This is a genomic window from Frateuria sp., assembly GCF_035695185.1.
Taxonomy (GTDB): Bacteria; Pseudomonadota; Gammaproteobacteria; order Xanthomonadales; family Rhodanobacteraceae; genus Frateuria_A.
In genome coordinates this window covers 1-50,310 of record NZ_DASSES010000085.1, presented here as the reverse complement: position 1 = coordinate 50,310, position 50,310 = coordinate 1, and the positions used below count along the sequence as shown (strand labels likewise).

The following is a 50,310-nucleotide window of genomic DNA, read 5'->3' as shown; positions in this document are numbered from 1 at the left end:
CACGCTGCGCGCGGCGCTTCGCAGCTACATCGATTTCTACAACCACCACCGATTGCACTCGGCCTTGGGCTATCTTTCACCCGTTGCCTTCGAGGCCAAATGTGCCTGACCGTCGGTGTCCACTTTTTCGTAGGAACTCTCCGGCTTCGCCGCCGCTTAACTCCAGCGTTAGGCCCGAAAAGCATGGGTGCCACATACCGATTCATTGCCGCCCCATCAGAATCGTCCGAGGTCCTCGGGTGGTTCCGGTCTTTGCCGTGCCCGCCTGAGGAAGTCCCTAACAAACACGGGACAACGCTCTACTTCAAAGAGCTCGGCCCGCTTGCGTATGACGTGGACGGACGTATCGACTCGAAGTCATCTCCCGTAGCAACAGTTTTCCTCCCGCAGGTTCGCCGAGGCTCACTTTGGACGGTTGGCGAGGTTCATTTTTTGGCCACACCGCTGCGGCAGCAATTCCCGCCCCTTCACAGGATTAGCTCTGCATTCTCAAGATGGCTCGCAACCTTGCCATGTGTTTACACAAACAAGCGCCAAGACAACGAGTTCAGCTACTACCTAGAAGGCTCTGTTAAAAACTTCGACGCGCCTGTGTACGCGTTTGGCTCGGGATTGAGCGCGCTTCAATCTGGTCGCTACTTCGTCGGAGAGCGCGACAATGACCGTGTCCTAGATTCTCTGTGCAAGGCACTTCGGCTTCGTGGGTTTCAGTGCGCTGATGCCTAACATCTCGTTCAAGGCGGACGGCTTCGCCGCCGCTTAACTCCAGTGTTAGGGCAAACCATGAATATTCGTTGGTTGCTGTATATCACTGCTCTAGCGTGCTCGGTGATTGGGCTTGGCGGTTGCGGGAAACATTCCGACAGGAATGTCTTTGGCAATGCCAGTGATGATCAACTTATGAGTCGTTGCACAACGGGAAGAGAAACGTCAGTCGCTTTGTACGTCAACGAGGGCGGGGGCGCCGCTGTAGGGACTTCGTGGTCTGTCACTACCGAGCACAAACCAGAGCTTGTGGAGCGTCAGATACTTTACTCAGGCTATCGGCCGGCAATATTGTCGCTTGCTTGCAGGCCGGATGGTTTTGATTTGACTACATCGGATGGAGTGTTGCACTTCAGCAATAGCGATATGGCCTTTCTGCGAAAAGTTCCTAGAGATCTCGGAAAGCGGCACCAAGGCTGACATGACTATTTCGGCAGCATCACGATTTCGCCCTAACATCTCATTCGAGGCGGACGGCTTCGCCGCCGCTTAACTCCAGCGCTGGCCCTACAACCGAACTTTCATCGATCTATGCACACTCTTAAAGCCGCGTTGTTGATGGTCTGCGTCCCGTGGATGCTCGTGAGCGCCTGTTATGCAGCGTCAGCGGCGAAGCCGAAAACCAGGTGTGGCTGGTTTGATAATCCGAGCCCAGGCAACGCCTGGCTCCATGATCGCGATGGAGAGTGGACGATTGCCATCCAGGGGGACTACGAGGCCCAGGGTGACTGGCCCCAGTTCAAGGACTCACAGTGGGTACCAGTCAACGGAATGCACGGGCATGGATGCGCCTGCCTGAAGGCTGTCGTTGATAAGAATGCGGGTCAGATCCTCCGCATCATTACCGCGAACGCGCGGCCCCTGAGTGCTTGCCGAAGGGATCCTGCACTCAGGGAACCGTGGGCCTGATCCCTCCATCGGGCGGGCAGCTTCGCCCGCTGCGCTGCCAGTGCAGTCTGGACCTCAACGACGCTCGCGCATGCCAATGCCCAAACCGACTGCCCTGCTTTTCCTGCTCGCACTCGCCTGCACCGCCGCGCAGGCACGACCCCCGGTGTGGCAGCCTTCGCCCGGTCACGTGCAGGTGCCGATCTGGCCCGGCGAAGTGCCGGATGCGCTGCCGCACCCGAAACCGGAGGCGGTGGCCGCGGACTGGCCCAAGGTCACCAACGTCAGCCGCCCGACGATGACCCGGTACGCCCCCAGGGGGCACAACACCGGCGTCGCCGTGGTGGTGTTTCCGGGCGGGGGTTACCAGATGCTGGCGATGGATCTGGAGGGCACGGAGATCTGCGACTGGCTGACGTCGCGCGGCATCACCTGCGTGCTGCTGAAGTACCGCGTGCCCGATTCGGGGCCGACCTGGAAGGACCACCACCGCTACTACCCGACGGTGCAGACGGCGCTGCAGGATGCGCAGCGCACGCTGGGGCTGGTGCGCCAGCACGCGGCGCAGTGGCGGGTCGACCCGCACAAGGTCGGTGTCATGGGCTTTTCCGCCGGCGGGCACCTGGTCGCCGCCGTGAGCACGCATTTCGAGCGGCGCACGTATCCGCCGGTGGATGCGGCTGACCGGCTGAGTGCCCGCCCCGACTTCGCCATCGCGCTCTACCCCGGCCACCTGTGGGCGCATGAGGACGAGGATCGCGCCACCCGCGACGAGACCGACCTGAAGCTGCGCCAGGACATCCACGTCACCCCCGACACGCCGCCGACCTTCCTGCTGCAGGCCGAGGACGACCACGTGGACGGCGTGGAGCAGTCGCTGGCCTACTACGTCGCGCTGCAGAAGGCGGGCGTCCCTGCGGAGTTGCACCTGTACGCGCAGGGCGGCCACGCCTTCGGCCTGCGTCCCGGCAAGCTGCCGATCAGCCATTGGCCCGCCCTGGTGGAGCAGTGGTTGCATACCATCGGCATGCTCGGCCCGGCGGAACGCAACTGAGCAAGGGAACCCGGCGCTCCACGTCCTCGACGCCGTCCCATCCACGCAAGGTCTGCTCATGAACCCACCGGAGTTCGCGGAAACCTACACCCGTGCCGAGCGGATCCGCTTCGCGCTGGCGGGCCTCGTGCTGGGCGCCCTCGGGCTCGCCGTGTGGAAGCTATGGATGCTCCCCTGGGTCGCCGGCTTCGCCGACACCGCACCGTGCCGGGCCGTGTTCGGCGTGCGCGGAACCACCGCCCTGTGGTTCGGCCTGTTCGTCGGGCTGCCGGCGCTGCTGGCCGCCCTGTTCGCCGTCGCCCTTGGCCGCCCGGGGCTGGCGGTACTGCGCGAGGGCCGGTACCCGCCGCGCGGCACCAAGGTGTTCCAGCCGACCCGTGTCCGCCACGGGGCGGCCGCGCGATGGATCGGCTACCTGCACGTGCTGGCGTGGACGCCGTTGCTGGCCATGGCCATCTGGGGATACGGGCAGGCCGCGGCCTTGTCCCGCCTGAAGGGAACGACCCGGTGTCCGACCCCGTCGCATGCGATGGCCCCGGCGCTCGATCGCCCTGTCTGACTCTGCCGCGGGTCGCCCGGGGGCTCGGAGTGCTGCGCGACAGCCGGCGGTGAACCGTTCCCGGCCCGCGGGCGCTGCGCTACGCTGCATGCGTCTGCCGGGGGGCTATCGATCGCATGGACGCACCATGGTTTCTCGCCTTTTTCGAGCTCTCGCCCGAGGCGGACGAGCGGGCGGTCAAGCGTGCCTATGCCACGCGCCTGAAGCAGATCGACCAGGAACGCGACCTGGAAGGATTCGCCCGCCTGCGCCAGGCCTACGAGGCGGCCTTGCAGTGGCTTGCGCAAGCGCCAGGCGTGCCCGCTGCCGTGCGAGGCACGTCGCCTGCGGGGGAGGACACGCCGCCGGCCATCGACATGCGACTGTCGGTGGCGCCTCATGATGCCTCCGCCGCCGCACCCGTCGTGGCGCCAGCCCCGGCTGCGCCCCAGGAAGCCCGCGCCGCCATGGAAGCCCTGGCCACCGCGCTGGGCGAAGGCCGGCCGGCGCGGGAGGCGCTTGCCGCAAGGCTCGCCAGCCTGCACGAAGGCCACCTGGACGCGGGCGCGGTGTTCGAGTGCATGCTGATCGACGCGCTGGCGCAGGGCACCGTGCCGGAACGCGTGGCACTGTTCGATGCCGCATGCGAGACGCTGGGCTGGATGGATGTGACCCGGCTGGCGCAGCTTGGCCCTCGCGGCCGGTGGATCGGCAGCGTACTGACCGAGGAGCCGGCGTGGCGACGGCAGGCGCAGTCGTTCGCCGGCGCACACTGGTTCGAGTGGCTCGGGCAGGCACGGCACGCAGAGCTGCCGCAGGCCCTCGCTTCCCAATGGCCGCGTGTGGTGTTGCTGTCGAGGCAATGCCCGCACCAGCTGCGCCTGCGGCTCTCGCCTGCCGCGCTGGCCGCCTGGCAGGCCGCCTTCAACGCGCTGCCCGCGCTGGACCGCGACCTGGCCGAGACCTATGCCGGCCAGGCTTCACCGGCCGCGCGCCGCCAGGCAAGGCCGCGGGTGGCGGAATCGGGGCGGGGTGCGCCCGTGTGGTCGGTCCTGGTAGGCATCTTTTTCGTCGTGAAGCTGATCGGCGGCCTGGTCGGCAGCCAGGGTTCGCCGGCCTACGTCCCGTCGCCTGCTCCGGTCGCCGCGCAACAGCGCCCGTCCACCGCCGAGCTCTGCACGCGGGTGGATGCGGCCATGCACATGCCCGGCGCACCACGCCCGCGCGACGAACGGGAGCGGCGCCAGGTGGTCGACCTGGTGCGCCATTGCATCGTGACGGGCCACTGGCGGGCGTTGCCCGACCCGGCACTGCAAGGGTTCGGTTTCGACCGGCCGTAGAGGCGGGCGCCAGCCCACCCTGCGACCGCTCAGGTGATCAGGGCCGCAGCCGCGGCATGCCGTGCTCGTCGCGTTCTTCCACGGCGAGCGAGCGCGTGTCCGGATGGGAAAGCCGGCCGTCGCGCGGCAGGTCGACGGTGGCCTCGCCGCGGGTCAGCGCCAGCGCATTGCGGTAACAGCGCTGGGCGAGCGGCACCTCGCCCTGGCCGACGCAGGCATCGCCCAGCGCTTCCCAGGCGCCGGAGCTCGGGGCGATGGCGAGCGAGCGCTCGAGGTAGGTGCGTGCCTTGCCCCAAAGTTGCTGGCGCACGCACATGCGGCCCAGCGCGAGCAGCAGGCCCGGGTCGTTGGGATGGGCATCGAGCCAGGCCTCGGCGCGGCGCAGGCGGGCATCCAGGTCGTCGCCATCGAGCGTGCCCCAGGTTTCGGCCAGCTGCGGCGACCATTCGCGGCGCAGCGCCGACTCGAGTTCGTCCATCGCCGGCAGGGCCAGGCCGAAGGCCATGGCGCGGCGGGCGTAGGCGTCGATGACCGCGGGCGCGCGGCGCTGGCCCTTGGGCAATTGCGACCACAACGCGTTGAGCGCCTGGCCGTCCGGGGCGGCCTGGATCGCGGCGACCAGCACCCGCGCCTCCAGTGCGGCGTAGCGCTGTGTGCCGAGCGCGCCGCTCTTGTGCAGCGGCTCCAGTGCCGCCAGCGCACGGCGTGGCTCGCCGGCGGCGAGCGCGGCCAGCGCCAGTTCGTGCCAGCCACCGGGGGTGAGGCTGCCGCTGTCGGCTTCCGGGTTCAGCAGCGCGAGGGCCTCGCCCGGCTTGCCGTCGCGGCGCAGCACACGCGCGCGCACCACGCGGGCCGCCTGCGGCGCGGCCGGGCCGGCCCGGTTGAGGATTTCCAGCGCGCGCGACGGCTCGCCGCGGCGCGAGGCGGCTTCGGCCGAGGCGAGCAGCGCCGGGCCACGCAGTGCGTCCAGTCGGGCAGCCCGCTCGAGGTCACGCTCGGCCTCGCCGTGGCGGCCTTCCATCAGCGCGACCAGGCCGCTGCCCAGGCGCTGCCGGCTGACCCGTCGATGGCGCCGCGTCATCGCGCCGAACGGCCAGCGCGCCAGCCGCCAAAGGCCGGCGAGGATCGCCCAGGCGAGCAGCAGAAGGAACAGTGCGGCCACCACGGTGGTTTCCACCCGCCAGCCGCGCAGGCGGACCAGCACGTAGCCGGGGTCCTCGGCGACCCAGTGCCAGCCGAACGCGGCCAGCGCCGCGGCCACGATCAGCAGCAACAGCCAGCGCCACAGCTTCACGGCCGGTGCCCCGCGCTGGCGGCGCGTGCCGGCGTGGCATCGACTGCCTGGAGCGCGTGCACCGCGCGCAGGTTGCGCAGTTCGGCCAGCGCGGCGCCCAGTTGCACCGGCGTGGCCGGCTTGAGCGCCCCGGCGAGGCTCGCCAGTTGCGCCTGCACATGGGCGACGGCCGGGTCGGCCGTATCGAACCGCGCGGCGAGACTGGCTTGCGCGCGGGCGATCGCCGCGTGCGCGCCATCGATGTCGGCGGCGAGCAGCGCGGCCTGCGCCTGGGCGAGGTCCAGCGCCGCCAGTTCGCGGGCGAAGCGGGCGTCGGCCACCGCCAGCGGCGCGCCGTTGTCGCGCTGCACGTTCACCACGCTGCCCAGCGCGTGGCGGATGCGTGCCCAGGCGCCGGTATCGGTGTTCGCGCTGGCCGTGTCCTCGCGCCTGAGCGGCAGCGTCTCCATCGCCCCGCGCAACTGCTGCAAGGTGTCGATCGCACGGGTGCGCGGCAGGCTTTGCTGCAGTGCCTCGCGCTCGGCGGCGATGCTCTGGCGCACGCCGGAGAAGGCACCGTCGTTCACCGCGGCGAGCGCCTGGTCGGCCAGGCCGTAGGCGGCCGCCGCGCCCTGCGCGTCGTGGAACAGTTGGTAACGCTGCTGGCCCATGCGCAGCAGCGTTTCGGTCTCGTCGAGCAGCATCGCGTCGTGGCCGGAAAGACTCTTTTCCGACAGCTTCGCGACCGCGTCCTCGAGGTTGCGCAGGCGCTCGGACTGGCCCAGCAGCTCCTCGCGCAGGCTGCGGTTGACCTGCTCGGCATCACCCAGGCGCTGGCGCAGCGAGTTGCGCTCGTCGCCGAGGGTGCCGAGGGTGTCCTCCAAGTGGCCAACGCGCTGGTCGAGGTTGTCGCTGGCGCTGCCCTGCATCTGCTGCCACTGGCGCCAGCCGACATACCCGGCCAGGCCCAGCGCGAGCAGGGCCAGCAGCAGCGCGAGCGCGAGTGCGCCGCCTCGACGGGGGGCCGGCGCGGGCGCGGGACGCGCGGCAGGGGCCGGGGCCGCAGGCGGCACCGCGGGAGGACGATCGGAAGCGAGGTCGTCTTGGCTCATGCGCGTCATGCTAGCAGCCCGCATGGCGGGGTTCGCATGACGGGCGTGAAGCCTGCGCCGGGGGCTGTAGAAGGCGACGGCGCGTGGCCCCCGATCGCGGCCGGGCAGGTCAGCGGGCGGCGGCCAGGAGGTCGGCCGGCATTGCCGAGGCCGCGCGGCGCACGTGGCGGAAGCCCGCCTCGCGGGCGGTCGCTTCCAGGCGTTCACTGCTGACGATAGCGACGGCCGCGCACAGGCGCGACCAGGCCTCCGGCGGCAGGCCGTCGCGCAGGTTGGCCAGGGCCTGCGCGCTGGACAGCAGCACGCGGGCGCCGCGCCGCAACCGCCGCAGCGCCTCGACATGCCGGCGATCCAGCCGGGGCGCGGTACGCCGATAGACCCACACCTCGCGCACGCGGGCGCCACCGTCGGCCAGGCGCTGCTGCAGCAGGCCCCGTCCGCCGGGCGCACCGACCAGCGCCACGCCACGGCCCTGCACCTCGCGCAGCGCGGGCAGGTCGAGCAGGCCCTCGCTGTCCTGCCGCCGCGTGGGTGCCTGCACGATCAGGCCCCGTCGGCGCAGCGCGGCGGCGGTGCCCTGCCCGACCGCCAGCACCGTGGCGCGCGTGCGCAGCGGTGCCAGCGCGGCGGCGAAGCGCACGGCGGCCGGGCTGGTGAAGAGCACCCGGTCGTCGTCGCGCAGCGCCTCGCGCAGTTGGGCGCGCGCCGCCTCGATGTCGTCGCGGGCACGCAGCGCCAGACCCGGCAGCAGCAGTGGCACACCGCCCCGATCGCGCACCGTGCGGGCGAAGGACGAGGCCGTGCCGGCCGGCCGGGTGATGACGATCACGCGGCCCGCGAGGTCGCCGGAGGTGGAAGCGTTAGGCACCGCGCAACCCGTGCAGTCCAGAGGCGGGCAGTGTAAGCCGCTCGCTACACTGGCCGCCTTCCCCCTCGATGCTGCCTGCCGTGACTGCCGATTCCCAGCTGCTCGCCGACGACCTGCTCCGCTTCATCCGCGACAAGATTCCGCTCGCCCGCGCCATGGACCTGCGCCTGCATCACTACGGCGAGGACGGCCTGGCCCTCGCCGCGCCGCTGGCACCCAACGTCAACGACAAGGGCTGCGCGTTCGGCGGCAGCCTTGCCAGCCTGATGACGCTGGCCGGCTGGGCGCTGGTCGAGCTCGAGCTGCAGCGGCGCGGCGAGGACTGCGACGTGTTCGTCGGCGACTCGCACCTGCGCTACCTCGAGCCCGTCTGGAGCGACTTCCGCGCCGAGGCCCGGCTCGCCGAGGGTGCCGGTTTCAGCGCCTTCTTCGACACCCTGGCCGAGCGCGGCAAGGCCCGCATCGACGTGCGCTGCAGCGTGCCCGGGAGCGCCGATCGCCCGGCCGCGACGCTGGAGGCGCGCTTCGTCGCCAAGCGGCGCGCTGGGGCACAATGAGGCCTCGTTCCCGGGGGAATCCACCATGCGCCGCCACCTGTTTCCGCTGCTCGCGTTCGTCGCCCTGCTCTGCGCCGGTTGCGCCACCGACCAGCGCAACCAGACGCTGATCACCACCCTCAGCGCCTATGCCGGCACGCTGCGCTGGGGCGATTTCCAGAGCGCGCAGCAGTTCGTCGATCCCGCCGTGCGCGCGGCCAACCCGCCGAGCGCGCTGGACCTGGCCAGGTATGCCCAGGTGCGCGTGACCGGCTACGACGAGGGCGCCGGCCCGGTGCCGGAGGGCGAGAACCAGGTCCGCCAGGTGGTGCAGATCGGCCTGGTCAACCTGAACACGCAGTCCGAGCGGACGGTGATCGACCGGCAGCTGTGGCGCTACGACCCGCAGAAGAAGCGCTGGTGGCTGATGAGCGGGTTGCCGGACATCACGCGGGAATAGCGGTTTTTGCTCCCCTTCTCCCGTTTCGGTCAGAGAGGAGGCGGGGGTAAGGGCCGCTCTTGCGCAAGACACACCTGCGGCCCTGATGCGGTGGCGGACTTCCCTGCGAGCCCCGCCCCCCACCCGAACCTCTCCCCGGAGGGGTAGGGCTCAGAAGCGGCACCTTTGCGCCCGCCGCCCCCCTCCCGGATAATCGCCGGTTTGCGCATCCGGCCGGGCCCGCCATGAACGACTTCCTGCACAAGCTCCCCACCTTCGTGGGCAACCACCTCGCGCTGTCGGCGCTGTTCGTGATCATCCTGGTCGCGCTGGTGGCGATGGAATTCGGTCGCCTGCTGCGCAAGTACAAGGAGCTCACCCCTGGCGGGCTGACCCTACTGATCAATCGCGAGAGTCCGCTGCTGGTGGATCTGTCCGCCCGCGCCGACTTCGAGAAGATGCACGTGCCCGGCGCGCGCCACGTGCTGCCCAGCCAGTTCGACCCCGAGCACAAGGACCTGGCCAAGGCCAGGGACCTGCCGGTGGTGGTGATGGACAAGGACGGCCGCGGCTCCGACCGGGCCGCCCAGCGGCTGGTCAAGGCCGGCTTCACCCGGGTCTACACGCTGGGTGGGGGCGTGCTGGCCTGGCAGCAGGCCCAGCTGCCGCTGGCCAAGGGCAACAAGTAGGCCGGTCGCCGGCTAGCGCTGTTCGCCGATGCCGGCGCGGCCGGCCAGGATCTGCGCCAGCACGTCCGGCGCGTACTCGAACGAATCGAAGTAGAGCCGGTCATCGGGCAGGCCCGCCTCGGCGAACATCTGCCGGCCGGCGTCGATCATCGCAGGCGGACCGCTCATGTAGACCTCGTGGCCGGACAGGTCCGGCTGGTCCTCCAGCACCGCCTCGTGCACCAGGCCGGCGCGCAGGCCCGTCGCGGCGGCCTGTTCCGGATCGGACAGCACCGGGTGAAAGCTCAGGTTCGGCGCCTCGCGCGCCCAGCGTTCGGCCAGCCCGCGCAAGTACAGGTCGCCCGCGTTGCGCGCGCCCCAGTACAACGCCATCGGCCGGCGGGTGCCCAGCGCCAGGAAGTGCTCGACGATCGCCTTGACCGGGGCGAAGCCGGTGCCGCCGGCCATGAAGACCATCGCGCGCTCGGAATCCTCGCGCGGCACGAAGGTGCCCAGCGGTCCTTCGATGTGCAGCCGCGCGCCGATCGCCAGCCCTTCGTGCACCCACGAGGTGAAGCCGCCGCCGGCGACGTGGCGCACGTGCAGTTCAATGCTGCCGTCCTCCCTCGGCCCGCTGGCGATCGAGAACGGCCGGCGCCGCCCTTCCTCCAGCAGCACGTCCAGGTACTGGCCGGGCAACCAGTTGAGCGGCCCCTCGCCGGGCACGGGCCTGAGCACCAGGCCGGTGACATCCGGTGCCAGCGGCCGCTTGTCCGCCACCTCGACGGCGAGCCGGCGACGCGCGATGTCCTCCACCGAGGTGACCTCGCGCGCGGCGATCGTCAGGTCGCTGGCCGGCACGGCCTGGCACAGCAGGATCGCGTGGCGCGCCACGGCGCTGCCGCTCAGCGCGACCGGCGGGTTGCGCGGGTAGTTGCACTGCCCGGCCAGCAGCGTGGCCTTGCAGCTGCCGCACACGCCGGCGCGACACGAATACGGCAGCGCGATACCGGCGCGTTGCGCCGCCTCGAGCACGGTTTCGCCCGGCGCGGCGGGAAACGTGCGGCCGGAACTCTGGAGGGTGATGGTGAACACCCGCGCATTGTCGCCGCGACCGCCGTGGACGGACAATGCACGCTTTCCCCTGGAGCGACCGCCCCCATGGCGATCTGGAAGCAGCCACCCGACCTCGATCGCGTCAACCGCTGGAGCGAGAACACGCTGATGCAGGTACTCGGCATCCGCATCACCGCGATCGGCGAGGACTCGCTGACCGGCACCATGCCGGTGGACGAGCGCACGCACCAGCCGTTCGGGCTGCTCCATGGCGGCGCCTCGGTGGCGCTGGCCGAGACCCTGGGCAGCACGGCCGCGCTGCTCACGCTCGATCCCGAACAGGAGGTGGCGGTGGGGCTGGACATCAATGCCAACCACGTGCGAGGCGTGCGTTCGGGCGCCGTCACGGGCACGGCAAAGGCGCTGCACCTGGGGCGCTCCACGCAGGTGTGGGAGATCCGCATCGAGGACGAGGGCGGCGCGCTGGTGTGCATCTCGCGGCTGACCATGGCGGTGGTGCCACGGCGGGCGGTGGTGCGGTGAACTACGGGCCGGAGCAGGCTCGCTTTGCTCCCTCTCTCCTCCGGGGAAAGGGTCGGGGCGAGGGGCCGGGGCTCGCGGGAAACGATCGCCGGAGCGCCCGGGAAGAAGCCGCTCACCGGTGGAGTACTGGCGTACGAGCGACCCCTCACCCCAGCCCTCTCCCCGTGGGGGAGAGGGAGCCAGAAGCATGAGCGCGGAAGCCCCTTACGCGAACCTGACCCCCGATCTGGTCCTGGACGCCGTCGGCGCCTGCGGCCTGTGGCCGGACGGTCGCCTGCTCGCGCTCAACAGCTACGAGAACCGCGTCTGGCAGGTCGGCATCGAGGACGCCGCGCCGGTGATCGCCAAGTTCTACCGGCCCGGCCGCTGGAGCGATGCGGCGATCGGCGAGGAGCACGCCTTCGCCCGCGAGCTGGCGGGGGACGAACTGCCGGTGGTGGCACCGCTGGCGTTCGACGGGCGCACCCTGCACGAACATGGCGGCTACCGCTACGCGCTCTACCCCCGCCGCGGCGGCCGCGCGCCCTCGCTCGAATCGGCCGCGCAGCTGGAATGGCTGGGACGCCTGATCGCGCGCCTGCACGTGGTCGGCTCGCGCATGCCGTTCCGGCACCGCGAGCGCATCGACCGCGCGACGCTGATCGAACGCCCGGCGCAGGCCGCGCTGGCCTCGCCCCTGCTGCCGCCGCACCTGGCCGATGCCTACCGCGACGCCATGCGCCGCCTAGACGACGCGGTGGCCACGCGCGTGGATGTGGTCGGCCCGGTACGCCAGCTGCGCCTGCACGGCGACTGCCACCCGGGCAACCTGCTGTGGACCGACGCCGGCCCGCACTTCGTAGACCTGGACGATGCGCGCACCGGGCCCGCGGTGCAGGACCTGTGGATGCTCGCGCACGACGATGGCGCCATGGCCGCGCTGCTGGAGGGCTACGCCAGCATGCGCGATTTCGATCCGGCCGAGCTCGCGCTGGTCCCGGCCCTGCGCGCCATGCGCCAGGTCCACCATGCCGGCTGGATCGCCGAGCGCTGGGCCGATCCGGCGTTCCCGGCGGCGTTTCCGTTCGCCGCCGAGCCGCGCTGGTGGGAGCAGCACGTCACCGACCTGCAAGGGCTGGCCGACGCGCTGGTGTGAGTCGCAGACGGCGCTGCGCAAACACGGCACACTCCGCGCTTCGCCAACCGTGCCCGGAATCCCTCTCGATGCGCAGCTTCCTCTTCCGCCTGATCGGCATCCTCGAAATCGCCGGCGGCCTGTACGGCGCCGCGGGTGCGCTGCGGCGCCTGCTGGCGATGGGTTCGACCTACGATGCCCTGCACGCGCTGCTCGCCCTGCTCGCCTTCGGCTTCGTGCTGCTGGCGGGCGTGTGGCTGGTCGAGGGCAGCGATCGCGGCGTGACCTTCTCGCGCGTGGCGCAGCTGCTGCAGCTGCCGTTGATCGCCACGCCGGTATTCAGCTACGCGCTGCATGCGGGTGCCTACCTCAACATCCACACCACCTTCCACCTGGCGCGGCCGTGGCTGGACTGGAACATCGGCACGCAGGGCTTCGTGCTGGCGATGGCCGGGCCGGCGGTCTCGCGCATCGGCGTGAACCTGCTCGCGGTGGTGTCCTGGCTGATCCTCAGGTTGCGCTAGCGGTGTCGGAGGACGCACCCGTGCGCGACCGCCCTGCCCTGCCTCGCTCTGCGGCGTGACGTGACGGGCGCGCACGGGTGCGCTCCTACAGGTGCCGGGTGCTGCACCGGTATCATGGCGCGATGAACACGCCTTCCCCGCACGATCCCGCCGCGCTGCCGCGCATCCGCCTCAAATCCGACCGTGCGCCGGGCCACCCGTGGGTGTGGTCGGCACAGGTCTACAAGCCCGAGCAGCGGCTGCCGCCGGGCAGCGTGGTCGAGGTGCTGGACAGCAAGGACCGCTTCGTCGGCCGCGGTTTCTGGAACGGCCATGCGCGCATCGCGCTGCGCCTGCTCACCAACGACCCTACCGAAACGATCGACGCGGCCTGGATCGCCAGGCGCATCACGCGGGCCGTCCAGCTGCGCCGCGAGCTGCTGCAGCTGGACCGCGCCAGCGACGCCTGGCGCGTGGTGCACAGCGAGGGCGACGGCCTCTCCGGCCTGGTGGTCGACCGTTACGCGGACATCCTGGTGATCGAGTACTTCGCCGCCGGCATGTGGAAGTTCCGCGAGGCGATCCACGCCGCGCTGCTCGAGCACTTCCCCGGTGCCCGGCTGTACTGGTTCGCCGAGAGCCACGTGCAGAAGCAGGAATCCTTCGACTGCCGCAGCCCCGAGCCGCCCGCGCCGGTGCAGGTGCACGAACACGCACTGGCCTTCCACGCGGCGCCGGGCCTGGGCCACAAGACCGGCTTCTTCGCCGACCAGCGCGAGAACCGCCGCCGTTTCGCGGAATTCGCGCGCGGCCGGCGCGTGCTCGACCTGTGCTGCAACTCCGGTGGCTTCGCGGTGCATGCGATGGCGGCCGGTGCGCGCGAGGCGACCGGCGTGGACATGGACGCGGGAATCCTGGAAATCGCCCGCGCCAACGCCGCGGCCAATGGGCTGACGGTCGACTTCCAGCAGGCGGACATCTTCGACTGGCTGCGCGAGGCCGCCGCCCGCGGCGAGCGGTACGACGCGGTGATCCTGGACCCGGCCAAGCTCACGCGCGACCGCAACAAGATGTTCGACGCGCTGAAGAAGTACTTCGCCATGAACCGGCTGGCGCTGGACGTGATCCCGCCCGGCGGGCTGCTGCTGACCTGCTCGTGCACCGGCCTGGTCGCCGAGGCGGATTTCCTGGAAATGCTGCGCCGCGTGGCGCTCAACGCCGGCCGCGAGATCCAGGTGCTGCAGGTGACCGGCGCCGGGGCCGACCACCCGGTGCGCGCCGACGTGCCGGAGGGTCGCTACCTCAAGGCGGTGTTCTGCCGGGTGGAGTGATCCCGCCCTCAGGCGGGCTCGGGCTCACGATCCGCCGAGCGCCGCACCACCGGCCGCGCGTCCCGGTCGAATACCAGCGTGCTGTGGCGCTGGGCGCGCATGGCCTGGGCCTCGCGGGGGTCGACGTCCAGCGCCATCGCTTCCTCGGCAAGGGTGACCGCCGCCGGCCCGTGCCGGCGCCGGGTGCGATGGGCGAAGCGGGCCTGGTTGTAATAGGCCCAGCTGGCGAACACCACGGCGCAGACCAGTGCGTAGCCGAGGATCGCCAGCAGGTCGGAGGTCTGGTTGGCATACGCCTCGGCCGACAGCTCCACCCAGGCGGTGCGCAGGCCGGCCAGCCAGGCCACCAGCGTGAGCACCGGCAGCCACAGGTACAGCCACAGCATCCACGCCACCAGGGTCGCCAGCGAGGACAGCGCGCGCTTGGCCGGCGTGCGCCGGCGCTCGTTCTGGATCAGGAATCCTTCGGCTTTCATCGCAGCCCCCGGTCCGGGCTGACCCACACCGCGCGCACGCCGCGGCGCTTGAGCAGCGCCCTGGGAAACGCGACCACGGTGGTCAGCGTGTTGATCATCCAGTAGGCGATCGGGTACCAGATCATCCAGTAGTAGTTGCGCCCGATGCGCATCTCGTAGCGCCGGTCGATCACCAGGCTGAGCAGGAACTGGGTCAGGCAGGTCAGCCCAAGGATCACCCCGTGCCAGCGCGGCAGCAGGCTGGGGACCGCCAGGCCCGGCGGCAGCGGCACGAACTTGCCCACTGCCCACAGCGCGACCACCACCAGCATCAGGTAGGCCCACACCAGGCTGAGCAGGTATTCCAGCGCCACCGGCCACATGCGCCGGCGGCGCCAGTTGAACAGCCCGCCGGCATAGCGCAGCAGCACTTCGCTGCCGCCCTGGGCCCAGCGCAGGCGCTGGCGCCACAGACCGTGCACGGTCTCGGGGGTGAGCAGCCAGCACAGCGCGTTGGGTTCGTAGCGCACGTCCCAGTGGCGCATCTGCAGCCGCCAGCTGACGTCGATGTCCTCGGTGACCATGTCGACGTTCCAGTAGCCGACGTCCAGCAGCGCGCGCTTGCGGAACGCCGCGATCACGCCCGACACCGTGAAGATGCGTCCGTACACGCGCTGGGCGCGCTTGATCAGGCCGATGATCGAGGAGAACTCGCCGACCTGCAGCTTGCCCAGCAACGTCGAGCGGTTGCGGATGCGCGGGTTGCCGGTCACCGCGCCCACGCGCGGGCTGTCCAGCAGGTGGCGCATCATCCAGTGCGCGGCGTGTTCGTCCAGCAGGGTGTCGCCGTCGATGCACACCAGGAACTCGTGGCGCGCGGCCAGCGCCGCCATGCGCAGGCCCATCGCCTTGCCCTGGTTGCTGGCGAAGTGGATCACCCGCAGCTGCGGCACCTCGGCGGCGAGCGCGTCCAGCAGCGCGCCGGTGTCGTCGGTGGAGCCGTCGTTGACCGCGATGATCTCGAACTCCGGCCAGCGCTGGCGCGCCAGTTGCCCGATCGTCTCGCGGATGTGCGTGCCCTCGTTGTGGCAAGGCACCAGGATGCTGATCGGCGGCTGCTCGGCCAGCGCCTCGGGCTCGGTGCGTGGCGGCTGCCGGCGCTCCCAGCGCAGGAAGTAGAGGATGCTGCCGCTCATCCACAGCATCGACATGACCAGCGGGTAGTAGAAGGCGAAGTCCAGCAGCATCGACAGGGCGTGATGCGTCGTTTCCACGATCAGCGCTCCTTGTACGGATAGGTGGCCGAGGAGATCCCCGGGCGGATGCGTTCGAGCTCGGGGTGGTCGGCCGGGAAATCGTCCGGGTAGTAGCCCAGGTGCAGCGCACCGTGGACCTGCAGCTGGCGCATGCGCGCGAGCAGCGTGTCCGTGTCGATTGGCTGGTGGGTGCGCCAGTCTTCGGCGGCCAGTTCGAACACCGTTTTCCCGCGCGCGCCCGGCACCGCGGCGACGGCCGCCGCGAGGCGCCCGAACCAGGCCTTGTCCGGCCTGGCGCCATCGAGCTGCGGCATCGCCATCAGGCCCACTTCGTCGTAGCCCGCCGCGAAGGCCGGCAGCGACTGCGCGAACCATGCCTCGGCCTTGCGCTCGAGCACCGGCGCGGCGAACAGGTTGCGGGCGGTGCGCAGCTGCGGCCGCCAGCGGCGGGCGCGCTCGACCAGTGCATGGGTGTAGTCGACCAGCCATGCCGTGCGCGCCGGCCCGGGCGGCGGCGCGTCGTGCAGCCGGTCGGTGTCGCGCAGCAGTGCGTCGTCGGAAAACAGCAGGCCGTCGAACTTCGCGTGGCTGGCCAGATCCTCGTAGAGGTCGCCGACCCACTGCCGCACGGCCGGCTGCGAGGGATCGAGCCGGGCCACGTCCTTGCCCTGGCCCGCGAGTACCAGCGTGGCCACCGGATCGTTCGCGCGCGGGCGGAACGCCAGCGACGGCATCCAGGCATAGACATGCACGCCGGCACGGGTCTGCAGCTGCCAGGCCACGCGCGAGAACAGGTCCGCCCGCATCGGCAGGTGCCGGTTGGGGAAGTACAGCGCGTCCGCCACGCCGTCGCCGTCCGGATCGGCGTAGGCCTGCAGCCAGACCTGGTCGATCCGCATGCGCTTGATCCGGTCGAGCAGCTGCGAGAGGTTGCGCTCGCGCTGCGCCGGATCCGGGTCGTAGACGTAGTCCAGGTCGACCTGCACCACCCGGCGCGGCTCGACCTCATGGACGGGCAACAGTTGCCAGGCCAGGTCCGCCACGCCCGGGTCGCCGCCCAGCAGCAGCCGTGGCAGGGTGCGGTCGCGCGCCGGGTCGGGCACGTCGTCGGCCAGCGTCAGCGACATCGCCATGCCGAGCCGCGCGGCGATCTCGCGCGCCGGGCGGTTGTACGCACCGTAGGGCCACGCGATCGCCTGCGGCGCCACGCCGGTGTGCTCGCGGATCGCCGCCACGCTGCGCGCGAGGTCGTCGGTGATGCGCGCGCGCCAGGCGGCCTCGCTCTCGTAGGTACCGCTGGCCGGATCGTAGCGGCGGGTCACCGCCGCGGGCAGCAGGTTGCCCTGCGGGTTGCCGACGATGCCCTCGTGCAGCGCGTCGGTATGCGAGGCGATCTCGACCAGGCCGGAGCGCTGCATCTCGCGCACCTGCGCCCAGCTGACGAAGCAGGCGGCGTCGCAGTCGCGGCCGTTGTAGTCCAGCCGGTCCCCCGGCGGGGTCTCGATCCAGCCGGTCACGAGCGCGAGCAACGCGGGATAGTGGTAGGCCTGCAGCAGCGGGTAGACGCGCGTGTAGAAGCTCTCCAGTCCGTCGTCGAAGGTGAGCAGGAACGCCTTGTCCGGCAGCGCCGGCCCACCGTGTCCGGCGGCACGCACCTGCGCCGCGCTCACCGCGGTCCAGCCGTTGGCGTGCAGGTATTCGAGATGGCCGACCAGGTGGTCCAGGCTGGTCGCATCCGGGTCGGTGCCCGGGCCCTGCGCCGGGTCGCGAATGTCGTGGTAGCTCAGGATCGCCAGCCGCCCGGCATGGACCGGCGCGGCGACGAGCAGCAGCAGGGCGAGGATCAGGTGGCGCATGTCACTCCCCCCAATGCAGGGTCAGTTCGAGCGTGGCGCGCGTCTCGCGGCGGCCGTCGTAGGGCTGGCTGTGCCAGCCGAGCCGCCAGCCCAGGCCGAGCCCCTCGCGCGGCTGCCAGGCCTGGCCGTAGCCGACCTCGGCCACCCACCCGGGGGCGTAACCCTGCTGCGCGTAGCTGCCCACCGCCACGTCGACGAGCTGGTGCCAGCTGCGCCCGTAGCGCTCGGCCAGCACGTGGTCCAGGTGCGCGGTCACCGTCGCGGCGCCGTCCCGGCGTGGGTTGAAGTAGGCGGTATCGGCCAGCGTGTTGTGCGAGGCGTACAGGTCGGCCCCCAGCTCCAGCTGCAGGCGCGGGCGCGTGAGCACGCGGCCACCGAGCGCGAGGTCCGCGGCGCGGCGACGGTTGCCGTCGCTGAAGTTGGCCGCCTGCAGGCCCAGCCGGGCGCCGAGCAGATCGCTGGCACGCCACTGCACGGTGCTGTCCAGCGTGCGGCCGTGGATGCCGTAGTAGCGGGCACGCAGCGGGATGTCGGCGCCGGCGCTGCTGGCGTCCGCGCTCCACGCCCAGTGGTCGCCGATCGCCCAGTCGAAGCCCGCCTCCAGCGCGGTCGGGTCGTCGCCGGTGCCGCGCGTGGGCAGCGCCTGCAGGTAGGCCTGCACGCCGCGCCACTGGCCCCGCAGGCCGACGCCGGCGTCGGTGCGATGGGCGTCGCCCTCGGGCAGCGAAGCCTGCGCATGCCGGGCGACACCGTAGATGCGCCAATGCCCGGCGAGCAGCGGCGAGGCGAGCGTGGCCAGGGTGTCCTGGTCGCGGTCGCCGTAATCGGGGGTGTTGCCGCGACCGAACGTCTGCGCCAGGTCGAACTGCCAGCCGCGCTGGCGATCCCAGGCGCGGCGTGCACGCTGCACCTGCGCATTGCGTGGATAGCGCGACTCGAGCGCATCCAGTTCCGGCTCGACGCCCGCAAGATCGCCCAGGTCGCGGTGCGTCTCGAGCAGGCCCAGCCGCGCGCCGAGGTCCTGCGGATCCAGCCCCCGCGCGATCGCAAGATCCTGTTCGGCCCGACGGGGCCAGCCGCGGCTGCGTTCGTTGTTGCCCAGTTCGCGCCGCCAGGACGCGCTGGCCGGCGCCTCGCGCACGCCCGCGGCGAGCCGCGCCTCGGCCTCGGCGAGCAGGCCGGCGTAACCGCGCAGGAGGGCGGCGTTGAGGTCATCCTCGCTGCGGTGCGGGTTGGCCACCGGCGCGGACTGCCCCGGCTCGTGCAGCCAGACCGGCTGCGCTGCACAGGCCGCGTCGATGGTGCGGCGTGCCGGCTCGTACTGCCCGGCCTCGCTGTAGGCGTACATCAGCGCGATGGCCGGATCGGATTCGCCTTCGGGGATGCTCCCCGGTGCCACCGGACCGGCGCGCTCGAGCAGGCGGACGGCCTCCTCCGGCCGCTCGCGGTCCAGCAGGGCTTCAGCCAGCGGTCGCAGCACGTAGGCCGGCAGGGCGTCGCGTTCGGCCGGGCCCATGGCGTCATAGGCGGCCACCACCTCGGCGTCGCGGTCGGCGCCGTGCAGGGCGACCAGCCGGTCGAGCCAGGCGCGGCGGACGATCGCCGGCGCGTTGGCGTGGCGGGCAATGACCGCGTCGAGCTGGCGTACTGCCGTGTCGGCGGCCGCGTAGGGATCGGCGCCGGGTGCCACCGGGTCGCGCACCGCGCGGCGGGCGCGCTGCGCCGCCACGTCGGCATCCAGCCGGGCCAGCAGCGCAGGGTCGGCCGGCAGGGCCCGGGCCAGTTCGCGCGCGCGGCTGGCCGCGCCGGCGTCGGCCAGGATCGCCACCTGCCGGCGCAGCAATGCCGCGTCATCGGGGTGATCGCGCAGCGCGCTCTCGCACAGCGCCAGGGCGCGGGTCCATTGCCCCGATGCCCGCAGCTGGTCGATGGTCGCGGCGACGTCGCCCGAGGCGGCACCGGCCACGGCGGGTGTGGCCGACAGTGCCGCGCACACCGCCGTGACGAGCGCAAGGCGCCGGCAGCCCGCCGGAATGGGGCCTTGAATGGGCATTGCCGTTTTCCCCCTGCTCCTGTCCGGCGCGCCGGCATCCAGCCCGTCAGCCGGCCGGCTGCCCGATCGGTTCACGGTCCGTTTTTCGTGAACTCTATCACATATTTTTTACACCGCTTGGCCGTCCAGACGGCCACCCGGCGAAGCTCCGCGGCGCCGGCCGTCGGCTGACATGCAGCCTCCCCGCCCGACCGCATCCCGGAGCCCGGCTGCCCGTCCGCGGGGCTCCAGGACGCAAGGGCCCGTGCACACCGCGTTGATCGGCGGGCTCGCCACACTTCAGTCCGATGAGCACCCGTCCGAGCGAACCCGATCCCGGCCTGCGTGCCGAGGTGCGTGCGGCCGGACTGGTCTACGTCAGCGATGCGCAGCCCGGCATTCGCCGGCTGCACCGGGGCAAGGGTTTCGCCTATCGCGACCCGGACGGCCGGCCGCTGACCGACAAGTCCGAACTGGCGCGCATCCGCGCACTGGCGATCCCACCGGCCTACGAAGACGTGTGGATCTGCGCCGACCCGCACGGCCACCTGCAGGCCACCGGGCGCGACGCCCGCGGGCGCAAGCAGTACCGCTACCACCCCGACTGGCGCGCGTTGCGCGACCACGGCAAGTTCGACCGCATCCTGGCCTTCGGCGCCGCGCTGCCGGGGTTGCGCCGGCGTACCCGCCAGGACCTCGCGCGATCCGGGCTGCCCCGCGAGAAGGTACTGGCCCTGCTGGTGCGCCTGCTGGACGAGACGCTGATCCGCGTCGGCAACGAGAGCTACGCCCGCGACAACCGGAGCTACGGCCTGACCACCTTGCGCTCGCGGCACCTGCGCGTGGTGCGCGGCCGCCTGCGTTTCTCGTTTCGCGGCAAGAGCGGGCAGGAGCAGGAAGTCGAGCTGGACGATCGCCGGCTCGCGCGGATCGTGCGCCGCGTACAGCAGCTACCCGGGCAGCGGCTGTTCCAGTATCTCGACGACGCGGGGGAACGCCAGCCGATCGACTCGGGCATGGTCAACGACTACCTGCACGACGCCTGCGGCGAGGCATTCAGCGCCAAGGACTTCCGCACCTGGGGCGGCACCGCCCACGCGGCCGGCGTGCTGGCGTGCACGCCGCTGCCGGAAAAGGGGGGCGAGCGCGCCCGCCGTCACGCCCTGGTCGAGGCGGTCAGGCAGGTCGCCGAGGTGCTCGGCAACACGCCGGCGGTCTGCCGCAAGTCCTATATCCACCCGGAAGTGTTCGAGGGCTGGCGCGACGGCAGCCTGCAGCGGGCGGTCACCCCGGCCTGCGCCGCGCATGCGCGCCAGCTGGAAAAGGCGACCCTGCGCTTCCTGCGGCGCCGCCTCGGGCCCGGGCGTCGCGGCGGTTGAGACGGCGGCGGGTAAACTTGGGCAGGTAACTTGCCGGAACCTGCCATGCCCCTTGCCGACATCCTCCTCGCCCTGCTGCTCTTGACCAGCCTGGCCATCCTCGCCCTGCAGGTGGTGCTGATGCGCCGCGGCCGCGACGACGAGGGCCTGGCCCTCCGCCTGGACGCGCTCAAGCACGACGGCGAGCGCCTCGAGCGCACGCTGCGCGAGGAGCAGCGTGCCGGCCGCGAGGAGCTGCAGCAGGGCTTCGACCGCTTCCGCGGCCACGTCGCGGAGCAGCTGGCCGGCATCTCGCGCGAGCAGGCCGAACGCATCGACGGCTTTGGCCAACGCCTGGAAGGTCTCACCGCGCGCACCGACGCCGGCCTGCAGGCGCTCGCCCAGCGCCTCACCGACGATGCCCGCAAGAGCCGCGAGGAGGTCGGTCTCACCCTGGCCCGCGCCAGCGACCAGCAGCGCCAGCAGCTGGCCGCGCTCACCGCGGACAACGAAAAGCGCATGGGCGAAGTGCGCGCGACCCTGGAAGCCCGGCTCAAGGCGCTGCAGGACGACAACGCCGCCAAGCTGGAGCAGATGCGCGCCACCGTCGACGAGAAGCTGCAGAGCACGCTCGAAGCGCGCCTGGGGCAGTCCTTCCAGCTGGTGTCCGAGCGGCTCGAAGCCGTGCAGCGCGGGCTGGGCGAGATGCAGAGCCTGGCCAGCGGCGTAGGCGACCTGAAGCGCGTGCTCAGCAACGTCAAGAGCCGCGGCATCCTGGGCGAGGTGCAGTTGGGCGCACTGCTGGAACAGTTGCTCACCACCGAGCAGTACGAATCGAACGTGATCACCGTGCCCGGCTCCAACGAGCGGGTGGAGTTCGCCATCCGCATGCCCGGCCAGGGCGACGTCGACAGGCTCTACCTGCCAATCGATGCCAAGTTCCCGGTCGAGGACTACCAACGCCTGCTCGAAGCGCAGGAACTGGCCGATGCCGAGGCGGCCGCCGTGGCCGGCCGCGCGCTGGAGCTGCGCGTGTGCGAGGAGGCCAAGCGGATCAAGGCCAAGTACGTGTCGGTGCCGCACACCACCGACTTCGCCGTATTGTTCCTGCCCACCGAAGGCCTGTATGCCGAGGTGATCCGCCGCCCCGGCCTGTTCGAACTGCTGCAGCGCGAGCACCGGGTCGTGGTGGCCGGGCCGACCACGTTGAGCGCCCTGCTCAACAGCCTGCAGATGGGCTTCCGTACTCTGGCCATCGCCAAGCGCAGCTCGGAGGTGTGGAACATCCTGGGCGCGGTGAAGACCGAGTTCGGCAAGTTCGGCGACGTGCTGGACAAGGTGAAGAAGAAGCTGGACGAGGCAGGCAGGCACATCGACGCCACCGGCGTGCGCACGCGCGCCATCGAGCGCAAGCTGCGCGGCGTGGAGACGCTGTCGGGTGAGGTCACCCAGGAGTTGCTGGGCGTAGTGCCCGAACTGGACGCGGATCTCGAGGAGGACACGCTCTAGCGCGGACGCCGCACCCGCGTCCCTATCCGGCCACTGCGGCCGCCTCCTCGGCAAACCGGGCCGAATCGGCCGTCTTCCTGATCACCAGCTGGTAGTCGAAACCGATGATTTCCAGCTGGTGCAGCTTCAGCCTCAGGAACATGTTCAGGGCGCCCGCCGGGTTGTCGATGACCCGGTCGTAATAGCGCCAGAAGTAGTCGTCGAACACCATCACCCCGCCGACCTTCAGCATTTCGAAGCACTTGATCGCATCGACGATGACGTCGTCGCTGTGGTGCGAGCCATCGACGTAGATCAGGTCGAACACAGAGGGCCGGAAGTGTTCGGCGAAGAAGTCGAACGAGGTGCCCTTGTATTTGCGGACCCGTTCGCCGAAGACGGCAAGGTTGGCGTCGAAGCTCTGTTCGATCCTCGAAAGCACGGTCTTGCCCTTGGCCTTGCCTGCCTTGTGTTCGTCGGCACCCTCCCAGGTGTCGACGCAAGTGAGGCGCGCATTGGCGAGCTGGCTCAGCAGGAAATAGGCCGACAGGCCCTGCCAGCTTCCGATTTCCAGGCAATCCAGGTGCGGTCGGGCATACAGGTTCTGCTCATCGAAGAACCTGAGCCAGGTGGGAATGTTCCCGGTGAACCAGTCGCTGTCCAGGCTGAGCGTTTCCTTCAGCTGGCGGAATTCCAGCTTCCTCGCGCGATAGCCTTTGTGGCGATGCCGGTTGGCGAAATAGTGGGACGTGTGCAGCGCGTAATACTTCGCCATGACCCAGAAAGGGGCATCGGCCTTGCGCAGGAAACGGAACTTGTGGAGCTGGTTCTCGGTGGCCCTCAGGACTTTCATATGCGGTCCTCGCATTCATCCAGGGTGCTTCGGTGCAGCCAGCCATGAAGCCAGTGGCGTTTTTCCACCGGACTTCATAACGCTAAACTGGCGCCCCCGCAAGCCACGGCAGTCCCGCATGAGCGACCCCCACAAGCCCGACGACGTCACCCGCGAGCAGGCCGAGGAGGCAGTACGCACGCTGCTGCGCTGGGCCGGCGACGATCCTGCGCGCGAGGGCCTGCTCGATACGCCCCGTCGCGTGGTCAAGGCCTACCGCGACTGGTTCTCCGGCTACGCGGAGGATCCGTCGGAGTTCCTCAAGCGCACGTTCAAGGAGGTCGAGGGCTACGACGAGATGGTGGTGCTGCGCGACATCGAGTTCGAGAGCCATTGCGAACATCACATGGCGCCGATCATCGGCCGCGCCCACGTGGGCTACCTGCCGACCAACCGCGTCGTCGGCATCAGCAAGCTCGCCCGCGTGGTGGAAGGCTATGCGCGCCGCTTCCAGGTGCAGGAGAAGCTCACCGCGCAGATCGCCCACTGCATCCAGGAAACCCTGCAGCCGACCGGCGTGGCCGTGGTGGTGGATGCCAGCCACGAGTGCATGACCACCCGTGGCGTGCACAAGCGGGGCGTCTCCATGGTGACCAGCCAGATGCTGGGCGCGTTCCGTGACGACGCGCGCACCCGGTCGGAATTCCTCGAGTTCATCGGGATCCGCGGCGCGCGCTGACGTTCCGCCGGCCGCGCGCTGTAGGCCAAGCGCGCCGGCCACAACCGGCTGACGATCGCGGATCGGGCAACTCGCGTGCGGCGCTTGCCACTGCGACGGGCGGCCTGCTCCAATGCCTCGATGCGCCGCCTGCTCCCGCTGCTGGTCCTGCTCTGCGCGATCGCCCATGCGGACGACTATCCCTCCAGCGTGGCCGCCTACCTGGCACGGTTCGACCAGGATGGCGACGGCCGCATCGGGCCGCAGGAGTACGTCGACTACCTGAGCGCCGGCTTCCGGGCGCTGGACGCCAACCGCGACGGCGTGCTGGAGGCCGCGGAGCTGCCAGCCGGGCCGCGCCGGACGCCGCGCACGCTGGCCGCCTTCCAGGCCGACCTGCGGGCGCAGTTCCGACGGATGGATCGCGACGGCGACGGCTTTCTCAGTGCTCGGGAGATGGCGCTCCCGCCGCGCTAGTTGCGCACGGTGGCACCGACGCTCCCGGAAGGCCCGGTGGCCCCGCGGGCCGGCGCCGGCTTTGGCGCTCCCGGCGCACGCCGGCGTTGCTTCCCGCGCAGCAATCCGGGCGCTTCGATGGGGTATCGTGCGCGCTTGCCCGCCAGTGAGCCCCATGGACCCGACCCACACCGCACTCAGCGACTCGCGCCGCCGCGCGGCGGTGGCCTTCATCTTCGTGACCGTACTGCTCGACATGCTGGCGTTCGGCATCGTGATCCCGGTGCTGCCGCACCTGATCGAACAGCTGGCCGGCGGCGGCATTGCCAGGGCCGCCTGGTGGGTGGGGGTGTTCTCGACCGTGTTCGCGGTGGTCCAGTTCGCGTTCTCGCCGGTGCAGGGCGCGCTGTCGGACCGCTACGGGCGGCGGCCGGTGATCCTGATCTCGAACCTGGGCCTGGCCATCGATTTCGTGGTGCTCGCGCTGGCGCCCACGCTGTGGCTGCTGTTCGTCAGCCGTACCCTGCTGGGCATGACCGCGGCGAGCTTCACCACCGCCAACGCCTACATCGCCGACATCACGCCGAGGGAAAAACGCGCGGCCGCCTACGGCATGCTGGGCGGTGCGTTCGGGCTGGGCTTCATCGTAGGGCCCGGGCTGGGCGGCTTCCTCGGTGACATCTCGCTGCGGTTGCCGTTCTGGGTCGCCGGCGCGCTGGCGCTGTGCAACTTCCTGTACGGCTTCCTCATCCTGCCCGAGTCGCTGCCGAAGGAACGCCGCACGCCGCGCTTCGAGTTGCACAGCGCGCATCCGCTCGGATCGCTCAAGCTGCTGCGGCGCTACCCGCAGGTGCTGGGCCTGGGCGTGGTGATGTTCCTGGTCTACCTGGCGCATTACGTGCTGCAGACCACCTTCGTGCTCTATGCGGACTACCGCTACGGCTGGGGTCCGCAGGCGGTGGGCTTCGTGCTGATGCTGGTGGGTGCCTGCGACGGCTCGGTGCAGGCCTTCCTCACCGGCCGGCTGACGCCACGCTTCGGCGAGCGCCGGGTGTTGCTGGCGGGCATGGCCTGCGGCATCGGCGCGTTCCTGCTGATGGGCGTGGCGAAACAGGGCTGGCTGTTTCTTGCGGGGATTCCGCTGATGGCCCTGTGGAGCCTGTCCGGGCCGCCGATCCAGGCCATCATGACGCATCAGGTGGACCCCTCCGAACAAGGCCGCCTGCAAGGCGCGATCACCAGCCTGGGCAGCTTCGCCGGCATTTTCGGGCCGTACCTGTTCGCGCAGGTGTTTGCCTTCTCGATCGCGCCCGCCTCGCCGGTGCATCTGCCGGGCCTGGCTTTCGTGCTGTCGGCGCTGCTGCTCGCCGCCGGCACGGTCATCGCGGCGCGCGTGACCGCTCGCACCGCGCCGCCGGCGGCCGCCGGAGCCACCCGGGACGGCGTCGGCGCCCCCGGCGCGTTACCGCACGATTCCTCCCACTGACGCTGGAGTTTTCCATGACGCTTTCGATGTACCAGGCCTCCGTTCCCGTGTTCGTGCGCGCACTGTCCAACCTCGGCCACGTGCTGAAGAAGGGTGAGGCGCACGCCCGCGCCAAAGGCGTGACCGACGAGGTGCTGCTGGGCACCCGCCTGATCCCCGACATGCTGCCGCTGGTCAAGCAGGTGCAGATCGCCTGCGACATGGCCGCGCGCGGTGCCGCCCGCCTGGCCGGCGTGGAACCGGCATCGTTCGAGGACAACGAGGCCACGCTCGACCAGCTCCATGCGCGCATCCGGCGCGCGATCGACTACGTGCAGGGCTTCCAGGCCGACCAGATCGACGGCAGCGAGGGTCGCCAGATCCACCTGAAGATGCGCAACGGCGAACTGGACTTCACGGGCCAGGATTACCTGTTCACCTTCGTCCTGCCGAACCTGTACTTCCACTGCACGACCACCTACGTGATCCTGCGCGAGGCGGGTGCGGAACTGGGCAAGACCGACTTCATCGCCGGCGCGCAGCAGTAGGCGCCCCGCCCGGCGCGACGGTACGCCGTCGCGCCGGACTGAACGCGCGCGAAGCGCCGGTTTTCCGGCACGTCGCGAAGCGTGACGGCGCGCACATTCGCCGTCGATGCATGGCGCGACCCCTGCTTGTCCCTGCGCGAGTTTCCCGAAACCTCGAGCAGATCCATGGACAGCTTCTACGAATGCATCATCGCCGGCGGCCCGCAGCACGGGCTGGTCTTCAAGCGCCCGCTGGACGCGCGTCATCCCACGCCGCTGGCGATCGTCACCGACGACGGCCAGCTGTGTACGCCCGCGGCGCGCAAGTTCGGCACGCGCGTGGTGCTGTTGCACCCGCACGCCACCGGCGAGCAGTTCCTGACCATCCTCGCGGCGTGAGTGGCGTGCTGCGTCAGTACCGCCCGGCGACGCGCAGGTGGCGGTTCGGACCGGCCATGGCAGCGCCTGCCGCGCCGCGTCACCCGGACTCGCCTTGTTCCGGCGCGCCCGACGCACGGACAATACGCGGCCCGGCCTAGCCCGACCGCTCCCGGTCGTGGCCGCCTGATCCGTGCGAACCCATGCTGCGACTGACCGACCTCAAGCTCCCGCTCGACCATCCGCCCGCGGCCCTGGCGGCGGCGATCCTCGCGCGGCTCGAGCTGCCGGCCCCGGCGCTGCGCGGTTTCACCGTATTCCGCCGGGGCTACGATGCCCGCAAGCGTGGCGCCATCGCGCTCATCTACACGCTGGACGTGGATGTGGCCGACGAAGCGGCCGTCCTGGCCCGCTTCGCCGACGACCGCCACGTGCAGCCCACGCCCGATACGACCTACCACCCGGTCGCCCGGGCGCCGGCCCGGCCCGGGCATCGGCCGATCGTGGTCGGCTTCGGCCCCTGCGGCATCTTCGCGGCGCTGATCCTGGCCGAGATGGGCTTCCGCCCGATCGTGCTCGACCGGGGCAAGGCGGTGCGCGAGCGCACCCGGGACACCTGGGACCTGTGGCGCAAGCGCCAGTTGCACTCGGAGTCGAACGTGCAGTTCGGCGAGGGCGGCGCAGGCACCTTCTCCGACGGCAAGCTGCACAGCCAGATCTCCGACCCGCACCACCACGGCCGCAAGGTGCTGACCGAGTTCGTCAAGGCCGGCGCACCGGAGGAGATCCTCTACGTCAGCAAGCCGCACATCGGCACCTTTCGCCTCGTGACGATGGTGGAAAACATGCGCGGCACGATCCGGGCGCTCGGCGGCGAGATCCGCTTCGACCAGCGCGTGGATGACCTGCTGATCGAGACCGCGGCCGACGGCACCCGCCACGTGCGCGGCGTGCGGCTGGCCGACGGCGGCGAGCTGCGCTCGGACCACGTGGTGCTGGCGGTGGGCCACAGCGCGCGCGACACCTTCGAAATGCTGCACGCGCGCGGGGTCTACGTGGAAGCCAAGCCGTTCTCGATCGGCTTCCGCATCGAACACCCGCAGTCGCTGATCGACCGCGCGCGCTTCGGTCCGCAGGCGGGCCACCCGGTCCTCGGCGCCGCGGACTACAAGCTGGTCCACCATGGCAACAAGGCCGGCCAGAGCGGCCGCTCGGTGTACAGCTTCTGCATGTGCCCGGGCGGCACCGTGGTCGCCGCCACCTCGGAGCCCGGCCGGGTGGTGACCAACGGCATGAGCCAGTACTCGCGCAACGAGCGCAACGCGAATGCGGCGATCGTGTGCGGCATCACGCCGGCGGACTTCGCGCCCTACGGCGAGGGGCCGCTGGCGGGGATCGCGCTGCAGCGGCACTGGGAGTCGCAAGCGTTCGCCATGGGCGGCGGCGACTACAGCGCGCCGGGCCAGCGCGTGGGCGACTTCCTGGCCGGCCGGCCCTCGCGCGAGTTCGGCGAGGTGCTGCCGTCGTACAAACCGGGTGTGCACCTGACCGATCTGGCTCCCGCCTTGCCCGACTACGCGATCGGCGCGATCCGCGAGGCGCTGCCGATGTTCGACCGGCAGATCCGCGGTTTCGCCATGCACGATGCGATGCTGACCGGCGTGGAAACGCGCACTTCCTCGCCGGTGCGGGTCAAGCGCAACGATGGCGACTACCAGAGCCTCAACACGCGCGGGCTGTTTCCCGCCGGCGAAGGCGCCGGTTATGCCGGCGGGATCCTTTCGGCCGCAGTGGACGGCATCCGCGTGGCCGAGGCGGTGGCGCTCGCGATCACGGGGCCGGAACAACCCCGCGCGACCTGAAGCCCCTCCCTTCCCGGAAAAGGGTTGGGTGAGGGGCCGGGAACCCCGTTTGCGCATCCGCTCCGTAGGCAATGCGTCGCAAGAGCGACCCCTCACCCCAGCCCTCTCCCCGGAGGGACGAGGGCGTAGAAGTCTGGCGGGAACTCAGTCGGCGCGGCCCTCGCGCCCCAGCCACTTCCCGATCGGCGCCGGATGTCCGAGCAGGTAGCCCTGCCCCAGTTCGCAGCCCATCGCCAGCAGCGCCTCGCGCTGGGCCTGCGTCTCGATGCCCTCGGCGATCACCTGGATGTTCAGCGCGCGCGCCAGTGCCAGGATGGCGGCGACCACGGTGGTCGCGGTGGCGTGCTCCTCCTCGCCCAGCGCGTGCACGAACGCACGGTCGATCTTGAGCATGCGCAGCGGTAGCGAATGCAGGTAGCTGAGCGAGGAATAGCCGGTCCCGAAATCGTCCAGCGCCGCGCCTACGCCGATCGCGCGCAGGCGCTCGAGCATGGTGCGCACCTGCTCGGGATTGTCCAGCAGCGAGCCCTCGGTGACTTCCACGATCAGTCGCCAGGGCGGCAGTCCGGTGCGTTCGAGCAGGCGCACCAGGCGCGCGTCGAAGTCCCCGTGGCGCAGGTGCAGGGCAGATACGTTGAAGGTCAGGAAAGTGTCGGTGGCGCCCAACTCCAGGAAACGCTCGCAACCGCGCTCGAACAGCCGCCAGTCGATCGATTCGATGTGCCCGCTGTCGTGCGCCACCTTGAGGAAATCGGCCGGCCCCAGCACGCCCAGCACCGGATGGTTCCAGCGCAGCAGCGCCTCGTAGCCGACCACCGCACCGTCCGCCAGTCGGCAGAACGGTTGCAGGTAGGGCTCGAACTCGTCGCGCGCCATCGCCTGGCGCAACTCGCCCTCCATGGTCAGCACGTCGATGACGTTCTTGGCCAGCGTCTCGTCGAACAGCTCGTAGCGCTTGCGCCCCTGCTCCTTGGCGCGATACAGCGCGATGTCGGCATCGCGCAGCACCTCGTCCGCCGTGACGTAGGTTTCATCGCCGATCGCGATGCCCATGCTGGCCGAGGGCGCCAGTTCGCGCCCGGCGATCTGCATCGGCACGCTCAGCGCGTCGAGCACGCGCTGCGCGACCGCCACCGCGGCGGCGGGGATCTCGATGTCCTCCAGCAGGATCGCGAACTCGTCACCGGACAGTCGCGCCACCACGTCGGGCTCGCGCACGCAATCGTGCAGGCGGTGCGCGATCTCCTTGAGGAAGGCGTCGCCGGCCAGGTGGCCGAGGCTGTCGTTGATGACCTTGAAGCGGTCCACGTCCAGGTACAGGAGGGCGCAGCGGCGGCCCGGCTGGCGCTGCAGGATGCCCAGCACGCGCTCGAGCCGGTCGCGCAGGAAGCCGCGGTTGGGCAGGCCGGTGAGCGCATCGTGCATCACCTCGTGCTTGAGCTGGCTCTGCACGCGCTCGCGTTCGGCGATCTCCTGGCGCAGCTCCTTGGTGCGTTCGGCCACGCGCAGTTCCAGTTCGGCGTACGCGCGCTGCAGCGAGACGGCGGCGCGGCGGCGATGGATGCTGTTGGCGATCTGCAGCGCGGCGAAGGTGAGCAGTTCCTGGTCGGCCTGGTCGTAGTCGACCGAGGAGGTGTAGCTCTGCACCGCGACCAGGCCGATCGCCTCCTCGTCGACCCGCAGCGGCACGCCCAGCCAGCACACCGCCGGGCGACCGACGCGGACCAGGTCGACCTCGTCCCGCCGCGCGAGCTCCAACGTGTCCTCGTGGAAGGCCAGCAGCGGCTGCCCGCTGCGCAGCACGTACTCGGAGAGGCCACGGCCCAGCGGGCGCTCCTGCGCCTTGCGCACGCCCGCGTCGACGTAATAGGGGAACACCAGCTTCTGGCGGTCGTCCGAGAGCAGCGCGATGAAGAAGTTCTCCGCGGTGATCAGCTCGCCGACCACCGCGTGCGTGCGCTCGTAGAACTCCCTCTCGTCGATGTCGGCGGTGGCCAGCTGCGCCAGGTGGTACAGCGCCGCCTGCAGTCGCTCGGCGCGCTGGCGCTCGAGCACTTCCTGCTGCAGGCCGCGGTTGGCCTCGGCCAGTTCCTGCGTGCGCAGGCGCACGCGCGCCTCCAGTTCGTCCTTGCTCTGCTTGCGTTCCAGCGCGGTGAGCACGTGGCTGCCGACGAACTCCAGCAGCGCGCGGTCGTCCTCCGAGAAGCCGATGCCGGCCTGGTAGCTCTGCACCACCAGCGCGCCGTGCACCTGGCCATCGCGCAGCATCGGCACGCCCAGCCAGTCGATGGCCTCCGGGCCGGAAGGCGAGAAGGTGCCGCTCACCTGCCGGCTGATCTGCTCCAGGCTACCCATCAGGGCCTTGCCGCCGGTGAGCAGGTGCCAGGTCAGCGAGTTGCGCAGGCTCTGGAGCGGTACGTCCTGGCTGGTGTCGGGCGCGTCGGTGTCCTTGACGTCGGCGTAGTAGATGAAGCGCATCGTGCCCTGGCCCGGGTCACTGCGCACGATGAAGAAGTTCTCGCCGTACATCAGCGTGCTGATGATGCCGTGGATGCGCTTGAGCATCTCGGGCATGTCCAGGTCCGAACCGGCGAGGTCGGCAATGGCGAACAGCGCGCGCTGCAGCAGTTCGGAACGCGCCAGCTGCTTGTGCGAATCCTCCAGGTCGGCCAGCTTCTGGGCGCGCTGCATGTACGGGCCAGCCAGCGCCAGGAACGGTTCGAGCCGGGCGAGCAGCGGGTCGGCCGCCTGGCCACGCTCCAGTTCGAGCACCAGGAACGCGCGTTCCGGGGGCAGCAGGCGCAGGACCAGCTCCTGCCCCTCGCGCACGGCGCCCCGCGTGCCCGATGCCAGCAGCGCGCGGGCGCGGCGGATACGCTCGTCGTCCGGCGCACGGCCGCTGCTGCTGTAGGCACGCGGGAGGCCGCTGCCGGTCCAGGCCACGAAGGCGTCGCGGCAGCCGGCGAGGTCCCGGGCAAAGGCGGCGACGACCATCGCGACGTCGCCGGGGGTGATCGCCGCCACCAGGCGGGTCAGCCAGGTCGCTTCGTCGCCCTGCGACGGCGCGAGGGGCGTGGGGCGGGCAGAGCTCATCCGCGCAGCCCACGTCGCCGGAACCGGTCGCCGCAGCCACCGGTCCGATCACGCGCCAACACGCCACCACAACGCCGAATCATGGGAATACCGTACTCCCCCCGGCTCGAACCCACCCTTGATGCATACCACAAGATCGGCCGCGGCGAACCTATCTTGAGCCGCATGCAGCGGAACCTGCCACGGCGGAACCCGGTCGCGCGGGCTAGAATCACGCGATGCTCACCCACGCCACCAAGGACGCGATCCGCGCCGCCTACACGCGCCTGAAGGAAGGCCTGCCCGGCTTCCGCCCGCGCGCCGCGCAGGGCCGGATGATCGCCGAGGTCGCCAAGGCGCTGGCGGCCGAGGGTGGCGCGGCGGTGGTCGAGGCGCCGACCGGCACCGGCAAGTCGATGGCCTACCTGATCGCAGGCATGCAGGTGGCGCGCGCACACAAGAAGAAACTGCTGATCGCCACCGCCACGGTGGCGCTGCAGGAGCAGTTGGTGGAGCGCGACATTCCGCTGTACCTCAAGCTCGACGGCAGCGAGGCGAAGGTCGCGCTGGCCAAGGGCCGCGGCCGCTATCTCTGCCCGCGCAACCTGGCAATGGCACGCCAGGGCATGGGCGCGGAAGGCAGCCAGCTGGGCCTGGGTTTCGAGGCGGATCTCGCGCTGTGGTCGAAGCCGCCGGCCGAACGCGACAAGCAGGCGCTGTCCAAGCTCGCCGGCGCATTCGAGCGCGGTGAATGGAACGGCGACATGGATGCGGCCCCGGAGCCGGTCGGTGACGTGCTGCGCCCCCTGCTCACCACCAGCGCCGGCGGCTGCACCGGGCGCAAGTGCATTCATTTCATGAATTGCCCGTTCTTCGCCGCACGCCGCGCCGTGGCGGACGCCGACCTGATCGTGGCCAACCAGGACCTGGTGCTGGCCGACCTCACCATGCCCGGCGAGGACGAGGGCTGGGGCGGCGTGATCCTGCCCAAGCCGGCCGAGACGCTGTACGTGTTCGACGAGGCGCATCACGTGCCGGCCAAGGCGATCGACCGCGGCGCCGCCGAGGTCTACCTGGGCGCCAGCGTGCGCCAGTTGAGCCGGCTCGCGCGGCAGGTGCACGCGGCCTACTCGCTCACCGACAAGGAGTCGCTCGGCAAGCTCACGCTCGATGCCGGCGATGCGAAGCTGCAGGAGCTCTCCGACGGGCTGGAAGAACTGGAAAAGGCGATCCGCCTGGCGTGGCTGCCCGACCCGGCCGAGAACGAACCGATGTACCGCGGCTCGCTCGGCCAGCTGCCGGAGGACTGGGTGCTGCAGGCACAGGCGCTGCACGTACAGACCGCCGAGATCCAGCGCTGGCTGACCGCCGTGCGCCGCGCGGTGGTCGAGATGACCGACGGCGGCCCGACCCAGGAAGCGCTGGCGCGCGAGCTGGGCATGGCGCTGGAGCGGCTGGACCGGCAGGAGCGCACCTGGCGCGCGTGGGCGGGCGAGGACGCCGACAACGCGCCGCCGCTGGCGCGCTGGGTGACCCTGGCCGGCGACCAGCAGCTGGTCTGCCACGCCTCGTCCGTCTCCGCCGGTGGACTGCTGCGCCACGTGCTGTGGAACAACGCCAGTGGCGTGGTGCTGACCTCGGCCACGCTGAGCGCCGGCGGCAACTTCCGCGGCTTCGCCGACGCCGTCGGGCTGCCCGACGACGCGGTCACGCTGAGCCTGCCTTCGCCGTTCGACCTGGCCGCACAGGCGCGGCTGGAAGTGCCGGCGATCGACGTGCTGCCGGATGCGCGCGAGGCGCACGCGCAGGCGATCTGCGACTGGCTGGCCGAACACCTGGACTGGACCGCCGGCAACCTGGTGCTGTTCACCTCGCGCGCCAAGCTCGACCGCGTGCTGCAGCGCCTGCCGATCGACAAGGTACGCAAGGTGCGCGCGCAGGGCTCGCTCGGCAAGGCGCAGCTGATCGCCGAGCACATTGCCGACGTCGAGGCGGGCAAGGGCAGCACGCTGTTCGGCCTGGCGTCCTTCGGCGAGGGCCTGGACCTGCCCGGCAAGCTGTGCGAGACGGTGGTGATCACCCAGCTGCCGTTCGCCGTGCCGACCGACCCGGTCGGCGCTACCTATGCCGAATGGCTGGAATCGCGCGGACGCAACCCGTTCATGGAAGTGAGCATCCCCGAGGCGACGCGCCTGCTCACCCAGTACTGCGGCCGCCTGATCCGCAGCGAAACCGACCGCGGGCGCATCGTGCTGCTGGACCGGCGCGTGGTCACCAAGCGCTACGGCGCCGGCATGCTGCGCGCGTTGCCGCCGTTCCAGCGGGTGATCGAGCGCGCCGCCTGAGCGGTCACCGCTCGACTCCGGCGATGCGCCCGGCGCGGTGCCGGCCACGACCTCTACAATGAAATGATTACTTCCCCGGGACCTGCCGTGTCCGAGTCGATTTTGCACCTGCGCGACTGCCCCGCCCGCCCCTGGAAGAATGGCCTGGGCCGTACCCGCGAACTGGCCGTGGCACCGCCGGGCGCCGGCATGGACGGGTTCCTCTGGCGGGTGAGCGTGGCCGAGGTCGACAGCGCCGCACCGTTTTCCGCCTTCCCCGGCATCGACCGCACGATCGTGCTGCTGGAGGGCGGGGGCTTCACCATGGCGCTGGACGATGGCCGCCTCCATGCGCTCACCGAGCCGTTCGCGCCGTTCGCCTTCCCCGGCGAGACGCAGGTCGCGGTGACCCTGGCCGACGGCCCCACCCGCGACTTCAACCTGATGGTCCGACGCGACCGGGCCCGCGGTCGCGTCGCGGTGTGGCACCACCCGGACCATGCCCGGCTGCACGCCGACACGGTGCTGCTGTACTGCGCACGCGGCCGCCTGCAGCTGGACGGAGACACCCTGGGGGCAGGCGATGCCTGGCTGCGCCCGGCAGGGGCAGCGGCCCGGCTCGGACTGGCGCCCGGCAGCGTGGTGCTCGCCGTGGAGGTCGCGCCAGCCGGCTGAACCACCGTGCGTGCGGGCTGCCATCGTCACGGCGGCTCGCCCCACCGTGCCTATGATCGGCCCACCGGTTCAAGGAGAAACACGATGCAGCTGATGATCTACGGCCTGTTCGTCCTCCTCGGCGTGCATGTGGTGCCCCTGGTCTTCCCGCGCTGGCGCCAGCGACAGATCGGCCGTTTCGGCGAACGGAGCTGGAAGGGCGTGTTCGCCCTGGTCGCACTGGCCGGCCTGGTGCTGACCTGCATCGGTTTCGGGCAGGCGCGGCGCCTGCCACTGGTGCTGTACGCGCCACCGCCGGCCATGGACCACCTCAACGCGCTGTTCACCCTGGTTGCGTTCGTCCTCACCGCCGCCGCGTACGTGCCGCGCAACCACATCAAGGCGGCCGTGGGCCAACCCATGCTGCTGGGTGTCGCGGTGTGGGCCTCGGGCCACCTGCTCGCCACCGGGTTGCTGCACGACGTGGTGCTGTTCGGCGCGTTCCTCGCCTGGTCGGTGCCGATGGCCATCTGGCTGCGCCAGCGCGAACGGCTGGAAGGCGTGGTCCATGCGCCCGGCACGCTGCGCGGGGACGTGGTCACCGTGGTGATCGGCGTCATTGCCTGGGGGTCGTTCGCGTTCTGGTTGCACCGCTGGCTGATCGGGGTCGACCCGATGTCCGGCATGCATTGAGAAAGCCCTCGCCCAGTCGCCACGGGCATTCCCGGGCCCGCGCGCCCGCGGGGTGCCGCCAGTCATCTACGCGGTGCCTGCCGGCTCGCGCTAGAGTGTTTTCTTCCCACCACCCGAGGTCCGGTCATGGTCGGTTTCCTGCTCTGGTTGCTGCTGCTCGTGTTCTGCTGGCCACTGGCGTTGCTGGCGTTGGTCCTGTGGCCGATCGTCTGGCTGGTCTCGCTGCCGTTCCGGCTGGTGGGCATCACCCTGCATGCGGTGTTCGCCTTCCTCGGCGCGCTGCTGATGCTGCCTGCCCGCGTGCTCCGCGGCCGCCCGGCCTGACGTGGACAAGCCGTTCGCACCCGCCTGCGAACGCAACCGCGAGCCGATCCTGGCGGTCCTGCGCGAGGCCTTCGCTTCCTGCAGGCGCGTGCTCGAGATCGGCAGCGGCACCGGCCAGCACGCGGCGCACTTCGCGGCGGCCATGCCCTGGCTCAGCTGGCAGTGTTCCGATCGTGCGGCGCAGCTGCCGGGCATCCGGGCATGGCTGGACGAGGCCGGCTTGCCGAACACGCCCGCACCGATCGAGCTGGACGTGACCGGCACCTGGCCGGCCACGCGCTACGATGCGGTATTCAGCGCCAACACGCTGCACATCATGGGCTGGGCGGAGGTGCGGGTGTTGTTCGCGCACCTGCCGGCCATCACCGCGGACGGCGCCATGCTGGCGATCTACGGCCCGTTCAACCGCGACGGGGAATGCACCAGCGACAGCAACGCTGCCTTCGACCGTTCGCTCAGGGCGCGCGATCCGCGCATGGGGCTGCGCGATGCCGCGGCGGTGGACGCCCTGGCGCGGGAGGCTGGCTTCGCGCTGCTGGAGGACCGCGCGATGCCGGCGAACAACCGCTGCCGCCTGTGGCGCCGCCAGAGCACTGCGGCGCGGGCTCCGTGACCGTCGCCGATGGCGCGCGCTTGACGCCGGATTGATCCCGCCGCGCGCCTCATGGACTGCCTTCGTTGTCCAGGCCCTCCATGCAACAGCACACAGGCAGGCGATCGTCGCAACGCACCCCGCGCCCCGGCGGCGCGGCGAGACGTGGCGTGGAGGCGGTTCCGTGGCTGGACCTGGAGCGCTACATCGGCCGCTGGCACGGCCTGGCCTGGTTGCCGCTGCCGTTCCAGCGCCGCTGCGCGGGCGAGCTCACGCTGGAGTACGCGCCACGCGACGACGGGCTGGTCGCGGTGGTCAGCACCTGCCGGGGCGAGGACGGCCTGCTGAGTGAGGCGCACGGCGTGCTGCGCCAGCCCGAGCCATTGCGGGAACCGGCCAGGCTGCAGCTGCGCTTTGCGCCGGCCTGGCTGGAACGGCTGCGCTTCGTCTGGAACGACCACTGGGTGATCGGGCTCGACCGGGACTACCGCTGGGCGGTGGTCGGCGAGCCGCGGCGGCGCTACCTGTGGATCCTGGGCCGCGAACCACGCATGGATTACCACCTGCTCGAGGAACTGAAGGCGATCCCGCGGCGCATGGGCTATGACCTGGCGCCGCTGCTGGTCTCGCGCCAGCGCTTCGACTGAACGCCGCTTTGCATTTTTCCGCCGAGGCGTCAGGATGGCCGCAGCATTTCCCCGCGGACCCTGCCCACGTGCGCGCCGTCGACACCCTCACCCCCTGCCCTTGCGGCAACGTTGCCGGCTACGCGCGCTGCTGCGGGCCGCTGCACGAGGGAGCCCCCGCAGCCGACGCCGAGGCACTGATGCGCTCGCGCTACAGCGCCTATGTGCTCAAGCGCGAGGATTACCTGCTGGCGACCTGGCATCCCAGCACGCGGCCGGCGCACCTGAAGCTGGCCACGCAGCAGCCGGCACCGAGCTGGCTCGGGCTGTCGGTCAGGCGCCACGAAGACGGCACCAGCGAAGCGCTGGTCGAGTTCATCGCCCGCCTGCGTTACGGCGGCGGGCGCGCGCAGCGCCTGCACGAGGTGAGCCGGTTCCGGCGCGAGGACGGCCGCTGGTATTACGTGGACGGCGAGATCCTCGCCTAGCAAACGCAGCCCTTCGAAGGGGCGCATCGGTGCACACCGGGGGGTGCCCGGGTGAAGACGCGTGGCCGGGCACGGGTGCGCCCCGGCCGTGTTCCGGCGTGCCATGGACTAGAACCCCGCGACACCCGCCGCATGCAAACGCGCAGCGAGCCTGCCCACTTCCGGATGCCGGAAGAACGCCTGCAGCCGGGCGGCATGCCCGGGACCCACGCCAGGCTCCTTCTCCCACGCGGCGGCGTCCCGCGCGGCCAGCGCACGCCAGTCGGTCAACTCGGCCGCACCCGCCGGCGGCATGCCCAGGGCGCGCAGCCACGCCGCGAAGCCCGCGGTGCGGCTGCGGGCGAACGCCTGCGCCAGGTGCTGGGCGCGGGCGCTACCAATGCCGGGCACGGCGGCCAGCCGCGCGGGCGTAAGCGCGAGCCAGTCGAGCAGTCCATGCACCTGCCCGGCATCCACCAGTGCCCGCCAGGTCGCCTCGCCCATGCCGTCGATGTGCAGGCCCTGGCGGCCGCTCAGCCACACCAGCCTGGCCAGGAACTGTCGCTCGCAACCCGCCTGCGGGTGCCAGCAGTCCAGTCCATCGCGCGACGGTCCCCGCGGCATGGCGACCGCGACACGCTCGCGGGTGCGCCACACCACGCCATCGAACCGCGGGATGGTCAGGCCGGCCAGGGACAGGGCGACCTGGTCGCCGGGCCGTGCGTCGAGCTTGCGCCAGCGCGCCAGCGAGCCGACGGCCACGCGCCGGACGGTGCGGTCGTCCAGCACGACCGGCTCCAGCTCCAGCACTACGCTGATGCGGCCGCGCCGGCCGCGACGGAAGTCGACCGCGCGTACCGTCGCCAGCGCCCGGGCCGGCGGGTATTTCCAGGCGATCGCCCAGTCCGGTGGCGCGGGTTGCCAGTCGGTGCCGCGCGGCCGGTGGCCCTGGCGCAGCACGGTGCCGTCGGTGGCGAAGGGCAGCGCCTGGCGGTACCAGCGCTCCCGCCAGCGCCTGACCTCTGCCAGGCTGGTCACCGGCCGGGTGAGCGCCGCGCTGGCGCCGAAGCCCATGGCCTGCAGGCCGGCCAGGCGGGCGTGCATGTCGGCCGGCCCGCTCGGCCAGTCCCAGACGAACAGGCCGATGTGCGCCGCGGCCCGCGCATCGAGCGGTTCGCGCGCCAGCGCGCCAGCCACGTCCGCCCGTGCCCGCACGCCGCCGTCGACAGCCTGGCGATGCCCCGGCAACCGCCACACCAGCTCGCCCTGCAGCACCACCCGCGCGGGCGCGTGCGCGAGGCGCTTAGGTACGGCGGCGATGCGCTGCACCTTGGCGGTCCAGTCCGAGCCATGCAGGCCGTCGCCACGACTGACCGCCTGGCGCAGCCGCCCGTCCCGGTACAGCAGCGTCACCGCCACGCCATCGGCCTTGGGCTGCACCCACAGGTCGCGGTTGCCCCGCGCGCTCATCCACGCCTGCACCGCGGCGCCATCGGGAAGCTTGGCCAGGCCCGTCTGGGCGACCGGCGTGCGCACCGGACCGGTCGCGTCGGCCAGGTGTGCCAGCGCCGGCGGCGCCAGTCGGGGGAAGCAGGCGCGCCAGCCTTCATAGCGGGCCAGGGCCTGGTCGTAGATCGCATCGTCGACGGGCGATCGTCCCCCGGTGCGATAGGCGTGATTCCAGCGGTCGAGCTGGTCGTGCAGCGCGTGCAGTTCGCGCGTGGCGCGCGACGCATCCCAGGCCGGGCAGCCAGCCAGGCATGGCCTGATCAGCAGGCATCCGGCCAGCATCCACCAGCGCCATCCATGTCGCATCGGTCGCTTCCTCGCGTGTGGCAGGTCCGGGAGGGTAGCGTTGCAGAGAGGTGCCGGAGCATCGGCAGCCACCGTCTGGCCGCGTAGGACGCGCCCGATCGATGGGTCAGCCGACGGCGGGGGCCCGGTGCGGGGCCCGGGCGAGCCCCGTCGCCCCGGTCCCACCCTCGCCCCGGGGGTAAGGGGGGATCGCGCGAGCCCGTCGCCTGCGGGCAGGCACGCCTACCACGCCAGGTCAGTCTGGCCGTCCGGACGTCCATCCGGGCCGAAGCGCCGCTCGACGATCCGGCCGTGGCCCGAATGCCCGATCATCACCAGCGTGCTCGCGCGGGTGCCGTAGTCGCGCCCGCTGATGAACGCCGGCGAGAGCCGGCGTTCGCGCTCACGGCCGATGCCGGTGTCCGGCAGTTCGTGATCGGGGGCCGGCTGCTCGTCCGCCAGGGCCGCGAACAGCGGGGTGACATCCTCCGACGCCCCATCCAGCCACGCCTGCAGCCGCGCCATCAGCTGGCGCGTCTTCGGCCAGGGCGTGTTGAAGTCGGCATTGGACAGGCCGTGCACGCCGGGCGCCACCGCCTGCGCGCGCGGCGCGGGCCGATTGCCCAGGTAGAACGCCGCCTCGGCGTCGAAGGTAAGCAGGTTGAACGGACGGTAGGCCGCGGCCGTCTCGCACAACACGTGCGCATGCGCACTGGCACCGGCCTGGCCGCGCAGCCAGTCGGTCACCAGCAGGCCGCGCGAGAGGCCCTCCTGCGGGAGACGCGGATCGCGCACGTTGGTGACCACGCCGCACCGCCCGCCCGCGGTCACCCCGAGCCAGGTGCCGCCGGCCTCCAGATCACGCCCGGCGATCACCGGGATGTCCTCCCAGCGGGTGAGCGGTGCGCTCGGTCGCGCGTGGTATTCGTCGCGGTTGGCGACCAGCACCAGCCGCCAGCGCGGGTGGACGTTCCAGGCGAAAGCGGTCAGGCACATACGCGGTTCGGGCCGACGGAGGTAGCGCTATTGTGACCCGGCAAAAAAAGGCGCGCCGGGCGGCGCGCCCCCAAGGCCCGTTTCCACGGGCTCACATCTTGTACTTCACGCCCACCGTGTAGAAGCGCCCGACCATGCCCATCTGCGACCAGGTCGGGTTGTAGTTGACCCCGGCGTAGTTGGCCGGGTCGAAGGGCGCATGGCGGTCGAAGGCATTGAGCACCGACGCGTAGACCGAGAAGTGGTCGTTGAAATCGTAGTTGCCGGTCAGGTCGAACTGGGTCCAGGCGCCGACGTGGCAGCTCGGCGGGAACGGATCGCCGTTGTCGTCGGTGGAGATGCAGCCTTCGCCGGCATCCGGCGAGGTCATGCTGATGCCGCTGGTGTAGTACAGCGTGCCGGTGACCGTGGCCGGACCGAACATGACGCTGTTCGACCAGGTCGCGCGGTCGCGCGGCGTGCCGGCGCCAGAGGACACGGCATACACGCCGTGCGTGCCGACGAAGCGCTGCACCGTGCCGTCCTGCAGGGTGAGGTTCCACTCGAAGATGCGCGTCGCGCTGAACTCGCTGCGCAGCTTGACGTTGCCGCCGAAGTCGAAATTGCCGATCAGGTCCAGGTCGACGCCCTTGGTCTGCAGCGAGTTCTGGTTGACGTACGGCGCCTGCACCACCACCGGCTTGGGCAGCAGCGTCGGATGCTCCGGATCGGGCACGTCCGGCACGATCGCCGAACCCGGCGGCAGCGGCTGGCCCGCGAAGTAGGCGTCCAGCACCGCCTGCGGGTCGAACTGGCCGATCACGCCGGTCTTCTTGATGTCGTAGTAGTCCAGCGACGCGCTGAACTGCGCCGCCGGCTGCCACAGCACGCCGAACGTCCAGCTCTTGGACTTCTCCGGCTTGATGTCGGGGTTGCCGATAGTGTCGAAGGCCAGGCTGTACGGGCGGGTATAGGCATCGCTGCCGTGGGCCGCCACGTAGTCGTCGGGCAGGTTGTAGGTGGCGAAGCCCTCCGACTCGCTCGAGCCGTTCTCGGCGAAGCTCGGCGCGCGGAACCCCTTCGACCAGGTGCCGCGGATCGCCAGCGACTCGATCGGCTTCCACTTGAAGCCCAGCTTGGGCGAGAAGTTGCTGCCGAAGTCGGAGTACCGGTCGTAGCGGCCGGACACGTCCACTTCCAGCGACTCCAGGAACGGCGCATCCAGCTCGACATAGGCGCCCTTCACCGTGCGCTTGCCGAAGGTGTGCGCCACGCCCAGGCCTTCCGCGGCCAGGCCCGGGTTGAGATCCGGGTCGGACTGCTTCTCGCGGCGCAGGTCCACGCCCGTGGCCAGCCCCAGCGAACCGCCCGGCAGGTCCATCAACGGGCGCGTGACGTGGAAGTCGAGCGACTGCAGGTCGGTGGTCGAGCGCTTGTGCAGCACCGGCGCGAGCTGGGCGAGCAGCTCGGGCGAGTTCTGTGACGGGTCGATGAAGTTGTAGGTGCCGTTGTTGACCGCACTGATCAGCGCGGCGTAGTTGAGGAAGCCGTAGTTGTTGACGTCCAGCGAGCTGTGGTTGAGCACCAGCGCGCTGTCGTAGTTCCAGTCGCCCCACACGCCGTGGATCCCGCCGACCAAGCGCACGTTGTCGTTGACGTTCTTGGCGCCGCCGGGGATGTCGCCGAAGGCATAGGTGATCAACGCGGGCTGGCCGGGGAACGGGTTGTTCGGGTTGTCCGAACCGTCGGGCAGGGTCGCCGGCAGCACGATCGAACGGGTGTTGACCGGCGTACCGGCACGGATCTGCGGCGGCACGGCGGCCGCCTCCACCTTGTTGTGGTAGTAGCTGCCGCTGACGTAGGCCTCGCTGGTGTCGCCCACCTTCACGGTCAGGCGCCCGTAGACGCCCGCGCGTTCCTGCTTGGGCGCCAGGTCGACGTAGTCGGCGATCTGGTTCTGCTCGCAGCCGCTGCCGAGCGGGTTGGTCACCAGCGTCGAGCCGGGCCCGCACGGGCGCAGCGGCTGCCACAGCGCGCCGGGCACCGCGGTACCGGTCTGCTGGCCGCCCGTCCCGGGAAGACCGGGGTCGGCGGGCTGCACCATGCCCCAGATCGAGCCGGTGTTGAAGCCGGGCTGGCCCCAGTTGAGGTCGCTGCCGCCGCCGGGGCTGAGGTCGGTGGTGTTGTAGGGATAGCCGCGGTCCCGGGCCCAGATGCGGTCGTCCTTCTGCGCCTCGACGCTGCCGTAGGCGTTCCAGCCGTTCTCCTGCAGGTCGCCGCCGCCGAACAGCAGCGTCACGCGCCGCGTGGTGCCGCCGCCGCGCTGCGAGGTGCCGACCTCGGCGGTACCCTCCAGGCCCTTGTAGTCGTGCTTGAGGATGATGTTGACCACGCCGGCGATCGCATCCGCGCCGTACAGCGAGGAGGCGCCGTCCTTCAGCACGTCGATGCGATCGATCGCGTTGACCGGGATGGTGTTGAGGTCGACGAAGGTGCGCTGGCCGTCGTCCGCCAGCGGGTAGTTGGTCGAGCGGCGGCCATCGACCAGCACCAGCGTGGAATTGACCGTCAGCCCGCGCAGCGCGACGCCGGCGGAGCCGGCGGCGAAGCCGGCGGTGAAGGCGGTCGGAATCGAGCCGCTGTTGTCGGCCGAGATCGCGCGCACCACGTCGCTGACGGTCTTCAGGCCACTGCGCTGGATCTGCGCCGCGGTGATCACGGTGACCGGCGAAGGCGTCTCCACGTCGATACGCGGGATCGCCGAGCCGGTGACCGTGATCGTCTGCAGTTGCTGCGCCTGTTGGGGGTTGGCCTGCTGCTGGTCCTGCGGTGGTGGCGCGGGGACGGGGGCGTCGGCAGGCGGAGGGGTCTGGGCGTAAACGGAACCTAGGGGCGTCAACAGCAAAGCCAACGCCGTAGCGAGCTTGTTCGGCTTCATGACTCGATCCTCGGTTGTGGGGGTGCGCAATGCGCCCGAGGACTGCGGTGTTGGGATGCGCCGCCGGTCTACGGGCGAGGGGAATTGCGCGATGGAGAGTCTTCCACTTTGCACCCGCACTTACAAGCAATTAACGCTGTCTGGCGGTTTCCGAAACGCAGCCCCGCGTCGCGCAACGAAATGCCTGTGTGGCGGGCTTTCGCAGGCACCCTGGCGCCTGCCTGTATGGACGCCTGGACGTCCATACGTTCACAGCTCCATCCGCACGCCGACGAGCACGCTCCGTCCGGGCGCCGGCTCGTAGTAGCGGCCATTGCCGTCGTTGACGATCACCGAGCCGACGGTGCGACGGTCGAACAGGTTGTCGACCCGTGCGGAGAGATGCAGCCGGGCATCGCCGAGCGCCAGGCCGTAGCCGAGGTCGACGCCCGTGCGCAGGTAGCCCGGGGCCATGGCGCTGTTGCGATCGTCCACCGGCACGGCGCCCACCCCTTCGAACTCGATACCGCCGCGCCAGCCCAGTTCGCCGCCGCGCTCGAGGCGCAGCGAACCGTAGCGGCGCGGCACCCCGGGGATGCGTGTGCCGGGCGGGACCGGCAGGTCGGGGGCAAGGCAGGGCGTGTCGGCGCAGGCCAGGAAGCCGCTGCGGAAACGCGCATCCAGCCAGGTCATCCCCAGTTGCAGGCGCCAGCCGGCGCCGAGTTCGCCATCGACCGCCAGTTCCGCGCCCTGCCGGCGGCTGCGGCCGACGTTGCGATAAGTGGAGCGGCCATCGTGGTTGCTCGCCACCGCCAGTTCGTCGCGGCTGTCGGCGCGGAACAGCGCGAGCGCGGCGCCTAAGCCATTGCGCGACTGCCATTTCACGCCCAGCTCGCCGTTGCGGCTGCGCACCGGGGCCAGGTCGAGCGCCAGGCCCGCGCCACCGTCGCGGCGGTAGCCCAGCTCGTTGAAGGTGGGCGTCTCGAAGCCCTCGCCGTAGCTGGCGTACAGGCGCAGCTGCGCGTTGGGCCGGTAGTCGATCCCCGCCACCGGCGTGGTGGCGCGATAGCGCACCCGGCCGCTGTCGTCCGGGTTGGCGGCGGTGACGTAACGGTCGCGCGTGCGGAAGGCCACCTCGCTGTGGCGCGCACCGAGCAGCAGCGCCCAGCGCTCGGCGAGGTGCCAGTACAGCTGGGCGTACTGGTCGAAGGCCTGCACCCGGTCGCGCTCGTCGCGGCGCAGCGCGCCGGCCACGCCAAGCGTGTCGCCGACGAAATTCTCGTAGCCGCGCCGGTGCTGGTCTTGCCCGTCCCAGCTCGCGCCCAGCACCCATTCCAGTGGCCGCCCGAGCGCCTGGGCGCGATGGGTCCAGCGCGCGTCGGCGCCCCCGTAGCCCCCGGCCAGGTCGATCACGCCGCCGGCGCTGAGCGGGCTTTGCTGCGCCATGGCCGGGATCGACAGAACCTGGGTCACCTCGCGCCGGCCGGCATAGCCCATCAGGCGCACGCCATCGCGCGCGCCTTCGGCGTTCCAGACCGCGCCCAGTTGCTGCTGCCGCACGCTCTTGCGTGTATCGAAGGCGAAGGCGGGGGCGGCCGCCTGGCGCGGATCGGTCCGCCACTGCGCCCGGGTGAGGCCCAGCGGGTCCTGCGCCTGCGGTTGCGCGAGCGTGTTGACGAGCAGGGTCAGCGTACGTCCCGCGCCGAGCTGGAAGCCGAGCCGGGCGTTGCCCGAGGTGCGCTGCGCGCGGCTGTGCGCGCGGAAGCCGTCGGTGCGAAAGTGGCCGACCGCCACGTTGTAGTTGAGCGGGCCCGCGATGCCCCGCGCCTCGGCACTCGCGCGCCGGCTGGCGTCGGCGCCGACGAACGCTTCCAGCGCGCGCACCGGTACCGGACCGCCTGCGGCGGTCCACACCTGCACCACGCCGCCGGAGGAGTTCCCGTACAGCGCCGAGAACGGCCCGCGCAACACCTCCACCCGATCGGCCGCCGCCAGCGCGATGTGCGAGAGCTGGCCCTGCCCGTCCGGCATCGTCGCCGGAATGCCGTCGACGTACAGGCGCACGCCTCGCACGCCGAAGCTTGCGCGCGCGCCGAAACCGCGGATCGACAGTTGCTCGTCCTGGGCGTAATCCTGGCGGTTGCGCGCCAGCACCCCGGGCACCCCGACCAGTGCCTCGGACAGGTTCACGCCGGGCTTACCGCTGGCGCTGGTGGCCACCGGCACGCGCGCGAGGGCGGCCGGCAGGTCGAGCGGCGGGATGTCCAGCCGTATCGCCTGCACCGGTACCGGCGGCAGCTCCGTGACGGCCTGGGCCGCCGCCACCAGCGGCCACCCGAACGCCGTGATCGCACCCCACGCCAACAGCCTGCCCATTGCACCGCCTGTTCGATATCCGATCGAGCGATGGTAGCGGCCGCCCGTGTAGGGTCCGTCGCAGGCGGGCACGGGCATCAGGCCGGGCGATGCCCGCATCGCCGCCTATGACGCGTCCGCTTCGGGGATAATGGTTTCCCATGCGCCGCCCTACCCTTCGTGTCCTCGTCCGCCTGCTGGCCCTCGTCGCATTGGTCGCCGCCCTGCCGGCCCTTGCGCAGGAATCCTCCCTGCACAAGCAGGCCCAGGCCCGGCAACAGCTGGCTGAGCTTCGCAGCAAGATGGAGGCGCTGGCCCGCGAACAGGCGCAGACCGCGGCCCGCCGCGACAGCGCCAACGCCGAACTCGCCCGCCAGGCCCACGCGCTGGCCGACGCCGCCCGTGCCCTGCGCGAGGCCGACGCCGCACTGGCGGCCAAGCAACAGGAGCTGGAGCAACTGCAGCAGCAGCGCACCGGGCTGGAGCAACGCCTGGCCGGCCAGCGCGCGGCCATCGCCGACCTGCTGCGCGCCACCTACATGCTCGGCCGTGGCAGCGACCTGCGCCTGCTGCTGGGCGACCAGGACCTCGCGCAGATCGCGCGCACGCTCGTCTATTCGAAGTACTTCCAGCAGGACCGTGCCGCCCGCGTCGCCAGCCTGATGGGCGAGCTCGGCCACCTGCAGGAGCTGGAGGCCCGGATCACCGCCGAGCAGCAGGCGCTGGCCGCGACCCGGACCGAGCGCGCGGACAAGGCCCAGGCCCTGGCCGCGCAGCGTGCCGCGCAGCAGAAGCTGGTGGCCCGCGCCGACGCCAGGTACAAGGACGAGGCGCAGCGCCTGGCCGCGATGAAGCAGAACGCACAGTCGCTGGACCGCCTGGTCGACAAGCTGCAGCGGGCCATCGACGAGGCCGCCCGCGAGGCCGCGCGCAGCGAGCGCGCGAGTCCCGCCGGGCCCAGCCGCGCCGGCGGCAAGGCCGACATCCGCGGCAACCTGCCCTGGCCCGCCAGCGGTGCCGTGGTGAGCTACGGCAACGGCGTGCTGATCAAGGCCGGGGCCGGCAGCGAAGTGCATGCGGTGGCCCGCGGCCGGGTGGTCTATGCCGCATTCCTGCGGGGCTACGGGCTGCTGGTGATCCTCAACCACGGCGACGGCTGGCTGAGCATGTACGGCAACAACGAAAGCGTGCTGCGCCGGGTCGGCGACCAGGTGGAGGCCGGCGAAGCGATCGGCACCGCCAGCCCGCCCACTGGCGTGAACACCGGCGTGTACTTCGAACTGCGTCACAAGAACAAGCCGGTCGACCCGCGTGGCTGGCTGGCCAGGCGGCGTTGACGCCTTTTGCGCCCCGCCGCAGGCTAGCTTCGGAACGACCGCGCTCCCGCGTGGTCGAAAGCCGCCGGATACCCAGGAGTCTTCGCATGCATCCGATCCCCCGTGCCCTGGCCTGCGCCGTGACCGCCGCGCTGGCTTTCGCGCCACTGCACGCGCAGGAGGCCGCGGCCAGCGCCTCAAGGCCGGCGGCGCCGGCCACGGCGGCGAGCGCACCCGAGCCGGTCGACCTGGAAGACGTGCGCAACTTCAGCCGCGTCTACGAAGTGGTCCGCCAGGCCTACGTCGAGCCGGTCGACAACAAGACCCTGATGAAGGCGGCGATCAGCGGCATGCTGAGCGGGCTGGACCCGCACAGCGAATACCTGGACAAGCAGGGCCTGCAGCAGCTCTCGGAGGACACCACCGGCCAGTACAGCGGGCTGGGCATCGAGGTGCTGGAGGTGGACGGCACGCTGCGCATCATCGCGCCGATCGACGACACGCCGGCGGCGCGGGCCGGCATCAAGCCGGGCGACACGATCGTCAAGATCGACGGCAAGGCCGTGGACCCCGAGAACGTGGACGACATGTTCAAGCTGTTGCGCGGCGAACCGGGCAGCAAGGTGACGTTGTCGATCCTGCACGAGAAGAGCGACAAACCGGTCGACCTGCCGCTGGTGCGCGAGCGCATCTCGGTGACCAGCGTGAAGCTGCGCGAACTGCAGCCGGGCTACGCCTACATCCGCATCAGCCAGTTCCAGGAAGACACCGCCGACGACCTGGAGCGCAAGTTCGCCGCCTACGTGGCCAAACACGGCCAGCCCAAGGGCGTGGTGCTCGACCTGCGTTCCAATCCCGGCGGCCTGCTCACCTCGGCGGTGGCGGTCAGTGACGACTTCCTGGACGCCGGCGGCATCGTCAGCACGCGCGGGCGCCTGGCCGATGCCAACCTGAAGTTCGACGCCCACCCGGGCGACCTGCTGCAGGGCGCGCCGATGGTGCTGCTGGCCGACAATGGCACCGCCTCGGCCGCGGAAATCGTCGCCGGCGCGCTCAAGGACAACCGGCGCGCGCTGATCGTGGGCCGGCGCACCTTCGGCAAGGGCGTGGTGCAGACCGTGCTGCCGCTGGATGCCAACCACGCGGTCAAGCTGACCACCGCGCGCTACTACACGCCCAACGGCACCTCGATCCAGGCTGAAGGCATCAAGCCGGACATCGCGCTGGCCGAACTCACCGTCAACAAGGCCGACAGCCAACCGGAGCTGATCAACTCGGAGGCGGACCTCAAGCACCACTTGGCCAACGAGGACACCGCCGCCGCGCAGGACATCGACAACGACGGCAGCGCCGAGAATGCCAAGCTCGCCACCGAGGATTACGCGCTGGCGCAGGCGCTGAATATCCTCAAGGGGCTAGCGCTGGGGCATCGCACGGGCGCCGCGCAGTAGCGCGCGCCCGGCTCCCTCTCCCCCGCGGGGAGAGGGAGCGGCGCGTCAATCCGATGCCTCGTCGCGCGGCTTGACCAGCCAGCGCACCGCCAGCACGCCCAGTTCGTAGAGCAGGCACATCGGCACCGCGAGCATGACCATCGAGGTAATGTCCGGCGGCGTGATCACCGCGGCGATCGCAAACGCGCCGACGATGGCGTAGCGGCGCATGCTGCGCAGCTTGGCGACATCGACCACGCCCACCGCGGCCAGGATCACCACCGCCACCGGCACCTCGAAGCACAGCCCGAAGGCGAAGAACATCAGCATCACGAAATCGAGGTAATGCGTGATGTCGGTCATCATCTCCACGCCCACCGGCGTCACCGCGGTGAGGAAGCGGAACGCCGCCGGCAGCACCAGGAAATAGGCGAACGCGCAGCCGACGTAGAACAGCACCAGCGCCGCCAGCAGCAGCGGCCGCGCCAGGCGCTTCTCGTGCTTGTACAGGCCGGGACTGACGAACGCCCACAGCTGGTAGAGGATCACCGGCATGCTGGCGAACAGCGCCGTGTAGAAGGCGAGCTTGAGCGGCGTGATGAACGGGCTGGCGACCTCGGTGGCGATCAGGTGCGCGCCCTGCGGCAGGTGCGCCACCAGCGGCGCGGCCAGCAGCGTGTAGAGGCGGTTGGCGAACGGAACCAGCGCCAGCAACACGATCAGCACCGTGGCGCAGGCCCTGAGCAGGCGCGAGCGCAGTTCGATCAGGTGGGAGAACAGGCCCTGCTGCAGGTCGACCTGCTCGGGCTCAGGCGATGCCATGCGGATGTTCCTTCACCGGCGCGTGCTCCGGGTCGCCGGCGAACAGGTCGCCGGTGCGCGTGTCGCGCTCGGGCGGCGCCTCGTCGCCCTCATCGCCCTCGTCGACGGCGGGCTGGGCCAGGCGACCCGGTTCGGCGTGGGGCCCAGCCCCCGGCGCGGGGGACGGCGTCGCCACCACCGAGCCGACCGCCTCGCGCACGTCGCGGGCGGTGGCGTTCATCTGCGCCTGCGCGGCCTCGGCACGTGCGGCGGCCTCGCGCGCGGTGCGCTTGATCTCCTCGATCTCCAGCTCGCGCTCGACCTCGGCACGCACGCTGTCCCAGGTATTGCGCACGCGGCGCACCAGCGCGCCGGCGGTGCGCGCCGCGCCTGGCAGCTTTTCCGGGCCGAGCACCAACAGCGCAATAAGCGCCAGCAGCAGCATCTTGCCGAAGCTGATCTCGATCATCGCCGCGCCACCGCGCGCTTACTTCGTTTCGCTGGTGTCGCGCGCCTTGCTGGCGGTGGCGTCGGCGGCCGGCGGGTCCGCGCGAAGCTGTTCCTGCGCCTTGCGCTTGGCCTCGTCCTCGTCCTCGTCACCCTGCATGGCCTTCTTGAAGCCACGCACGGCGTTGCCCAGATCCGGGCCCATCTTCGCCAGCTTGCCGGTGCCGAAGATCACCAGCACCACGATAAGCAGGATGATCCAATGCCAAAAACTGTCCAGACCCATGACTTCAAACCTCTGACGGACTGTGCCGAAAACGCTGTGCTGCCAACCGGTATGCCGGCAACGGGATCAACGCGCAGTGTACTCCTCAAGCTGGTCGCGGAAGTCCACGACCGCGCCCGGCACATTGCTGACGCCGCCTTCGAAGATGCGCCGCGGCGTGATGCCCGAACCGTACACGGCCTCGTTGGCGTCGTAATCGATGCGCAGCACCGAGCCGTCCAGTGCCACGCCGGCGAACAGGCCGCGCGAGCGCGAGTAGGAATAGATCTCCGCCTTCATCTGCGCGTCGGTGGCGGCACTGGCGGTGCGTCCGACCGGGCCGGCGGCCGCGGCCGCGTCGGCGCCGAGGGTGAACTTGCCGTTGACGATCGAATCCACGCCCCGCTGGGTGCGGAACACCAGCACCACGTCGGTGGAAGACACGCCCGCCTGGAAGCCCACGCTGCAGCCGGTCAGAGTGATGAAGCTGGGGTTGGACCAGGTGCCGTCCGGGCTCTTCACCGAGATCAGCCCCTCGCCGCGGCGG

General features: G+C 70.9%; 46 protein-coding genes and 1 pseudogene. 29 read left to right on the top strand and 18 right to left on the bottom strand.

Going from position 1 to position 50,310, the window contains the following annotated elements; translation table 11 throughout:
- The 5 genes and pseudogenes from VFH59_RS05905 to VFH59_RS05885 all read left to right on the top strand — a co-directional run.
- A pseudogene (locus VFH59_RS05905) lies at positions 1 to 109 on the top strand (IS3 family transposase); the annotation flags it as partial.
- A gap of 1,187 nt (positions 110 to 1,296) precedes the next feature.
- Positions 1,297 to 1,674 carry a DUF4087 domain-containing protein gene (locus tag VFH59_RS05900; protein ID WP_325163957.1) on the top strand — a complete coding sequence of 126 codons (378 nt, stop codon included), beginning with the start codon at positions 1,297 to 1,299 and terminating at the stop codon, positions 1,672 to 1,674.
- 70 nt (positions 1,675 to 1,744) lie between these two features.
- The gene (locus tag VFH59_RS05895) at positions 1,745 to 2,707 is read left to right on the top strand and encodes an alpha/beta hydrolase (protein WP_414655855.1); all 963 of its coding nucleotides are present in this window, start codon (positions 1,745 to 1,747) and stop codon (positions 2,705 to 2,707) included.
- A 58-nt stretch (positions 2,708 to 2,765) separates the two neighbouring features.
- Positions 2,766 to 3,266, top strand: a complete 501-nt coding sequence (locus VFH59_RS05890) for a hypothetical protein (protein ID WP_325163956.1) — start codon at positions 2,766 to 2,768, stop codon at positions 3,264 to 3,266.
- 116 nt (positions 3,267 to 3,382) lie between these two features.
- Positions 3,383 to 4,585 carry a hypothetical protein gene (locus VFH59_RS05885; RefSeq protein WP_325163955.1) on the top strand — a complete coding sequence of 401 codons (1,203 nt, stop codon included), beginning with the start codon at positions 3,383 to 3,385 and terminating at the stop codon, positions 4,583 to 4,585.
- A 37-nt stretch (positions 4,586 to 4,622) separates the two neighbouring features.
- Here VFH59_RS05885 and VFH59_RS05880 read toward each other — a convergent pair whose 3' ends face one another.
- The 3 genes from VFH59_RS05880 to VFH59_RS05870 form a co-directional block, all read right to left on the bottom strand.
- Positions 4,623 to 5,879 carry a heme biosynthesis protein HemY gene (locus VFH59_RS05880; RefSeq protein ID WP_325163954.1) on the bottom strand — a complete coding sequence of 419 codons (1,257 nt, stop codon included), beginning with the start codon at positions 5,877 to 5,879 and terminating at the stop codon, positions 4,623 to 4,625.
- Positions 5,876 to 6,970: a uroporphyrinogen-III C-methyltransferase gene (locus VFH59_RS05875; RefSeq protein ID WP_325163953.1), complete on the bottom strand. Its 1,095-nt coding sequence runs from the start codon at positions 6,968 to 6,970 to the stop codon at positions 5,876 to 5,878. The genes VFH59_RS05880 and VFH59_RS05875 overlap by 4 nt, the downstream gene beginning before the upstream one ends.
- A 109-nt stretch (positions 6,971 to 7,079) precedes the next feature.
- Positions 7,080 to 7,838: a uroporphyrinogen-III synthase gene (locus VFH59_RS05870; RefSeq protein ID WP_325163952.1), complete on the bottom strand. Its 759-nt coding sequence runs from the start codon at positions 7,836 to 7,838 to the stop codon at positions 7,080 to 7,082.
- Between the two features lie 68 nt (positions 7,839 to 7,906).
- Here VFH59_RS05870 and VFH59_RS05865 point away from each other — a divergent pair, with 68 nt between their 5' ends.
- The 3 genes from VFH59_RS05865 to VFH59_RS05855 all read left to right on the top strand — a co-directional run bounded on the left by VFH59_RS05865 (position 7,907) and on the right by VFH59_RS05855 (position 9,502).
- The gene (locus VFH59_RS05865; protein ID WP_325163951.1) at positions 7,907 to 8,395 is read left to right on the top strand and encodes a YiiD C-terminal domain-containing protein; all 489 of its coding nucleotides are present in this window, start codon (positions 7,907 to 7,909) and stop codon (positions 8,393 to 8,395) included.
- Positions 8,396 to 8,420: 25 nt separating this feature from the next.
- Positions 8,421 to 8,834, top strand: coding sequence for a hypothetical protein (locus tag VFH59_RS05860; protein WP_325163950.1), 414 nt, complete (start codon positions 8,421 to 8,423; stop codon positions 8,832 to 8,834).
- 224 nt (positions 8,835 to 9,058) lie between these two features.
- Complete coding sequence (locus tag VFH59_RS05855; protein ID WP_325163949.1) at positions 9,059 to 9,502, top strand: rhodanese-like domain-containing protein; 444 nt, start codon at positions 9,059 to 9,061, stop codon at positions 9,500 to 9,502.
- A 12-nt stretch (positions 9,503 to 9,514) separates the two neighbouring features.
- Here VFH59_RS05855 and VFH59_RS05850 read toward each other — a convergent pair whose 3' ends face one another.
- Complete coding sequence (locus VFH59_RS05850; RefSeq protein ID WP_414655854.1) at positions 9,515 to 10,612, bottom strand: 2Fe-2S iron-sulfur cluster-binding protein; 1,098 nt, start codon at positions 10,610 to 10,612, stop codon at positions 9,515 to 9,517.
- 30 nt (positions 10,613 to 10,642) lie between these two features.
- On the opposite strand from VFH59_RS05850, the gene VFH59_RS05845 reads away from it, so the two are divergent.
- From VFH59_RS05845 to VFH59_RS05830, 4 genes are all read left to right on the top strand, one after another.
- Entirely contained in the window at positions 10,643 to 11,080 is a 438-nt protein-coding gene (locus tag VFH59_RS05845; protein WP_325163948.1) for a hotdog fold thioesterase, read from the top strand.
- Between the two features lie 187 nt (positions 11,081 to 11,267).
- The gene (locus tag VFH59_RS05840; RefSeq protein ID WP_325163947.1) at positions 11,268 to 12,215 is read left to right on the top strand and encodes a serine/threonine protein kinase; all 948 of its coding nucleotides are present in this window, start codon (positions 11,268 to 11,270) and stop codon (positions 12,213 to 12,215) included.
- A 68-nt stretch (positions 12,216 to 12,283) separates the two neighbouring features.
- Complete coding sequence (locus tag VFH59_RS05835) at positions 12,284 to 12,718, top strand: hypothetical protein (RefSeq protein WP_325163946.1); 435 nt, start codon at positions 12,284 to 12,286, stop codon at positions 12,716 to 12,718.
- A gap of 122 nt (positions 12,719 to 12,840) precedes the next feature.
- On the top strand, positions 12,841 to 14,028 hold the full coding sequence (locus VFH59_RS05830; RefSeq protein ID WP_325163945.1) for a class I SAM-dependent rRNA methyltransferase: 1,188 nt from the start codon (positions 12,841 to 12,843) through the stop codon (positions 14,026 to 14,028).
- Between the two features lie 8 nt (positions 14,029 to 14,036).
- Here the strand turns inward: VFH59_RS05830 and pgaD are convergent, their stop codons facing one another.
- The 4 genes from pgaD to pgaA are packed head-to-tail and all read right to left on the bottom strand — an operon-like array spanning position 14,037 to position 19,648.
- Positions 14,037 to 14,504, bottom strand: a complete 468-nt coding sequence (gene pgaD / locus VFH59_RS05825) for a poly-beta-1,6-N-acetyl-D-glucosamine biosynthesis protein PgaD (RefSeq protein WP_325163944.1) — start codon at positions 14,502 to 14,504, stop codon at positions 14,037 to 14,039.
- A complete protein-coding gene (gene pgaC / locus VFH59_RS05820) occupies positions 14,501 to 15,730 on the bottom strand; it encodes a poly-beta-1,6-N-acetyl-D-glucosamine synthase (protein ID WP_325163958.1) in 1,230 nt (409 codons plus the stop codon). The genes pgaD and pgaC overlap by 4 nt, the downstream gene beginning before the upstream one ends.
- 29 nt (positions 15,731 to 15,759) lie before the next feature.
- Positions 15,760 to 17,595, bottom strand: coding sequence for a poly-beta-1,6-N-acetyl-D-glucosamine N-deacetylase PgaB (gene pgaB / locus VFH59_RS05815; protein ID WP_325163943.1), 1,836 nt, complete (start codon positions 17,593 to 17,595; stop codon positions 15,760 to 15,762).
- A gap of 1 nt (position 17,596) precedes the next feature.
- A complete protein-coding gene (gene pgaA, locus VFH59_RS05810; protein WP_325163942.1) occupies positions 17,597 to 19,648 on the bottom strand; it encodes a poly-beta-1,6 N-acetyl-D-glucosamine export porin PgaA in 2,052 nt (683 codons plus the stop codon).
- A gap of 287 nt (positions 19,649 to 19,935) precedes the next feature.
- Between pgaA and VFH59_RS05805 the strand changes: the two genes are divergently transcribed.
- Together VFH59_RS05805 and rmuC are read left to right on the top strand one after the other, a co-directional pair.
- Positions 19,936 to 21,006: a DNA topoisomerase IB gene (locus tag VFH59_RS05805; protein WP_325163941.1), complete on the top strand. Its 1,071-nt coding sequence runs from the start codon at positions 19,936 to 19,938 to the stop codon at positions 21,004 to 21,006.
- 45 nt (positions 21,007 to 21,051) lie between these two features.
- Positions 21,052 to 22,494 (top strand): DNA recombination protein RmuC, encoded by a 1,443-nt coding sequence (rmuC, locus tag VFH59_RS05800; protein ID WP_325163940.1) that lies wholly within the window; start codon positions 21,052 to 21,054, stop codon positions 22,492 to 22,494.
- 22 nt (positions 22,495 to 22,516) lie between these two features.
- Here the strand turns inward: rmuC and VFH59_RS05795 are convergent, their stop codons facing one another.
- The gene (locus tag VFH59_RS05795; RefSeq protein ID WP_325163939.1) at positions 22,517 to 23,326 is read right to left on the bottom strand and encodes a class I SAM-dependent methyltransferase; all 810 of its coding nucleotides are present in this window, start codon (positions 23,324 to 23,326) and stop codon (positions 22,517 to 22,519) included.
- A gap of 118 nt (positions 23,327 to 23,444) precedes the next feature.
- Between VFH59_RS05795 and folE the strand changes: the two genes are divergently transcribed.
- The 6 genes from folE (at position 23,445) to VFH59_RS05765 (ending at position 28,711) form a co-directional block, all read left to right on the top strand.
- On the top strand, positions 23,445 to 24,044 hold the full coding sequence (folE, locus tag VFH59_RS05790) for a GTP cyclohydrolase I FolE (protein WP_325163938.1): 600 nt from the start codon (positions 23,445 to 23,447) through the stop codon (positions 24,042 to 24,044).
- A 120-nt stretch (positions 24,045 to 24,164) separates the two neighbouring features.
- The gene (locus tag VFH59_RS05785) at positions 24,165 to 24,500 is read left to right on the top strand and encodes a hypothetical protein (protein ID WP_325163937.1); all 336 of its coding nucleotides are present in this window, start codon (positions 24,165 to 24,167) and stop codon (positions 24,498 to 24,500) included.
- Between the two features lie 154 nt (positions 24,501 to 24,654).
- Positions 24,655 to 25,965, top strand: coding sequence for a TCR/Tet family MFS transporter (locus VFH59_RS05780; protein WP_325163936.1), 1,311 nt, complete (start codon positions 24,655 to 24,657; stop codon positions 25,963 to 25,965).
- Between the two features lie 14 nt (positions 25,966 to 25,979).
- A complete protein-coding gene (locus VFH59_RS05775) occupies positions 25,980 to 26,492 on the top strand; it encodes a DUF1993 domain-containing protein (protein ID WP_325163935.1) in 513 nt (170 codons plus the stop codon).
- A 165-nt stretch (positions 26,493 to 26,657) separates the two neighbouring features.
- Positions 26,658 to 26,870, top strand: a complete 213-nt coding sequence (locus VFH59_RS05770) for a hypothetical protein (RefSeq protein WP_325163934.1) — start codon at positions 26,658 to 26,660, stop codon at positions 26,868 to 26,870.
- A 182-nt stretch (positions 26,871 to 27,052) separates the two neighbouring features.
- Positions 27,053 to 28,711: an NAD(P)/FAD-dependent oxidoreductase gene (locus tag VFH59_RS05765; RefSeq protein ID WP_325163933.1), complete on the top strand. Its 1,659-nt coding sequence runs from the start codon at positions 27,053 to 27,055 to the stop codon at positions 28,709 to 28,711.
- A gap of 144 nt (positions 28,712 to 28,855) precedes the next feature.
- Here VFH59_RS05765 and VFH59_RS05760 read toward each other — a convergent pair whose 3' ends face one another.
- Entirely contained in the window at positions 28,856 to 31,804 is a 2,949-nt protein-coding gene (locus VFH59_RS05760; protein WP_325163932.1) for a bifunctional diguanylate cyclase/phosphodiesterase, read from the bottom strand.
- Between the two features lie 218 nt (positions 31,805 to 32,022).
- On the opposite strand from VFH59_RS05760, the gene dinG reads away from it, so the two are divergent.
- The 7 genes from dinG to VFH59_RS05725 all read left to right on the top strand — a co-directional run bounded on the left by dinG (position 32,023) and on the right by VFH59_RS05725 (position 37,484).
- On the top strand, positions 32,023 to 34,128 hold the full coding sequence (dinG, locus tag VFH59_RS05755) for an ATP-dependent DNA helicase DinG (protein ID WP_325163931.1): 2,106 nt from the start codon (positions 32,023 to 32,025) through the stop codon (positions 34,126 to 34,128).
- 87 nt (positions 34,129 to 34,215) lie between these two features.
- On the top strand, positions 34,216 to 34,782 hold the full coding sequence (locus VFH59_RS05750) for a HutD family protein (protein ID WP_325163930.1): 567 nt from the start codon (positions 34,216 to 34,218) through the stop codon (positions 34,780 to 34,782).
- 84 nt (positions 34,783 to 34,866) lie between these two features.
- Positions 34,867 to 35,454, top strand: coding sequence for an NnrU family protein (locus VFH59_RS05745; protein WP_325163929.1), 588 nt, complete (start codon positions 34,867 to 34,869; stop codon positions 35,452 to 35,454).
- A 126-nt stretch (positions 35,455 to 35,580) separates the two neighbouring features.
- On the top strand, positions 35,581 to 35,778 hold the full coding sequence (locus VFH59_RS05740; protein ID WP_091337779.1) for a hypothetical protein: 198 nt from the start codon (positions 35,581 to 35,583) through the stop codon (positions 35,776 to 35,778).
- A 1-nt stretch (position 35,779) separates the two neighbouring features.
- Positions 35,780 to 36,391 carry a DUF938 domain-containing protein gene (locus VFH59_RS05735; protein WP_325163928.1) on the top strand — a complete coding sequence of 204 codons (612 nt, stop codon included), beginning with the start codon at positions 35,780 to 35,782 and terminating at the stop codon, positions 36,389 to 36,391.
- 80 nt (positions 36,392 to 36,471) lie between these two features.
- Positions 36,472 to 37,017, top strand: a complete 546-nt coding sequence (locus VFH59_RS05730) for a lipocalin family protein (RefSeq protein ID WP_325163927.1) — start codon at positions 36,472 to 36,474, stop codon at positions 37,015 to 37,017.
- 68 nt (positions 37,018 to 37,085) lie between these two features.
- Complete coding sequence (locus VFH59_RS05725) at positions 37,086 to 37,484, top strand: YchJ family protein (RefSeq protein WP_325163926.1); 399 nt, start codon at positions 37,086 to 37,088, stop codon at positions 37,482 to 37,484.
- Positions 37,485 to 37,592: 108 nt separating this feature from the next.
- Here the strand turns inward: VFH59_RS05725 and ligB are convergent, their stop codons facing one another.
- From ligB to VFH59_RS05705, 4 genes are all read right to left on the bottom strand, one after another.
- Positions 37,593 to 39,278: an NAD-dependent DNA ligase LigB gene (gene ligB / locus VFH59_RS05720; RefSeq protein ID WP_325163925.1), complete on the bottom strand. Its 1,686-nt coding sequence runs from the start codon at positions 39,276 to 39,278 to the stop codon at positions 37,593 to 37,595.
- A 222-nt stretch (positions 39,279 to 39,500) separates the two neighbouring features.
- Positions 39,501 to 40,253: an NRDE family protein gene (locus tag VFH59_RS05715; protein ID WP_325163924.1), complete on the bottom strand. Its 753-nt coding sequence runs from the start codon at positions 40,251 to 40,253 to the stop codon at positions 39,501 to 39,503.
- Positions 40,254 to 40,344: 91 nt separating this feature from the next.
- Positions 40,345 to 43,170 carry a TonB-dependent receptor gene (locus VFH59_RS05710; protein WP_325163923.1) on the bottom strand — a complete coding sequence of 942 codons (2,826 nt, stop codon included), beginning with the start codon at positions 43,168 to 43,170 and terminating at the stop codon, positions 40,345 to 40,347.
- A 249-nt stretch (positions 43,171 to 43,419) separates the two neighbouring features.
- The gene (locus VFH59_RS05705; protein WP_325163922.1) at positions 43,420 to 45,525 is read right to left on the bottom strand and encodes a TonB-dependent receptor; all 2,106 of its coding nucleotides are present in this window, start codon (positions 45,523 to 45,525) and stop codon (positions 43,420 to 43,422) included.
- A 140-nt stretch (positions 45,526 to 45,665) separates the two neighbouring features.
- Here VFH59_RS05705 and VFH59_RS05700 point away from each other — a divergent pair, with 140 nt between their 5' ends.
- Both VFH59_RS05700 and VFH59_RS05695 read left to right on the top strand, forming a co-directional pair.
- Positions 45,666 to 46,841 carry a murein hydrolase activator EnvC family protein gene (locus VFH59_RS05700; RefSeq protein WP_325163921.1) on the top strand — a complete coding sequence of 392 codons (1,176 nt, stop codon included), beginning with the start codon at positions 45,666 to 45,668 and terminating at the stop codon, positions 46,839 to 46,841.
- An 86-nt stretch (positions 46,842 to 46,927) separates the two neighbouring features.
- Complete coding sequence (locus VFH59_RS05695) at positions 46,928 to 48,271, top strand: S41 family peptidase (protein WP_325163920.1); 1,344 nt, start codon at positions 46,928 to 46,930, stop codon at positions 48,269 to 48,271.
- 45 nt (positions 48,272 to 48,316) lie between these two features.
- On the opposite strand, the gene tatC is transcribed toward VFH59_RS05695, so the two are convergent.
- The 4 genes from tatC to VFH59_RS05675 all read right to left on the bottom strand — a co-directional run.
- On the bottom strand, positions 48,317 to 49,072 hold the full coding sequence (tatC, locus tag VFH59_RS05690) for a twin-arginine translocase subunit TatC (protein ID WP_325163919.1): 756 nt from the start codon (positions 49,070 to 49,072) through the stop codon (positions 48,317 to 48,319).
- Positions 49,059 to 49,520 (bottom strand): Sec-independent protein translocase protein TatB, encoded by a 462-nt coding sequence (tatB, locus tag VFH59_RS05685; RefSeq protein WP_325163918.1) that lies wholly within the window; start codon positions 49,518 to 49,520, stop codon positions 49,059 to 49,061. Before tatB ends, tatC begins: the two co-directional genes overlap by 14 nt.
- Positions 49,521 to 49,538: 18 nt before the next feature.
- Positions 49,539 to 49,784 carry a twin-arginine translocase TatA/TatE family subunit gene (tatA, locus tag VFH59_RS05680; protein ID WP_325163917.1) on the bottom strand — a complete coding sequence of 82 codons (246 nt, stop codon included), beginning with the start codon at positions 49,782 to 49,784 and terminating at the stop codon, positions 49,539 to 49,541.
- Positions 49,785 to 49,850: 66 nt separating this feature from the next.
- Positions 49,851 to 50,310 (bottom strand): lipid-binding SYLF domain-containing protein (locus tag VFH59_RS05675; protein ID WP_325163916.1); only part of this gene is annotated, 460 nt, incomplete at its 5' end.

Excerpts from the sequence above, each read along its gene's own strand:
- VFH59_RS05900 (WP_325163957.1), top strand. The coding sequence starts at position 1,297 with ATGCACACTCTTAAAGCCGCGTTGTTGATGGTCTGCGTCCCGTGGATG.
- VFH59_RS05895 (WP_414655855.1), top strand. The coding sequence starts at position 1,745 with ATGCCAATGCCCAAACCGACTGCCCTGCTTTTCCTGCTCGCACTCGCC.
- VFH59_RS05890 (WP_325163956.1), top strand. The coding sequence starts at position 2,766 with ATGAACCCACCGGAGTTCGCGGAAACCTACACCCGTGCCGAGCGGATC.
- VFH59_RS05885 (WP_325163955.1), top strand. The coding sequence starts at position 3,383 with ATGGACGCACCATGGTTTCTCGCCTTTTTCGAGCTCTCGCCCGAGGCG.
- VFH59_RS05875 (WP_325163953.1), bottom strand. The coding sequence starts at position 6,970 with ATGAGCCAAGACGACCTCGCTTCCGATCGTCCTCCCGCGGTGCCGCCT.
- VFH59_RS05865 (WP_325163951.1), top strand. The coding sequence starts at position 7,907 with ATGCTGCCTGCCGTGACTGCCGATTCCCAGCTGCTCGCCGACGACCTG.
- VFH59_RS05860 (WP_325163950.1), top strand. The coding sequence starts at position 8,421 with ATGCGCCGCCACCTGTTTCCGCTGCTCGCGTTCGTCGCCCTGCTCTGC.
- VFH59_RS05855 (WP_325163949.1), top strand. The coding sequence starts at position 9,059 with ATGAACGACTTCCTGCACAAGCTCCCCACCTTCGTGGGCAACCACCTC.
- VFH59_RS05845 (WP_325163948.1), top strand. The coding sequence starts at position 10,643 with ATGGCGATCTGGAAGCAGCCACCCGACCTCGATCGCGTCAACCGCTGG.
- VFH59_RS05840 (WP_325163947.1), top strand. The coding sequence starts at position 11,268 with ATGAGCGCGGAAGCCCCTTACGCGAACCTGACCCCCGATCTGGTCCTG.
- VFH59_RS05835 (WP_325163946.1), top strand. The coding sequence starts at position 12,284 with ATGCGCAGCTTCCTCTTCCGCCTGATCGGCATCCTCGAAATCGCCGGC.
- VFH59_RS05830 (WP_325163945.1), top strand. The coding sequence starts at position 12,841 with ATGAACACGCCTTCCCCGCACGATCCCGCCGCGCTGCCGCGCATCCGC.
- pgaD (WP_325163944.1), bottom strand. The coding sequence starts at position 14,504 with ATGAAAGCCGAAGGATTCCTGATCCAGAACGAGCGCCGGCGCACGCCG.
- pgaC (WP_325163958.1), bottom strand. The coding sequence starts at position 15,730 with ATGCTGCTGGACTTCGCCTTCTACTACCCGCTGGTCATGTCGATGCTG.
- pgaB (WP_325163943.1), bottom strand. The coding sequence starts at position 17,595 with ATGCGCCACCTGATCCTCGCCCTGCTGCTGCTCGTCGCCGCGCCGGTC.
- pgaA (WP_325163942.1), bottom strand. The coding sequence starts at position 19,648 with ATGCCCATTCAAGGCCCCATTCCGGCGGGCTGCCGGCGCCTTGCGCTC.
- VFH59_RS05805 (WP_325163941.1), top strand. The coding sequence starts at position 19,936 with ATGAGCACCCGTCCGAGCGAACCCGATCCCGGCCTGCGTGCCGAGGTG.
- rmuC (WP_325163940.1), top strand. The coding sequence starts at position 21,052 with ATGCCCCTTGCCGACATCCTCCTCGCCCTGCTGCTCTTGACCAGCCTG.
- VFH59_RS05795 (WP_325163939.1), bottom strand. The coding sequence starts at position 23,326 with ATGAAAGTCCTGAGGGCCACCGAGAACCAGCTCCACAAGTTCCGTTTC.
- folE (WP_325163938.1), top strand. The coding sequence starts at position 23,445 with ATGAGCGACCCCCACAAGCCCGACGACGTCACCCGCGAGCAGGCCGAG.
- VFH59_RS05785 (WP_325163937.1), top strand. The coding sequence starts at position 24,165 with ATGCGCCGCCTGCTCCCGCTGCTGGTCCTGCTCTGCGCGATCGCCCAT.
- VFH59_RS05780 (WP_325163936.1), top strand. The coding sequence starts at position 24,655 with ATGGACCCGACCCACACCGCACTCAGCGACTCGCGCCGCCGCGCGGCG.
- VFH59_RS05775 (WP_325163935.1), top strand. The coding sequence starts at position 25,980 with ATGACGCTTTCGATGTACCAGGCCTCCGTTCCCGTGTTCGTGCGCGCA.
- VFH59_RS05770 (WP_325163934.1), top strand. The coding sequence starts at position 26,658 with ATGGACAGCTTCTACGAATGCATCATCGCCGGCGGCCCGCAGCACGGG.
- VFH59_RS05765 (WP_325163933.1), top strand. The coding sequence starts at position 27,053 with ATGCTGCGACTGACCGACCTCAAGCTCCCGCTCGACCATCCGCCCGCG.
- VFH59_RS05760 (WP_325163932.1), bottom strand. The coding sequence starts at position 31,804 with ATGAGCTCTGCCCGCCCCACGCCCCTCGCGCCGTCGCAGGGCGACGAA.
- dinG (WP_325163931.1), top strand. The coding sequence starts at position 32,023 with ATGCTCACCCACGCCACCAAGGACGCGATCCGCGCCGCCTACACGCGC.
- VFH59_RS05745 (WP_325163929.1), top strand. The coding sequence starts at position 34,867 with ATGCAGCTGATGATCTACGGCCTGTTCGTCCTCCTCGGCGTGCATGTG.
- VFH59_RS05740 (WP_091337779.1), top strand. The coding sequence starts at position 35,581 with ATGGTCGGTTTCCTGCTCTGGTTGCTGCTGCTCGTGTTCTGCTGGCCA.
- VFH59_RS05730 (WP_325163927.1), top strand. The coding sequence starts at position 36,472 with ATGCAACAGCACACAGGCAGGCGATCGTCGCAACGCACCCCGCGCCCC.
- ligB (WP_325163925.1), bottom strand. The coding sequence starts at position 39,278 with ATGCGACATGGATGGCGCTGGTGGATGCTGGCCGGATGCCTGCTGATC.
- VFH59_RS05715 (WP_325163924.1), bottom strand. The coding sequence starts at position 40,253 with ATGTGCCTGACCGCTTTCGCCTGGAACGTCCACCCGCGCTGGCGGCTG.
- VFH59_RS05710 (WP_325163923.1), bottom strand. The coding sequence starts at position 43,170 with ATGAAGCCGAACAAGCTCGCTACGGCGTTGGCTTTGCTGTTGACGCCC.
- VFH59_RS05705 (WP_325163922.1), bottom strand. The coding sequence starts at position 45,525 with ATGGGCAGGCTGTTGGCGTGGGGTGCGATCACGGCGTTCGGGTGGCCG.
- VFH59_RS05700 (WP_325163921.1), top strand. The coding sequence starts at position 45,666 with ATGCGCCGCCCTACCCTTCGTGTCCTCGTCCGCCTGCTGGCCCTCGTC.
- VFH59_RS05695 (WP_325163920.1), top strand. The coding sequence starts at position 46,928 with ATGCATCCGATCCCCCGTGCCCTGGCCTGCGCCGTGACCGCCGCGCTG.
- tatC (WP_325163919.1), bottom strand. The coding sequence starts at position 49,072 with ATGGCATCGCCTGAGCCCGAGCAGGTCGACCTGCAGCAGGGCCTGTTC.
- tatB (WP_325163918.1), bottom strand. The coding sequence starts at position 49,520 with ATGATCGAGATCAGCTTCGGCAAGATGCTGCTGCTGGCGCTTATTGCG.
- tatA (WP_325163917.1), bottom strand. The coding sequence starts at position 49,784 with ATGGGTCTGGACAGTTTTTGGCATTGGATCATCCTGCTTATCGTGGTG.